This window comes from Mucilaginibacter sp. OK283 (assembly GCF_900110415.1).
Lineage (GTDB): Bacteria > Bacteroidota > Bacteroidia > Sphingobacteriales > Sphingobacteriaceae > Mucilaginibacter.
Genome location: NZ_FODR01000013.1, coordinates 173,015 through 230,685, shown reverse-complemented (window position 1 = coordinate 230,685; position 57,671 = coordinate 173,015). Strand labels below are relative to the sequence as shown.

The following is a 57,671-nucleotide window of genomic DNA, read 5'->3' as shown; positions in this document are numbered from 1 at the left end:
TGATTGCCGATATGAGCTGTTCGCCCATCCCGGTAAGTACCGGCGAGGTTGGCGGCCAGGCGCAAATCCAGATGCTGCCCTGGTTATATTACCCGCTGTTTATGCCCTATTCTAAACACCCCATGGTAAAAAACCTGGATGCGATACACAGCGAATTTGCCAGCACTATTGATCTGCTGGATACCAAAAACGTTAAAAAAACTATCCTGCTGGCATCATCGCCCTACAATAAAAAGATAAGCGCGCCGCATATCCTGTCGTTACAGGCGCTGGAGCAGGAGCCAAACCCTAAAGACTTCCAGGGCACGCCCAAAACGGTTGCCGTATTGCTGGAAGGGAAGTTTGCATCCGACTGGCGCAATCGCCCGCTGCCCGATAGTTTGGGTGAAGCGGTCACCATTATGCCCGAAAGTGTGCCCACCAAAATGGTAGTGATAAGTGATGGAGACATTTTGAAAAATCAGATAGGCAGCGATGGTTCGCCGTATCCGTTAGGTTACGACCATTACACCCAGCAAAGTTACGGCAACAAAAATCTGTTGCTTAACATTGCCGATTACATGACCGACGATTCGGGCCTTATTGCCCTGCGTACCAAAGAGATTAAGATCCGCCTGCTTAACCGTGCCCGCATCCGCAACGAAAAATTGTACTGGCAACTGGTAAATACGGTTGGCCCACTTGCTTTAGTGTTAATATGTGCTATTTTTCAACATTATATCCGCAAGCGGAAGTATGCCCATTAAATTTTATATTTTTGATAGATTAATTAGACCCATATGAGATTTATTGTTTCTACCACAACTTTACTCAAACAACTGCAGGCAGTGAGCGGCGCCCTAAGCAACAGCACTGTTTTGCCTATACTGGAAAACTTTTTGTTCGAGATAAAGGAAGGAAACTTAACCATTTCGGCAACTGACCTGCAAACCAGCATGACCACTTCCTTAACTGTTGAAGCTAAGGAGAATGGCCGTATTGCCATACCATCGCGTATTTTGTTAGAGACCTTAAAGTCGTTACCGGAGCAGCCGGTGGCGTTTTCGGTTGATGACCAAACTTTTGCTATCGAAATAAACGCCGGTGATGGTAAATACAAACTAAGCGGCGAGAATGGTGAAGATTTTCCGAAGATCCCTGTTGTCGAAAATGCATCGTCAGTAAACCTGCCGGCATCTGTTTTGGCCGAGGCTATTAATAAAACCATCTTCGCGGTAAGTAACGATGAACTGCGCCCCGCCATGACGGGTGTTTACTGCCAGTTAAGCACACAGCACCTTACTTTTGTAGCTACCGATGCCCACAAGCTGGTACGTTACCGCCGTAAGGATGCCAAAGCTGCAAGCACTACCGCGTTTATATTGCCTAAAAAAGCTTTAACGCTGCTTAAATCGGCTTTGCCAAACGACGATGTAAACGTATCTGTAGAGTATAACTCAACCAGCGCGTTTTTTAAATTTAACCATATTAACCTTGTTTGTAGGTTAATAGATGAGCGTTACCCTGATTACGAAGCGGTTATCCCACAAAACAATCCTAATAAATTAACTATCGACAGGCTTACCTTCCTGGGCTCGTTAAACCGTGTGGCTATTTACGCCAACAAAACAACCCACCAGGTAAGGCTTAAAATAAACGGTAGTGAACTGAATATATCATCAGAAGATATTGACTTTGCAAACGAGGCCCACGAGCGTTTAACCTGCCAGTATGAAGGTGATGACATGGAAATTGGCTTTAACGCAAGATTTTTAATAGAAATGTTGAAGAATTTAAGTTGCGAAGAAGTATCTTTGGAGATGTCGACTCCAAACCGTGCCGGCTTACTGCTGCCACAGGGAGGTGATGAAAATGAAGATGTGCTGATGCTGGTTATGCCGGTGATGCTCAATAGCTATGCTTAAGTGTAAACTTAAATTATAAATCCAAAAACAGAGTCCGGCTTTAAAAACCGGACTTTTTTGTTCGGCACGGATAACAAATGTTTCGGACGGGAGTTATTAGTGATGGGAATGTAAAAGGGGTAGGTATAGCGGCGGCGACTCACCCCGACGAGGCTCCGCCCGTCTGCCCCTCCTCCGACTTCGTCGCATAGAGGGGCAAAAAAAAAGGAAATTGGGATTTACCCTCTTTGCGGCTTTAGCCGGAGAGAGGGTCGGCTAGCGTAGCGTAGCCGGGGTGAGTTGTAGCCAGCGTTCAAACGAATATGTGTGTAAACTACAACACGTCATGATTCGATACGAGGCATCTGTGAACTTTTGTCATACATGACTGATAGATCCCTCGTACCTCAGGATGACAGGAAAACGGATATGTCATGGTACACTGGCTCTCCCGGATTGGAAAAAAAGGCCGCATGCACATGAAAAGAATAATTATAAAACTTAAGACTTACTACTTAAGACTTTTGACGTAACTATGAATACCAGGATAAAGGTTTTGTTTTTTATTGCGGCAGCAGGCGCCTTCTGGGCATCCTGTAAAAAGAGCAACGATGCTCCTGCCAGTACATCAACGGTTACGGCTTTTGTTGACGTGGTAAATGTATCAAGCGCCAACGTTAATTTTTATATAAACGGTACGCGTTTTAACAATACATCAACTTTTTATCCGGGCGGTTCGCTCGGTTATCTTACTGTGCCCGCCGGTACTAAAAATTACTCATTTAAGGTTGATGGCGCTTCCACGCCGTTTTATAACAAACCTTTCCAGGCCGATTCGGCATCAGACCACACCATATACATAGCCGGCCAAAACAGCGATGATGTATTTAGTACCCTTGATACCCTGGTACTTGATACTGACAGCGCAAAGAAAGCCACATACGCCAGGGTAAGATTTGTAAATGCCTCGGCCAGCGCAGGCAATATGAGTTTTATATTAAGAGGAACTACCGGAACGGTGCCGATAGATACCCCCTGGAAGACAAATATCGCTTTTAAAACGTCGACTGAGTTTACCCGTATTAAACAGGGTGTTCATTACATTGGTATATATCGGGCGGCTTACCCCACTTTACCTAAAGTTGATACAGTAACTTTGACCGCAGGTAAAATTTATACCTTTTATGGGTATGGAACGGCTTTGCCGGCCGGAAACGCTGGTATTCTTGTAGGTTTATTTAATAGTGGCAGTGAATAATAAGATGAATAATAAACATAAAAACGGCTTAATACTATCACTATTTACCGGCGCACCATTGGTGCTGCTGCTTTGCTTTATTGCATCGTGCGGTAAATCAACAAACATAACAGGTACAAATACGCAGTTGCAGGTCATTAATTTAAGCCCGGATGTACAGCCTTTAAATTTATATCAAAACTCGGTTAGGCAAAGCGCAACTGCATATACCTATCCAACCAGCTCGGGTTATTTTACATTGTCTACAATTACGCCGCCATTGCAATTCCGTACAGCCAGCGCAGCGGCAGTAAATATCCCTTTTGAAATTGATACCGTTTTAAGGAGCAACGCTAAATACACCATTTTTTTAACCGGATACCTGGCCGATGGTAGTATAAAAAATTCCATATTATCGCTGGATACCGCTACTTTGCCGCCAATAGGCCGGGCCAAGGTAAGGTTTGCAAATACCTCCCCGTCATCGCCAGGTTTAGATTTAAGGGCCAATGATACGCTGGTAACCAGTACGGCAGGTGTTAAATTTAACACGCTGACACCTTACGTAAACCTGCCAACGGGCAATTATAACTTTACTATAAACGTACACACCACCCCCACAAAAACGGAATACACACTGAGCAATGTTAGTCTGCTGGATGGGCGGGCATACACTATTTATACCCAGGGAATAGTAGGCCGTGCAGACTCAGTTGCCTTTGGCGCGGCGGTGTTAACCAATAACTTGTTGATTAAAACATCCCAGTAGGATAAGGTTACTATTGCGATTGGCTGCCAACTAAGCCCGCAAACGGTAATAAAAGCGGGTATACTATAACCAACGCCGGAAATAGTAGGGGCGTGTTGGTTTTAGAACCAGCCATGTGTTACAAAGCTGAGAAAAATGGAAGACAGACAGGAGCGGGAAATTCGGGATCCAGGCTGGCCATGATATGATCAGGTATCTTAGCTAATCAGCTTATAGTTCCAATAGCCAATTCTAACTTGTTAATTTCAGAAATAGCAAACTTTTTTAGGGTAGTACCGAACGATTATAAATTGACTATCAATTTATAGTCGTTTCATCTTGTTAGCGAATAATCATCAGGTAACGTTTTCGATAGGCAAGCCAATTAGGTTGCCATTTTTGTTTTATTGGCTATTTTTAAGCTTTATTAAGTTGATATGAAAAAATCTCTCCTCATAGCTTTAAGCTTTGTGTTTTTAACTTTTTGTGCTTATGCTCAGCCAAAAGGCCCCGATGCTGATTATATAAAAGCAAATTACACCAAGTACGAATACAATGTGCCCATGCGCGATGGTAAAAAGCTGTTTACATCGGTATACGTACCAAAAGATCAAACCAAAAAGTATCCTATTATGATGGATAGGACGCCCTATAGCGTAGCTCCTTATGGTGTTGATGCCTACAGGGGTAGCCTTGGGCCTTCATCGTTATTTGTGCGCGATGGCTATATTTTTGTTTACCAGGACGCTCGTGGCCGTTGGATGAGCGAAGGCATTTTTGAAGAGATGACTCCCGAAAAGGAAGTGCACAAAACCAAAAATGATGTAGATGAAGGTACCGACACCTATGACACCATTGACTGGCTGCTGAAAAACATTAAAAACAACAATGGCAAAGTAGGAGTTTGGGGCATTTCGTACCCCGGGTTTTATACAACGGCTGCATTGTTAAGCCGTCATCCGGCATTGGTGGCTGCATCGCCGCAGGCGCCAATGGCCGATTTGTACCGCGATGATGCTTTTCATAATGGCGCGTTTATGCTTACTGCCAATTTTGGCTTCTACCCGTTTTTTACCAACCGCCAGGATGATAAACCTACACAACGCCGCGGAACCGGTTTTAATGCCGGTACTAATGATGGTTATGCCTTTTTTATGAGAATGGGATCGGTAAGAAACTCAAACACTAAATACTACAAAGACACCATCCGGTTATGGAACGAAATGCTTGACCATCCCAACTATGATCAGCATTGGAAAGATCGTAATGTACTTTACCACTTGCACGATATTAAAACCGCGGTACTGGTTACCGGCGGATGGTATGATGCCGAAGACCTTTACGGCGCTATCAATACCTATAAAACACTGGTTAAAGAAAATCCTAAAACCCCGGTTTACTTTACCATGGGCCCCTGGGTGCATGGTGGCTGGGCCCGTGGCGACGGCGACCATTTAGGCGATATTGGCTTTGGCGGCCCTACAGGTCCGTTTTACCGGGAGAAAATTGAGTTTGCTTTTTTTAGCCATTATTTAAAAGGTACCGACCTTAACCTGGAACCTGTTTCGACGTTTGAAACGGGTGTTAACCAATGGAAAACTTATAAAACCTGGCCGCCAAAAGAAGCAGTTGATAAAAGCCTGTACCTGCTGCCCGGCGGCAAACTTTCATTTGATGCACCTGCGGCAGGTGATAGTTTTGACGAGTTTGTGTCTGATCCCAACAAACCGGTGCCATTTATCAGTACGATTGAAAACGACATGAAACGCGAGTATATGACCGCCGACCAGCGTTTTGCATCGCAACGCCCGGATGTGTTAACTTACGAAACCGATGTGCTTGACAAAGATGTAACCCTTGCAGGCAACATATGGGCCAACCTTAAAGTATCAACCAGCGGTACAGATGCCGATTGGATAGTTAAAGTAATTGACGTATACCCCGATTCGACCAAAAACGACAAGTTTACCGGCAAGGATGTTTACCTGGGCGGCTATCAACAAATGGTACGCAGCGAGGCCATGCGCGGTAAATTCCGCAATGGTTTTGATAAGCCCGAGCCTTTTGTACCCGGCAAAGTAACCCCTGTTAATTTTGAGTTACAGGATGTATTGCACACCTTTAAAAAAGGCCACCGCCTGATGGTGCAGGTACAAAGCAGTTGGTTTCCGCTTATTGACAGGAATACCCAGCAATTCCAGGATATTATGAAAGCTAAGGATACAGATTTTAAAAAGGCAACCCACAAGGTTTATACATCTAAAGATGAGCCAAGCTTTTTGAAAGTCAGGGTGATAGAATAAAGAAAGAAACAATATCAACAGTATGCTTATGAGGAAAATGCTATTTCTCTTATTGGTTCTTATCAGTGCCCAATCTTTCGGCCAAACTAAAGTTGAGAAAGATGTAAAGTATCAATCTGTTAGGTTAAAAAAAGATGATGCTGAATTTCTAAAATTAAAAGATACGGCCCAAAAACATATGCCTGAGTTTTTAGATATGCTAAAAGAACATGGTGCAGACTATAACAACTACCGTTTTATAGTAAAGTCTGACTTTGTAGAAGACACAAACCACGAACATATGTGGTCGCAGATTGTAGGGTACAGTAACGGCGTTTTTAGAGCCGTATTTATCGATTCGCCTTTCAATCTCAAAAAAATAAAAAACGGCGATAAAATTGCCATCAAAAAGACAAACGTTGAAGATTGGGCAGTGTTTAGAAATAATGAGAGGATAGCAGGCGATTTTTCGGAAAAATATCTGAATAGCAAGAGCAGGGATAATTAACTGTAGCATTGTGATCTTATACTCCGTAGTGATATAAAAACCAATATCATGATCAGGAGAATATTACTATTACTACTTGTGGCTTCCTTTACAGCGTGTAACAAAAATCGCCAGCAACCCGCCTGTGCTATTACCACTTGCACCCAGGAATTTGTTAGCGTTGGCGTTCGCTTTGTTGATAAAAACGGCGACGGGGTAACTGTAGAAGACTTTATAGCCAAAAATTTACGTTCCGACTCAGTTATCGTGGCTCCAGGCGTTATTGACCCGGGATTTTCGCCGGCATTTAAAACCATTGCTAACGATAATATTATAGATAAGTTTTCTACCGGTGGCGATAATGTACAAATTACTGCAACAAATCCGTCAAGTCATCAAACTAAAACAGCCATAGTTAAAATCGCAGGAGGATGTGCATGCCACATCAGCAAGGTTTCGGGGCCCGATACAATAGTTTTCGATTAAGGATATTGGATAGCGGATAAATCTCCGATTGCTTTACCGGGTTTATAATTTTGTTATAATCGCAGGCGTACTGGCTTTAACCTGGTAAAGCACATAATCGCCCTTTTTATCTCGAATCAACCTAACATCAACAGTCTTGCCGCCTTGCGTTACCTTAGCACTTTTCCACCCGGCAGGTAAATAGGTTTTAAGCGTTAGCGGCATATTGTAAAACCGCTTATCAAGCGGGTGGCTTACTTTAATTACCAGCTTGCCATTTTGCATGCCTGTGGTAAGGTTTGCATTTTGGCGTTCGCGTATGTATTTGGTAACATCGCCAAAGGTGGCAATCCAAAGTTTGTCTTCGTGGTTTTTGATGTAGGTAAAATACTCATCCAGCTCAGTGGCCGGCAGAGCCTCCCAACCAATGCCCTGCACACCATGGTGGGTAAGTACAAGCCATGTATCGTGCCTGTTCATGGTGGTATCAACCCAGGCCTTCATCATAGGCAGCGGTGTTTTGGTGGTGGCGCCGCGCTGGTACTGTACATAAGGTTTATCGGTATTGCCGGGCGTCTCTTTACTCCCCCTGCTAATCTCTTTCAGCCACGGTTCGGGCATGCGGTTGCGCAGTGCGGGGTAAACCCTGCTTAGGTACGCTACTGCCCGCTCGTTTTCGGTTCCAAAAGGCCCTTCGGCGCTAAAAGTGTATCGCAGGCCAAGGTTATGCAAAATATCCAGCCGGCTTTTCTCCATCTCATAAAGTATATTGGGCTCGTCGAGCGCGGCCAGGCGGGGATGGGTAACCATGTGGCTGGCAAACTCGTGTCCTTGTGCAGCGTATTGTTTAATTTGTGCCCAGGTTGTGCCATGCGCATCATTGTATTCGGTGTTGTGCTCAATGCCCGGCTTAAAATCGCCATGGCGAACTTTACTGTATAGCTCATCAATTACCTTATAGGCCGCTTCGGGTTTGTTATCGTCAATTAACGAACCAGCTTTGTAATGATAGTCGAGCGTGCCGATAAGCCCCAGGTGCCCCGCTGCCGATGCACGCTCGTAAAAATTCTCTTTGTTAGTAGGAATTGTTGCGGTTTCGGCAATTATCTGTTTCAAAGGCCTCCCGATAAATTTTGCCTGGTACCCGGAACCGGGTATTTGCCCCGTGATAATAAAAAACGTGCTTTTAATTCCCAGCCTGTTCAAAATAGGTAGCGCCACTTTAAACTGGTTGATGGAGCCATCATCCCAGGTAATGGATACTGCGCCATTGCGGCCGTATTGCCATTTGGTTATCTCGGTTTTGCCCGGCTGTGCCTTCAAACAGTTCATAAACAACAGTATGAACAACAAGGGCGCGAAAAGTTTTTTCATTTGGGGGAGGTTTATATAAGCTAATATATGCAGATGGCGGCTGCCTTTGGTGTTGTAACGAAATAGTTATTCTCCTATCGGTCTTTCTTATTTAAACTAATTCTAAATAAAAGTTGCGAATTAAAATTGAGTTGTTATTTTTGCGCTTAATTAGACTTAATCTAAATAGCATGTCAAATCATATACACAACTACCTGCAAAAATTTACCCTCCTCATTCTATTCGTATTTATAAATATTTTAACCCTTAAGGCCGATGACGATGGCAATAGCGGCAAAATTAACGGCTTTGTAAAAACGACCGATGGTAAACCGGCAGCATACGTTACTGTAGCTATAAAAGGCTTAAACAAAAGTACAACTACCATTGATGATGGTTCGTTTACCTTTGTTAACCTTAAGCCGGGGGTGTATACTTTAGTTACCAGCTTTATGGGTACTAAAGCCGAGCAGCAAACGGTTACCGTTGTTGCCAATCAAACTACCCAGGTAAACTTTACCTTAAGCGAAACTTCGGCGCAGTTGGATGAGGTGCTTATTTCGTCAACAAAAACCATCAACACCAAAAAGCTTACTATTGGTAAAATGAATGTAGCACCTATGGATTTGCCGCAAAGCGTTATGGTTATCAGCAGCAATACGCTTGCGCAGCAGCAATCTATCAGGTTAAGTGATGTAATCAGGAATGTTAATGGCGTTTACCTGTATAGCGCCCGCGGCAATACCCAGGAAACTTTTGGTGCACGTGGCTACAATTTTTCGAGTACCAATATGTTTAAAAACGGTTTCAGGGTAAACTCCGGCGTTGTGCCTGAAGTGAGCTCGCTTGACAGGATTGAGGTATTAAAGGGCAGCGCGGCTTTATTATATGGCAACGTGGCACCCGGCGGTATTTTAAATATGGTAACTAAAAAGCCATTGTTTGAAGCAGGCGGTAAAGTATCTATGACGTATGGCAGCTATGATTTGTACCGCCCCTCGTTTGACGTTTATGGCCCGATAACTTCTAAACTGGCTTACCGTTTAAATGGTACTTACGAAAAAGCAAACAGTTTTCGCGATAATGTAAAATCCGAAAGGGAGTATATTAACCCATCATTCCTGTATAAAATAAGCGACAAAACAACTGTTATTGTAGAGGGCGATTACCTGAACTACGATTTTACGCCTGATTTTGGAACCGGGCAAATAAATAACGTAATAGCCAATGTGCCGCGCAACCGCTACCTGGGTGCTTCATGGTCGACAGGTAATACCAAACAGTCAACCGGCACTGTAACCATTAACCATCAAATTAACAGTTTGTGGCAAATAAGCGGCGGCTTAAATTACCAGCATTTTAACAGGCAATACCAAACTACGGAACGTGTACTGCCCGATGCAACCGGCGATTGGGGCCGTACCCTTAACCGCGCAAAAACGCTGGAAGATTATTACACCGGCCAGTTTAATGTTACCGGCCAGTTTAATACAGGCGCCATAAAACATAATATTTTAGTTGGTATTGATGCCGACAGGTACAACAACACGGCTTATACCTACGTGGCCACCATTAATAAGGTATCAAGCTATTGGGATAATGGCACATCGTTAAAACCAGCGGTTTATGATACTATTAATATTTTTAACGTAAACAAATACAACCTGCGTACAGATAAACCGCAGATGAACCCTTTATACCGTATCCTTACAAAAACAAACCGCTTTGGTGCTTATTTTAATGATTTAATCAGCATATCAGATAAAATTAAGGTGCTTGCAGGTATCCGCTGGTCGTATCAGTATGTAGCGCCGACATCGGTTACCAAGTATTATATTTCAAGCCCTGCTTTAGCTGTACAAGCTGCCGGTAAAGAGGATAAGGCATTTTCGCCCCGCGTTGGTATAGTTTATAAGCCGGTGGCCAATACGGCTTTATTTGCAAGTTATTCTAACTCGTTTATCACCAACACGGGTGTAGATGTTAGTAATAAGCCACTTTCGCCATCATTGGTAGATCAGTATGAGGCCGGTGTTAAAAATGATTTTCTGAATGGTAATTTATCAGTAAATGTAACGGCATACCGTATCATTAATAATAACCTGGCCCAAACAGCGCCATTTTTGGCCGATGGTACTACGGTGAACATTAACACCAATATTAAAGAGCTTGTTGGCCAAACCAAAAGCGATGGTGTTGAACTTGATATTGCGGGACACCCGGTAAAAGAGCTTGATTTAATGGCCGGTTACAGCTACACCAACGCGCGTTATTCAAAAACATCAACATCAGTTGGCAGCAATATAGCCGGCCAGCCTTTAATTAACGTACCTAAGCACACCGCCAATGCCAGCGCATTCTACAACTTTTATAACGGCGATTTGAAAGGCTTTAAAGTAGGGGCATCCGTGTATTACCTGGGCAACCGTACAGCGGGTAACGCCAACACGGTTGGGCAAACGCAAACCATATCAAGGCTGGTTAATGTACCGGGCTTTACTACGGTTGATGCCTCGGTTGGTTACTCCTATAAAAAGGTTTCCATCATAGGTAAAATCTCCAATATAGGCAATGTACTTAATTACAATGTGCACGAAAATTACAGCATTAACCCAATAGCGCCAAGGCAGTTTTTAACTACCGTGAGCTATAGTTTTTAATACACTAACATATATTAATAAACAAACCGGGATATGCCATAGCATACCCGGTTTTGTAATGAAAGCCATGAAAGTATTTTTCCGTACCATACACCTTTATTTGAGCCTTGCGGCTGGCATTGTTATTTTTTGCTCATGCCTCACGGGCACGATGCTGGTTTTTGAAAAGGAAATTGAGCATACCCTGCACCCCAAACTTTATTACGTGCAGGCCGCAGCTACACGGGTACCGCTGGAGCAAATGATTAAGGCAGCCCTTAAGCAGGTTCCCAAAGCAAAGCTGGCCTCGGCAATGGTTTATAATGATGCCACCAGAACGGTTGAGATTGGCTTAATTGTACCCGAGAAGAAAGGTAAAAAAGGTAATGCAGCCCAGGCCGAAAAGAGCAGGCCCGCAATGGCACAGGGCGATAAGGAAAAAAAAGCTAAAGAGGCCGACCGGGCAAACTTAAGCGTGTTTGTAAACCCCTACACTGGCCTGGTAACAGGTGAGTATAGCCGCAGGCAGTCGTTCCTGTACTCGGCCGAGATGTTTCACCGGTTTTTACTGGCAGGTAAGGATAGCCTTGGCGATTGGGTAGTGTCAATCTCGACATTGCTTTTCCTGTTTATATTAATAACCGGGGTAATACTGTGGTGGCCTAAAACCAAAAACGTTATGAAGCAGCGGTTAAAAATAAAATGGGGCGGCAGTACCAAACGGCTGGTGCACGATTTGCACCTGGTCACCGGCTTTTATACTTCGATATTTTTAATTGTGATTGCGTTAACAGGCTTAATCATGACGTTTAAGTTAGCTAATCAGGCATTATTTGCTATAACCGGTTCAAAGTTGGTAAAAGAGCAGCCTAAAGCACCGCAATCAAAATACCAGGCCGGGGCCGAAGCTTTAAAGGTAGATGCCGTATTGCAGGCCGTAACAACACAAACCACATTGGCAGATTATTATACGGTACGGGTGCCTAAAGATTCGCTGGCCGTTTACAGCATAAACATTTTGCCTAAGGGTGCGGTTGAAACCACAGCCGATACGTATTACGTCGACCAGTATAACGGCAGCATTGCAGGCGCGCAATTGTTTGCCGCCAAAAGTTTAGGCCAGCGCGTAAGGGCTTACGTAAAACCGGTGCATACCGGCTCGGTTTACGGCATGCCAACCAAAATAATCAGTTTTATTGTATGCCTTTTATCGCTCATATTCCCGGTAACAGGGGTAATGATGTGGCTTAACCGTACACGTAAAAAAACTAAAACCTATAGGAAGATGGAATTGGTTTAAATTATTTGATAGTTTGTATGTTTACAGCTTAGCAAAATAATAAAATATGCCTGCCAGGATCCTCGAAGTATGCGCCTTTACTATTCAAACCTGTATTATAGCCGAGCGCGCCGGTGCTGCGCGGGTTGAATTATGTGATAACCCTATTGAAGGCGGTACTACACCGAGCTATGGCACCATAAAACAGGTGCGCGATAAAATAGGGATCGATTTGTTCCCCATCATCAGGCCGCGGTCTGGAAATTACTTTTACAACGAGGATGAATACGCCATTATTAAGCACGATATACAAATTTGCCGTGAGTTGGGCTGCAATGGCATTTCGGTAGGCACACAAACCATAGATGCCGAAATTGATACCGAATGGCTGAAACGCATTGTTGAATGGGCTGGCCCAATGAGCGTTACCTGCAACCGTGCGTTCGATGGTACGCCCGATCCTTTAAAATCGTTAGAAGAACTGATAGCCTGCGGATGCCGGCGGGTACTCACCTCCGGCCAAAAAAGCGCGGCGCCCGATGCCGGCCAGTTGTTGGGTGAGCTGGTTAAACAAGCCGCCGGCCGTATTACAATTATGCCCGGTGCCGGTATTAAATCAACCAACCTGCAAAAACTGGTAGCCGAAAGTAACGCAACAGAATACCATTCATCGGCACGCGCTGTAGCGCCAAATCCTTTAACTTATATTAATAAAGAGGTGAGCGATTATGGAAATGTTTATATTGCCGATGAAGATGAAGTAAGGGCGATGGTGGCTGTTTTGAAGGGGGAAAATTATTAATCGTTTCTTTAAATAAGGGGCAAAAAATAAATCGTTTACCGCAATATTTTTAGGCCATCGATGCGCTTGAAATGCTTTTTATTCAAAGTGATGATCGGCATTTCATTAACTATGCAAGTTGCGGCAATAAAAATATCCCGGAATTCAATCATTTGATTACTCTGGCGCAATTGATGATAAATCTGCGCGGCTTTCTGGGCAACAGTGTCTGTAAAGGGTAATACAGAAAGATCCCCTGTTATATTCTTTACATCGTTTTCCTTCTCCTTATTGGTCGCCCCCCATATATAGTCCATAAAGAGATACCGAAGAAATGAAGAGCTCGGTATTGTCAGAAATCTTGTATAAAGTAGTGCCAAGTTTGTCCTTAGCACGTAAATGTTCAATAAATATACCGGTATCTATTACCATTGTTGTGGTTTCAAGCTTTCGAAAGCATTTTTACCTTCTTCTAAAAACTTCAAATCATCATCAGACCATATCGAAATTTTGGCCAGTTTTTCTCTGTAGGCAATGGTATTAGTAGAGGAATCCTGTTGTATAGTGACACCGAGCCCGATAAGGATTTGTTTTACCAGCGAGCTTTTTTTGTCGGGGATATTGATTGTCAGCTTTTCCATTATGAATCAAATTTACAAAATTTTCGATAAAAACTTGCGCGGAAGGTCTGCTAAAATAGCTTTAGCATTTATTGTTGAACCCACTCTATTAAGTGTTGATTCTGATTTTAAATGGCCGCTCAACGCTCTTTTGAAATTTGCCGTATAGCATCAAAAGCCACCAAAAATGTTGAAAACTTTTTGGTGGTAAAAAGTGGTAATTTGTGGTAAAAGAAAATTACTTTTACCTATTAAATTAAGCCATAGTCTTATAATGCCGCATTTAACCGGAGAATTTGAATGTAAACTGGATGCCAAAGGGCGGATGATGATCCCTGCGGGCCTCAAAAAGCAGCTTCCTGAAGCTGACGGCGAGGGCCTTATGATCAATCGCGGCCTGGAGAAGTATCTGGTTATTTACACAAAATCCGAATGGGACAAAAGACTTGACGAATTGAGCAAACTTAACGAATATGACCGGCAAAACCTGCGTTTTATTCGCTATTTCACCGGCGGAGCCACGGCTTTAATGCCCGATTCGGCCGGCAGGGTGCTTTTGCCAAAGAGTTTGCTTGATTTTGCCGGCATTGGTAATGATGTTGTTTTAACCTGTGTGTTAAACAAAATTGAAGTATGGGATAAGGCTGCCCATACCGAAATGATAAATAACGAGCCTGATAATTTTGCCGAATTGGCCGAAGCGGTAATGGGTAGTAAAGCAAGGAGGATAGATGAGTGAGTACCATACACCGGTTATGCTGCAGGAATGCATTGATGGCCTGGCTATAAAAAAGGATGGCACCTATGTGGATGTAACCTTTGGCGGCGGCGGGCATTCGCGCGAGATTATGAAACATTTGGGGTCCGAAGGTACTTTGCTGGCGTTTGACCAGGATACCGATGCGCAGCAAAATATAATTGACGATGAACGCTTTGTTTTTATAGATCAGAATTTTAGGTATCTGAAAAACTTTTGCCGTTTGCACGGTGCTATCCCGGTTGATGGCATACTGGCCGATTTGGGCGTATCATCATACCAGTTTGACCAGGCCGAACGTGGTTTTTCTATTCGTTTTGACGCCGAGCTGGATATGCGTATGAACCAGGGTGGCGAGCTGACGGCTAAGGATGTGGTAAATAATTATACCGGCGCCGAATTGCACCGCATTTTTGGCGTTTACGGTGAAATTCAAAATGCCAAATCATTGGCCGAAACGATAGTTACCGCCAGGCTTAACGCCCCTATAGTAACCATAGCCGATTTGAAGAACGCGATTATTAACCGCATTCCGAAGGGGAAAGAAAATAAGTACCTGGCACAGGTTTTTCAGGCGCTGCGTATCGAAGTTAACCAGGAGCTGGAAGCTTTGAAGGAATTTTTGGTACAAAGTGCCGAGGTGCTGGCTGTTGGCGGCAGGCTGGTAGTAATGAGCTACCACTCACTGGAAGACAGGCTGGTAAAAAACTTCATTGCCAAAGGCAAGTTTAGCGGCGAAGTAGAAAAGGATTTATATGGTAATAATAAAAGGCCGCTTGATGCTGTAAGCCGTGGGGCTATAACCGCATCGGCAGATGAAATAAGTAAAAATAACAGGGCAAGGAGCGCTAAATTAAGGATAGCTGTAAAAATATGAGCAATCGTTTCCGTACAGAAATTCAGGAGGAGGAAGAAGAGGCAGAAGAGCTTATTGTTGAGGATAAACCCAAAAAAAGGGAGATCCCCGATAATTTCTTTACGCAATTTTTTACCAAGCGCTTTATTACAAGCGAGAAGGCCACCAGCGCCCTGCCTTTTGTACTGTTCATTGCTTTTTTGGGTATGGTGTATATAGGTAATATGCACCTGGCCGAAAAAACCATCCGCGATATTGATGACCTTACTAAGGAGGTGAAAGAACGCAGCTGGGATTTTAAAACTACAAAAGCCGATATGGCTTTTAAAAGTACATTAATTGAAGTGGCCAAACGTGCCGATACCCTTGGGGTGAGGCAAAGCGTTGAGCCGCCAAAAAAGATAACGGTGAAGGAGGATAATGATGAAAATTAGGACTAACATATTGCTTAGGGTGTATATTGCCTTTGGCCTTGTTGTGCTTTTTTCGTTCGCGGTTGTGGTACAGCTTTGCCGGGTACAATTTATACAAGGCGCAAAATGGAAAGCCAAGGCAGTAAACATGACAGCCCAGTTCAGAGATGTCGAAGCCGCGCGGGGTAATATTTTTTCGGTAGATGGCAGCCTGCTGGCCACATCGGTACCCGAGTATGAATTGCATATGGATATGTTGGGAGCAGGGCTTGCTGTTGATAGTATTTTTAATGACAATGTTGATGTGCTGGCGGCAAATTTATCGCAGTTATATGGCGATAGAACGCCACGCGAATATGCCAGGTTACTGCGCGATGCCCGTAAAGACGGATCGCGTTACCAGCTTTTGCACCGCAGGGTAAGCTATCAGGAGTTAAAAAAGATTCGTGAGTTCCCAATTTTCAAAAACAGGAAAACCAAAAATTGCCTCATTGTTTTGCAGCAAAACAAACGCATTTTGCCTTTTCATGCTTTGGCCGCACGCACCATTGGTTATAAAAACGAAAATATTAAAAATCCGGTAGGCTTAGAGGGGGCTTACTCGGCATACATCAATGGCGAAAACGGCAGGCGCTTGATGCAGCGTATTCCCGGCGGAACGTGGATGCCAGTAAATAATGATGAAGATGAGATACCGGCAAAAGATGGCGCCGATATCATGTCGACCATTAATGTTAACTTCCAGGAGATAGCACAGGCGGCTTTATTAAGGCAGCTGGATTCAAGCGCAGCTGATCATGGCTGTGTGGTGCTGATGGAAGTTGCTACCGGCGAAGTGCGTGCCATAGCCAATTTTACCCGTTCAAAAGAAAATACTTTTAAGGAGAGTTTTAATTATGCCATCAGTAACGCTATTGATCCGGGTTCTACCTTCAAGCTGGTGTCATATATGACCCTGCTTGATCAGCATAAACTGGATACCAATACTATAGTAAATGCTGAGGGCGGTAAATACAAGTTCCCCAAGGGGCCAACCATTACCGATACCGAGCATGACAACTATGAAATGACGGTTAAAAAAGCTTTTGAAGAATCATCAAACGTGGCGGCAGCAAAGTTGGTATATGGTCATTATAAAGATAACCCATGGCAGTTTATCAATAAGCTGTACAGCTATCATTTAAATGATAAGCTGCAGCTGCAAATTCCCGGCGAAGGAAGGCCTGTTATAAAAAACCCGGGCAACCGCAGCTGGAACAAGTATTATACCCTACCCGAAATGGCCTATGGTTATGAAATGAACCTTACCCCGTTGCAAATGCTGGCGTTTTATAATTCGGTAGCCAACAATGGTAAAATGATAGCGCCGATTTTTGTGCGCGAGATCAGGAGGATGGGTAGCACCATCGAGCAGTTTAACGCCAGGGTAATTAATGAAAAAGTATGCTCGGATGCTACGCTTGGTAAAGTAAAAAGCATGCTTGAAGGCGTTGTACAGGAAGGTAATTGTAAGCGCGTAATTAAAAACCCCCGTTATACCGTGGCTGGTAAAACAGGTACAGCTCAGGTAGCCGATGGTACAAAAGGTTATAAGGTAAAAAAATATCAGGCATCGTTTTGCGGTTATTTCCCGGCCGATCATCCTAAATATTCGATGATCGTGGTGGTAAATAATCCCACCCGCGGATCGTACCTGGCGGCTAAGGTTGCCGGGCCTATTTTCAGGGAAATTGCCGATAAGGTTTATGCCAATGATATGGAGATAAACCAGCCATCGCCTGTAAGCCTTGTTGGCAATACATCAATGCCTAAGGTAAAGCAGGGCAATTTAAAGGCACTAAAACATGTATATACCAAATTGGGGGTTAAGCCACTATACGCATCGGCAGATGCAGCAGGCAACGGAGTTGATACCAGCAATGGTATACCATTTGAGGATACACGATATAAAGAAGGCACTGTTCCTACAGTAACAGGAATGGGCCTGAGCGACGCCCTGTATGTTTTGGGCAATGCAGGTTATAAAGTAACGGTACGCGGCAGCGGCATGGTAACCACACAATCGGTTACTGGCGGCAGCCTAATACCAAAAGGATCACGCATAACAATTGAACTGCAATGAGGTATTTAAGTGATTTAATAGATGGGTTAGCATTTACCGAGTTACAAGGCAGCGCCGATGTAGAAATTACGTCTGTAGCTTTTGATTCGCGCCAGGTAATTCCGGGGTCGATGTTTGTTGCCGTAAAAGGCACACAGGTTGACGGGCACGATTATATTGACCAGGCTATTAAACAGGGCGCCATCGCTGTTATATGCGAAGATTTACCTGCCCACACCGCAGCCGAAGTTGATTTTTTAATGGTAGCCGATTCGGCTAAGGCATTAAGTTTGGTGGCTGCCAATTTTTACGGTAATCCATCGGCACAGTTAAAGCTGGTTGGCGTCACCGGTACCAACGGCAAAACCACCATCGCTACGCTGCTTTATCAATTGTTTCGCGATCTGGGCTATAAAGCCGGTTTGCTATCAACTGTCGAAAACCAGATTAATGGCCAGGTGATACCATCAACCCATACCACGCCTGATCCTATTGAACTTAACCGTTTGCTTGAAGAGATGGTGACACAAGGCTGCGATTATTGCTTTATGGAAGTTAGCTCGCATGCGGTTGCACAGCACCGGGTAGCCAATTTGCATTTTTCGGGCGGGGTATTTACCAACCTCACGCACGATCATTTGGATTATCATAAAACCTTTGACAGTTATCTGAAGGCCAAGAAAGCCTTCTTTGATGGATTGCCGAAAAGCGCCTTTGCTTTAACCAACAGCGATGATAAGAATGGTAACATCATGCTGCAAAACTCACAGGCGCACCGCAAAACCTACGGGCTAAAAAGCATGGCCGATTACAAGGCCCGCATCCTGGAGAACCAGTTTGGAGGATTGTTATTGCATATTGATAACGAAGAGGTATGGTTTAAAATGGTTGGCACCTTTAACGCTTACAACCTGCTGGCCGTGTACGCCACCGCCATGTTGTTAGAGCAGGATAAAGCCAAAACGCTAACCAGCCTGAGCAAACTAACCGGTGCCGAAGGCAGGTTTGAATATATAGTGGCACCAAATAAAGTAATAGGTATAGTTGATTATGCCCACACGCCGGATGCCGTGCAAAATGTGCTAAGCACCATTCACGACATACGCAAAGGCAACGAAAAAGTAATAACCGTAATAGGTTGTGGCGGAGATCGCGACAAAACCAAACGCCCCATTATGGCCCGCGTGGCCAGCGAATGGAGCGATAAAGTGATCCTGACATCAGACAATCCACGCTCGGAAGACCCTGCCCAGATCATCAAAGACATGATCGAGGGCGTTGACCCGGCGTTTAAACGTCACACAGTGAGCATAGTTGACAGGAGAGAGGCAATTAAAACAGCCTGCATGCTGGCAAATCCGGGAGATATAATCCTGGTAGCGGGAAAAGGACACGAGAAATACCAGGAGTCGCATGGAGTAAAGAATCACTTCGATGATATGGAGGAGTTGGAAGAGCAGTTTAAATTATTGGTGTAGGTGGATGTGCAGATTTCAGATGTGCAGATTTCAGATATGCAAATATGCAAATATGCAGATGAGGAATAGATGTTTGGATTGGGAATTAGTGATTGATGAATTGATAAAATAATGAGTGATAGACCTAACCTGATTGTTGATTTGACTTTCGAGTTTTCTTTAAAGATCATCAGCTTCACCGAGAAGCTGGAAGCGTTAAGGAAATTCAATATGGCTAATCAACTGTTCAGGAGCGGTACATCAATAGGGGCAAATGTTTGCGAAGCGCAGGGAGCGCAAAGCAAGAGCGATTTTAAACATAAATGTAAGGTAGCTTATAAGGAAGCCGAAGAAACCAGGTACTGGTTGTTGTTATGTCAGAAAGCAGAGAGTTACCCCTTTGAACAATCGATGCTCGATGATGTGCAATCAATAGTAAAGGTTTTAGGAAAGATAATTTCCTCGATAAAAGAATAAAAAGTAATTAAATAGAACTGAGAAATTAAAACATTAATCGCAAATCTGCTTATCTCGAATCTGCAAATTATTAATCTGCACATCTGAAATCTGCACATCTGCACATCGCAAAGCCAATGTTATACTACTTATTTAACTATCTAAATAAAAACTACAACATACCGGGACTCGGGGTATTTCAGTATATCACGTTTCGTACGGCATTGGCTGTAATAACATCGTTGCTGGTTACAACCGTTTACGGTCGTAGGCTGATTGATTACCTGCGTTTTAAACAGGTGGGCGAAACGGTTAGGAATTTAGGTTTGGAAGGCCAGATGCAAAAATCGGGTACACCAACTATGGGTGGGCTAATCATTTTGCTGGGGATCCTGGTGCCTACTTTGTTGTTTGCTAAATTAGGTAATGTGTACATCATATTGATGATAGTTACCACTGTTTGGCTGGGCTCCATTGGTTTTTTAGATGATTATATTAAAGTATTTAAAAAGAATAAAGAGGGTTTAGCTGGTCGTTTTAAAATTGTAGGCCAGGTGGGTTTATCGCTGATAGTAGGCTGGACAATGTATTTCAATACCAATATTGTTATTCGCCAGGAAGTAAAATTGCCGGTAATGGTCAACGCCCCGGTTGATTTTCACCTGAAAAAGAATGTACCGGTATACACCCAGGATATACACTCTACCAAAACTACTATGCCTTTTTACAAAAATAACGAGTTGGATTACGGCAAGGTATTAAAGTTTATCGGCCCCGGATATGAGTATTATGCTTTGGTGGTGTTCCTGTTTTTTGTGATACTCATTGTCACCTTTATATCCAACGGGGCAAATATAACGGATGGTATAGACGGCCTGGCGACGGGTACCTCGGCCATTATTGGTATCACACTGGCCATACTGGCCTATGTATCCGGTAATATCGAAATAGCCGACTACCTGAACATCATGTTCATTCCTAACTCGGGCGAGCTGGTGATCTTCGCCGGTGCTTTTGTTGGTGCGTGTGTTGGTTTTTTGTGGTACAACTCCTACCCGGCGCAGGTATTTATGGGCGATACAGGCAGTTTGGCCATAGGCGGTATCATAGCTGTTTTTGCTATCATGATCCGTAAAGAATTATTGCTGCCGGTGTTATGCGGTGTATTTGTGATCGAGAATATGTCGGTAATTATGCAGGTGGGCTGGTTTAAATACACCAAAAAGAAATTTGGCGAAGGCCGTAGGGTGTTTTTAATGGCGCCGTTGCATCACCACTATCAAAAGAAAGGTTTCCACGAAGCCAAAATCGTAACCCGGTTCTGGATCATCGGGATACTGCTGGCGATAATAACGATAATAACGTTGAAGCTGAGGTAGGAGGCGAAGCCCACTAACCCCCTAAAGGGGAAAGATAGCGGAAAGTGAAAAAGAATAAAGATTAAAGATAAGGATAAAGAGATAATGAGTACAAACAACAGCATACCCAATCAAAAGCACCCCCTTCAGGGAGCAAGGGGGGCTATTGTTGTGCTCGGCGCCGGCGAAAGTGGCGTTGGTGCGGCATACCTGGCGCAAAAGCAGGGGTATGATGTGTTTGTGTCGGATTTTGGGGCCATTGCGGATAAGTACAAAAAACAACTGGAAGACTGGAATATCAGCTTCGAGGAAAAACAGCATACCGAGGATTTAATCCTGAACGCGGTTGAGGTGATCAAAAGCCCCGGAATTCCGGATAAAGCGCCGATCATCAAAAAGCTCAAAGAAAAAGGAATTCCGGTAATATCCGAAATTGAATTTGCAGGCAGGTATTGCAACGCGAAGATCATCGGCATAACCGGATCAAATGGAAAAACTACTACCAGCAGCTTAACCTATCATATTTTAAAAAATGGTGGTTTAAATGTTGGGCTGGCCGGCAACATAGGTAAAAGCTTTGCTTACCAGGTGGCTACCGAAAACTTTGATTTGTACGTGCTGGAACTTAGCAGCTTTATGTTGGATGATATGTTTAAGTTTAAGGTAGATATAGCAGTATTGCTCAACATCACACCCGACCATTTAGACAGGTACGATTACAAGCTGGAAAACTACGCGGCATCCAAATTCAGGGTTACGCAAAACCAAACGGCGGCCGACTATTTCATTTACTGCGCAGATGACCCCGAAACCATTAAAGGTATGGCCAACCGGAAATTCGATGCGCAGCTATTACCTTTTTCTATTGAAACTAAGATTGAACCGGGAGCATATCTCGATAACGACAATATTGTCATCAACACAAATCAAGAACATTTTACAATGTCAATTCAAGAACTGGCCTTACAGGGCAAGCACAACATTTACAACTCCATGGCATCAGGTATTGTAGCAAGGGTGCTGGAGTTGCGCGAGGGAACGATCAAAGAGAGCATGGGCAACTTTAAAGCCATTGAACACCGGCTTGAATTTGTAGCCAATATATCGGGCATTCGGTTTATCAACGATTCAAAGGCCACCAATGTTAACTCAACCTGGTATGCTTTAGAAAGCATGAGTACCGATGTAGTATTAATACTTGGCGGTGTTGATAAAGGCAACGATTACGGAATGCTCAAGGATTTGGTAAAGCAGAAGGTTAGATCGATAGTTTGCCTGGGGAAAGACAACAAGCGTATACATGATGCTTTTGAAGATGATGTGCATGTTATAGTAAATACATTCTCGGCCCAGGAGGCTGCCCAGGTGGCTTTTCACCTGGCCGAAAAAGGAGATACTGTATTGTTGTCGCCTGCCTGTGCCAGTTTCGATTTGTTTAAAAATTACGAAGACAGGGGAAACCAGTTTAAAGCAGCGGTGAGGGAACTGTAAGCAGATGTGCAGATTTCAAATTTCAGATGTGCAGATGATAAATAGATAAGATGTTTTGTTCATGGTCCATGGACTATAGACCATGGACAAATAGTAAAGAATTAAGGTAAAATGCATAGGATATTAAACAACACAAAAGGCGACCGCTGGATATGGCTGATAGTGATATTGCTTTCTGTTATATCCTTGTTGGCTGTATACAGCTCAACAGGTACGCTTGCTTATAAACGTGGCGTTGGTGTCGAGTCGATATTGATGAAGCACCTGGCTATGGTTGTGGGTGGCATTATGCTGATGTATATTTCGCACAAGCTGGATTATCGATATTATGCAGGCTTGTCCAAAATCATGATGATCGTGACTATTCCGTTGCTCATCTATACCCTGGTATTTGGTAGCCACATCAATAATGCAAGCCGCTGGATTAATATCCCGCTTGTTGGTTTAAGCTTCCAGACATCAGATTTGGCCAAACTCGCCCTGATTACTTACCTGGCACGTACCTTATCGCGCAAGCAGGAAAATATCAAGGATGTGAAAGAATCGTTTTTGCCCATTATGGGTTCGGTTTGTTTGGTTTTTATATTGATCGCTTTAGCCAACTTATCAACCGCGCTGATGCTGTTTGGCGTAAGTATCTTGTTATTAATTATTGGTCGTATCAGCATAAAGCAGATAGCTATTGTATGCGGCGCAGGGTTTATATTGTTATTGGGTGTTATATTTTTGGGACCAAGGCGGCATACTTATGTTTCGCGCGTAAATACCTTTCTGCACCCCGATTCAACCAAAACAGATAAATCATTCCAGGCCGACCATGCCAAGATAGCCATCGCCAGCGGAGGCCTTTTTGGTAAAGGCCCGGGCAACAGCACCGAGCGGAATTACCTGCCCGAATCATACTCGGATGAAATTTATGCCATCATCGTTGAAGAGTACGGCCTGGTTGGCGGTTTTGCGCTGGTGGGCATTTACCTGTTTTTGTTGTACAGGTGTATAAAAATTATTACCAAGGCGCCCAAGGCGTTTGGCGCATTGCTGGCCTGCGGTTTAAGTTTTAGCCTGGCTATACAGGCCTTCGCCAATATGGCCGTGGCGGTAGGCTTGGGCCCTGTAACAGGTGTGCCGTTGCCGTTTGTAAGTATGGGTGGTACGTCGCTGTTGTTCACCAGTGTGGCCTTCGGCATCATACTATCAGTAAGCAGGGATATAGAGGAACCGAAGAAAGTTGTGGTTGGGGAGATAAGTGTGGCGTAAGCCCCCTAACCCCCTGAAGGGGGAACGATAGTTAAAAGAGTTTAAAAGATGAGAGATAATAGCATAAAAGCAAAAGATGCCAATCAAAAGCACCCCCTTCAGGGGGCGGGGGGGGCTTCGCCGCGCATTATCATAAGCGGTGGCGGAACAGGAGGACACATCTTCCCGGCTATTGCTATTGCCAATGCTTTGAAGGCTATCGACCCTAAAACCGAGATCCTGTTTGTGGGAGCCCTTGGTCGGATGGAGATGGAAAAGGTGCCCGCTGCAGGGTATAAAATTATCGGGTTAGATATCCGCGGCATTCAGCGCGATTCTATCTGGAAAAATGTGATGTTCCCGGTTAAACTGGTAGGCAGCGTGCGCAAGGCGTTGCAAATTATAAAGGATTTTAAACCAGATGCTGCTGTTGGTGTTGGAGGCTATGCCTCGGGGCCGTTGTTGTACGCGGCGTCGATGAAAAAAATACCATACCTTATACAGGAACAAAATTCCTACGCGGGTATCACCAATAAATGGCTTGGCAAGGGAGCGCAAAAAATTTGTGTGGCTTTTGATAATATGGAGCAGTTTTTTCCTGCCGGTAAAATCATCAAAACCGGTAACCCTATCCGTAAAGATTCGGTAAATATAGCCGGTAAGCACATGCAGGCTTTGGAGTTGTACAAGTTATCAACGTTTAAAAAAACTATACTGATAACCGGTGGCAGCCTTGGTGCGCGAACCCTGAATAACAGCATTATGGCTGGTTTGGATAAGCTGATAGCTGCCGATGTGCAAATCATCTGGCAAACCGGCAAGTTTTACTATAAAACGATCATCGAAAAACTGGGCGAAGATTATCACCCGGATGTGAAGATAAGGGAATTTTTAACCCGGATGGATTTGGCTTATGCCGCTGCCGATGTTATTATATCAAGAGCAGGGGCGGGCACCATTGCCGAATTATGTGTGGTGAAAAAGCCCGTTATCCTGGTGCCATCGCCAAATGTGGCCGAAGACCACCAGACAAAAAACGCGCTGGCACTGGTGCAGGAAGACGCTGCCATTTTTGTAGCCGATAGAGATGCCGAAGCGAAGTTGGTGGATAGAGCGATTGAATTATTGAACGACAAATCATTGCAAAAAAAGTTAAGCACTAACATAGGTAAAATGGCTATGCCAAATGCCGATGAAGTGATAGCTAAAGAGCTTTTACAAATAATAAAATAACAATTAAAGTTATGGTCCTCCTTCTCCCAAAAAGGGGAGGACCTTTTTTAAAAACATTAAAATGGAATTACGCGACATACAAAGGGTTTACCTGGTGGGCATAGGCGGCATCGGGATGAGCGGCCTGGCCCGCTATTTCCAGCATTTGGGTTGTATTGTTTGCGGTTACGATAAAACAGTTACCGACCTAACCAACGATTTACACAATGAGGGTATCCAGATTTGTTTTGAGGATAACGCCGATTGTATCCCAATCAGCTTCCAGGAACCATCTGCAGATACACTGGTTATTTATACGCCAGCCATCCCTAAGGATTCGGCTGTGCTTAACTATTTTAAAAATAAAGGATTTGAGCTTTTTAAACGCTCGCAGGTTTTAGGTCTCATCAGCAAAAGCTCATTCACCATAGCAGTTGCCGGTACGCACGGCAAAACCACTACGTCAACCATGGTGGCGCATTTGCTAAAGGCATCGGGTAATGATTGTTCGGCATTTTTGGGTGGTATATCATCCAACTATCAAACCAATGTGCTGTATGGCAAAAACAATGTAATGGTGGTGGAGGCTGATGAGTACGACCGGTCGTTTTTAACACTGTTCCCCGATGTAGCCATCATCACATCCATGGATGCCGATCATTTGGATATTTATGGCGATCATGAACATTTAACAGAATCGTTTAAGCTATTTGCATCGCAGATAAAAAGCGGCGGTACACTGGTACACAAAAAAGGTTTGCCTTTAGATACCGGCTATACTTATGCCCTGGAAGATGCGACTGCCGATGCACATGCAGCAAACATCCGTATTGAGGGTGGCGACTTTTATTTTGATTTTATCAATGCCGAAATCAGTATCCCCGGCATAAAAATGGGTATAGCAGGTACGCACAATATCGAAAACGCTGTAGCTGCTATCGAGGCTGTTTTAAGACTGGATATCCCGGCCGAATCCATTAAAGATGCGCTTGGATCATTCCGCGGTGTTAAACGCCGGTTTGAATACATAGTGAAAACACCAGGGCATATTTATATTGATGATTACGCGCATCATCCCGAAGAATTGCGGGCCTGTATATCATCGGTAAAAAGGTTATACCCTAATAAAAAGCTGACCGCCATTTTTCAGCCTCACCTGTACACCCGCACCCGCGATTTTGCCGATGGTTTTGCTGAGGTGCTGAGCATGGTTGATGAGCTGATACTGCTGGATATTTACCCGGCCCGCGAGCTGCCTATTGAAGGGGTTACTTCAAATATGCTGCTTAACAAAATGTCGCTGGTCAACAAACGTATACTAAGCAAGCAAGGTGCATTAGATGCGGTTAAAAATGAAAAACCCGAACTGCTGCTAACAGTAGGCGCAGGTGATATAGATACACTGGTACATCCATTAAAAGAGATAATGCAGCATGGATAAAAAACTCATTTGGAAGCGCCTTTTAATAGGATTTGCCTGGATAATTTGCCTGGGTAGCCTTGTGGTGCTTATGGGTTTTATCGAATCGAAAAAAGCATCGGTGGTTTGCACCGCGGTAAAAGTAAACATTCCGGGCAACCAGTATTTTATAGATAAACAGGAGGTTGACCAGATATTGCAAGCCAACAGCCATACGCTGGTAGGGCAAAAGCTGGAAAATATTAATATCCAGGACCTGGAAAACAAACTAAGGGCAAATCCATTTATTGAGTTTGCAAAAGTATACACCGAAATGGATGGGGTGCTGATGGTTGAGGTGAGCCAGCGCCAGCCAATTTTAAGGGTAATGAACCATTATGATATGGATTTTTATATCGATCAGCATGGCTTAAAAATTCCGCTGTCGTCAAACTTTACCGCAAGGGTATTGGTTGCCAATGGTTATATCGACGAGTTGTTTACCAATCACGTTGATTCATTGCATACCCAGCTGGCAAAGGATTTATATAAAACGGCCGATTTTATCCGCCGGGATTCATTATGGGATGCCCAGATAGCGCAGATATATGTGAATACCGACCGCGAGATTGAATTGATACCAAGGGTAGGGAGCCAGCGGATTTTAATAGGTAATGCCGACTCGCTAAATGTAAAACTAAGGAACCTGCAAGCCTTTTATAAACAGGTGTTGCCGCACGTGGGGTGGGATAAGTACCGCACCATTAATATTAAATACACCAACCAGGTAATTGGTGTAAAAAACCAACTGACAAAAGCAGATTCGGCCAAAATGAAGGCATTAAAGCTGGATTCGCTTAAAATGAAAAAGGATACATCTCAAATAAAAATGTAATATGGACAAAAGCTCAACACAAGAAAAAAGTTCACCAATTGTAGTAGGATTGGATATCGGGACTACTAAAATATGCGTCATCGTTGGTCGCAGGAGCAAGAATGGAAAGATTGAGGTATTAGGAATTGGTAAAGCAGAATCTGCGGGCGTAACCCGTGGGATGGTTTCAAATATAGATAAAACCGTACAGGGTATTACCCAGGCGGTTGATATTGCCGGTGCGCAATCAAATGTTGATATCAAGGTGGTATTTGTAGGTATTGCCGGTCAGCATATTAAAAGCTTGCAGCACCGCGGCTTAATAACCCGCCGCGATTTGCAGTCGGAGATAAGCCGCAAGGATATCGACAAACTGATCGAGGACATGTACAACCTGGTAATGCCTCCGGGCGAGGATATTATTCATGTGTTGCCGCAGGAGTTTACGGTTGATAACGAGCCTGGGATTAAAGACCCTATTGGCATGGCAGGCGTACGTTTGGAAGCCAACTTCCACATCATATCCGGCCAGGTTACGGCTATTAAAAATATTGTAAAATGCGTTAATAAGGCCAACCTGGATAGCCAGGACCTGATACTGGAGCCATTGGCATCTTCTGAATCTGTTTTGAGCGAAGAGGAAAAAGAAGCTGGTGTTGTTTTGGTTGATATTGGCGGTGGTACTACCGATGTGGCCATTTTTCATGAAGGCATAATCCGCCATACTGCCGTTATCCCTTTTGGGGGTAACAGTGTAACCGAAGATATACGCGAAGGCTGCTCTGTAATGCGCAACATAGCCGAGCAGTTGAAGGTAAGGTTTGGATCGGCCCTGGCTGATGAGAACAAAGAAAACGAGATTGTTTGTGTACCCGGTTTACGCGGCCGCGAGCCCAAAGAGATAAGCGTTAAAAACCTGGCTTACGTAATACAGGCCCGCATGGAAGAAATTGTGGAGCACGTGTACTACGAAATAAAATCATCTGGCTACGAGAAAAAGCTGATTGCCGGCATAGTAATTACAGGTGGTGGCGCGCAGCTTAAACACCTGCGCCAATTGGTAGAGTTTGTTACCGGTTTAGATTGCCGCGTGGGTTACCCAACCGAGCATTTGGCCAAGAATGAAGTGCTGCCAAAAAACATTTACGAAGAGCTGCAAAGCCCAACGTTTGCAACCGGTATAGGCCTTTTGATAAAAGGTATCCAGAAAACGGAGTACATGAGTGTAGATGTGCCGGTTGAAAAAGCCCAAAAAACCAAGTTTGAGGGTAAAGGAAAAGAGGGTGGTTTATTTGACAGGTTGTTAAAGAAAAGCATCACCTTTATTAAGGATGATATAAACGATGAAGACTTTTTGAAATAATTATACACAATAGTTAAGATTTTCCACATTGTAGACATTTGTGGAAAACTCTTGTGGAAAAAGTACTATTATTACGATGGTTAAATCTAAATGTTGGTAAAATCACATATAGCTGAAAACGAAGATTATGCAGTTTGAGATGTTAAAAGAAAAATCGTCAATCATCAAAGTAATTGGTGTTGGCGGTGGCGGTGGTAACGCCGTAAACCATATGTACAGGCAGGGAATTACCGGTGTCGACTTTATAATTTGTAACACCGATGCCCAGGCGCTGGAACTTAGCCCTATACCAAACAAGGTACAATTGGGCGCCAGCCTTACCGAAGGTATGGGGGCCGGTTCGATACCTGAGGTGGGAAAAAACTCTGCAATAGAAAATATCGACGATATAAAACAAATGCTGGGCGTTAACACCAAAATGTTGTTTATTACCGCAGGTATGGGTGGCGGCACCGGTACCGGTGCAAGCCCTATTATAGCCAAAGCTGCCCGCGAAATGGACATATTAACCGTAGGCATTATAACTACGCCATTCTCTTTTGAAGGTAAACGCCGCAAAATGCAGGCCGATGCCGGGATGGAAGAACTGCGTAAATATGTCGATTCGTTCCTGGTGATCTCGAACGACAGGTTGCGCCAGATTTTTGGTAACCTTACCATGAGCTCGGCTTTTGGGCAGGCCGATGATATATTAACCACAGCTGCCAAAGGCATCGCCGAGATTATAACCTTACCAGGCTATATCAACGTCGACTTTAAAGATGTGCGCACCGTAATGAAAGATAGTGGCGTATGTATCATGGGCAGCAGCAGCGCCGAAGGCGAAGGCCGTGCCTTAAAGGCTGTTGAAGGCGCGTTAGCTTCGCCATTATTAAAAGATAACGAGATAGAAGGTGCCCGTTACATTTTGCTTAACATCAGCTCGGGCCTTAAAGAGGTTACCATGGATGAAGTGAGCATTATTACCGATTACATACAGGAAGAGGCCGGTTTGGCTGCCGACCTGATTTGGGGTAACTGCGTTGACGAAAACCTGGAAGATAAGCTATCAGTAACTATAATAGCAACCGGTTTCCAAACCAAAGACGAGCGCGAAAAAGAGATCAGCAACAAAAAAATAGTATCGATGCTGGTACCCGAAAACGCACCGTTGGTGAAACCTGTAAATGAATTTATAAACCCGGTTAAAGCCAACACACCTGCTCAGCCATATATTAAACACAAAGAGGAGCCTAAGCAAACCGGTTTGTTTGATATGTTTGGAGCCACCGAGAAAAGGGACGACGATGTAGTTAAGTTTAATCTGCACGAAGAGGAGCAGGAAGAAGAAAACGAGCAGGATATGGCTGGCTTCACTTTTAAAATGAGTGAACCCGAAACGTACAGTGCGCCAGTACAGGAAGCCCGCAAGCCCGAGCCTGTGCCAACTCCCGTCCCTGAGCCGGAGCCGGTAGCCCTTGCGGGCGCTGATGATAATAAAACAAACGAATCGATAGAGGAACAGCTGAAAAAATCGCGCGAGCGTATCATGCGCCTTAAAGATTTGAGCATGAAACTACGTACAGGCAACATCCAGGAGCTGGAAAATGTACCTGCTTACAAACGCAAAGAAGTTGCGCTGCAGGATACCCCAAAATCTGACGAAAGCGCCATCTCCCGTTTCAGCCTGATGCCCGATAACGAAGGCAACACCGAGATAAGGAGAAATAACTCGTTTTTGCATGATAATGCTGATTAGTATCAAGTAGTAAGTATCAAGTAGCAAGATAAAAAAGCGCAAAGCCGTTATAAGTAATTAATCATTCTTATTAGCGGCTTTTGTGTTAGAGTAGGACAGGGTTCGTACTGCCATCAAAAGTCTTGCTACTTGCTACTTACTACTTGATACTTGATACTCTTCCGCGGGTTATAAGCTATTCTAAAAAGTTATAGCTATTGTGGCAAGGCTTCTTTACAGCTATATTTGCATATTATTCACGATTAACGGTAAATTATTTTGGATTTATTTGATAAAATAACAAAAAGCTTGGGCGGGCCGCTGGGCCAGCACCAAAAATGGTCACATGGTTATTTTTCATTTCCCAAACTGGAGGGGGAAATTGGGCCGCATATGCAGTTCAATGGGAAAGAGCATTTGGTTTGGAGCCTTAATAACTACCTTGGCCTGGCCAACCATCCCGAAGTAAGGGAAGCCGACGCCAAAGCAGCTGCTGATTACGGTATGGCCTACCCTATGGGGGCCCGTATGATGTCGGGAAACTCCATTCATCACGAAGAACTGGAGAATAACCTGGCCGCGTTTGTAGGTAAAGAAGCCGCTTTTTTATTAAACTATGGTTACCAGGGAATGGTATCCATTATAGATACCCTGGTTGACAGGAACGATGTTATTGTTTATGATGCCGAATCGCATGCCTGCATTATTGACGGCGTTCGTTTGCACATGGGCAAACGTTTTGTTTACCAGCATAATGATATTGAAAGTTGCAGAAAACAACTGGAGCGTGCTACCAAATTAACCGAACAAACCGGTGGTGGTATATTACTGATTACCGAAGGTGTTTTTGGTATGTCGGGTGCGCAGGGTAAATTGAAAGAGATTGTAGATCTTAAAAAAGATTTCAATTTCCGTTTATTAGTTGATGATGCACACGGTTTTGGTACCATGGGCAAAACCGGCGCAGGCACACATGAGGAGCAGGATGTTGTTGAAGGTGTAGATGTATACTTTGCTACGTTTGCCAAATCAATGGCGGGTATAGGCGCTTTTGTTGCTGCTGATGAGCAGATAGTACACTTTTTACGTTACAATATGCGTTCGCAAACATTTGCCAAGGCTTTGCCGATGCCGATGGTATTGGGTTTAAAAAAACGCTTTGAATTGTTAGTGTCGCAACCGGAACTGCGTGAAAAACTGTGGCTCATCTCGTCAACCTTACAAAAGGGTTTAAAAGAGCGCGGCTTCAACCTGGGCGTTACCAATACCATGGTTACTCCGGTATTTTTAGAGGGAAACCTTTACGAGGCCACCAGCCTAACCCGCGACCTGCGCGAAAACTACGGCATCTTCTGCTCTATAGTGATCTACCCGGTTATCCCTAAAGGATTAATATTATTAAGGCTTATCCCAACTGCCGCACACTCGCTCGAAGATGTGGAGCGCACCCTAAACGCTTACAGCGAAATGGGCGAAAAACTAAAAGCAGGACATTATAAAGAGAATAAGCTGGAGATAGCGTAATTTGTAGATGTGCAGATATGCAGATTTCAGATGTGCAGATTTTTAAGTATTAAAGTGAAGGGCCTCGATTTGAGGCCTTTTGCTTTAATATCCTCGTCATCGCGGGCTTAAAATCCGCTGATTCTGAAGGGAAATAATATTCAAAAATAAAAAACTGTCATGCTGAGTTGTAAAATTTCGCGAAATTCTGAAGGGAGAATGACAATCAAAAAATAAACGACTGTCATGCTGAGGTACGAAGTATCTATTAACAAACTTTGCTGGCGGTATGCATGGCGTACAATAGATCCTTCGCTACCGCTCAGGAAGACAGAAAATGAAACTTGTCATGGGTAGGAACGAAGCATCTATTGGCGAACTTTTATATCGGTCATGCACAAGCTAATAGATGACAGGAAAATCGGAGGTATCGTGGGCGAATACAACTCTCCAACGATGTCGGCCGAATTTAAAAATCCCCATTAGCGATTTGAAATTGTATCGGCGCAGTTGCTTTGCCGGGACTAATAAATCAAACAATCATCTGCACACCTGGAATCTGCATATCTGCACATTAGGTAGCTTAGTGCTTAAAAAAAGTCAGATAAACCTGTTTCACAATATGATAAGCAGCAAATGCGAAAAATAGTATGGCTATGCCCGTATTGATTAACCGGTTGCTAAGGGCAAATTTGCTTTGCATGTACCGGGCAAACTCTGCATATAAAAAGAGGCATAAAAAAGCGCCGGCTGCCGAGCCAATACTAAATATCACCAAAGCAACTTTACCGGTTAGGATCCATTCGTGCGTAATAAGGTAGGTGCCGGTTATCATCCAAAACGGCACCTGCACCGGGTTTAAAAAACCCAGTAAAATGCCGTACTTAATACTATCATGTTCTGACTTGCGGGGTTCTGGCGGTTTTTTGCGATTAGCCCAGGTAATTGTCCCCATCACGGTAAATAAAACAACCATTACCCAATCTATAATTACGCTTAAATGCATCTGGCTTGATAACCAGTCGGCAGCGTGCATAATAAAGTAAGTAAAGAAAAATTCTACACACGAAAAAGCTATAATAAAGCGCATGGCCTCTTTCATGCCGCGGTTTATAGTAAGTTGCAAAAGTGCCAGGTTGATGTTACCGGGCGGGATGTAACCAATAAAATTGGCTATAAGCCCGATAAAAAAGGTAAGGAATATCATTGGCGCAAAGATAGGGAGTAGATGTGCAGATGTGCAAATTATAGATGTGCAGATGTTGATCAGAATTTTCAGAATTTAAAAATGAACAGAATCCTGTAAATTCAATAATTCTGAAAACCGCGCAGCGCTCTTGAGCACACTCCAAAATAAATAACTGAGAAAAATTCTGATTCAGACATAATCTGCATATTTGCACATCTATAATTTGCACATCCGAAATAATGCCAACTGATAAAATAGTATCCCTGCTTCCGTCTGCTACCGAAATAATATGTGCCCTGGGGCTTCAGGATAACCTGGTGGGCCGATCGCATGAGTGCGATTATCCCGAATTTGTAAAACAGCTGCCGGTTTGTACCGAAGCTAATTTTCCTGATGGGTTAAGCAGTGCCGCTATTGATGTAAAGGTGAAGGAGTTGCTGGCCGATGCTTTATCTGTTTACACCGTTAAACGCGAAGTGATTAAACAATTGATCCCTGATGTAGTAATTACGCAGGATCAGTGCGAGGTTTGTGCGGTATCATTGGCCGATGTTGAACTGGCATTGGATAATTACCTTGATAAAAAAGCCAGGATAGTTTCTTTACGCCCCAATAGTCTTGATGATATTTTTAACGATATCGCCACTATAGCCGATGCCATGGGCGTGCCACAAGCCGGTGCCGAACTATTGGAGCTGTTGAACGAGCGGGTTGACATTGTTAAACACAAATTGAAATTTGCCGAAAGCAAACCTACTGTGGCCTGTATCGAATGGCTTGAACCCGTGATGGTATCGGGCAACTGGGTGCCCGGTCTTGTTAGCATTGCCGGCGGTACGCCTGTACTGGCACAGAACGGTAAACACTCGCCCTACGTAAGCTGGGACGATATCCGGCTACAGAACCCCGAAATTATAGTAGTGATGCCTTGCGGTTTTTCGATAGAGCGTACGTTAAAGGAGATTGACGTTTTGATGCAGTTGCCCGGCTTTGCCGAGTTAAAGGCTGTAAAAAACAATCAGTTGTACATAGCAGATGGTAACCAGTACTTTAACCGCCCCGGCCCACGTATAGTTGACTCTATAGAAATTCTGGCCGAAATCATCCGTCCTAAACAATTTGCTTTTGGGTATGAGGGTGAGGGATGGATTAAGTTTAGCCTATAACCCGCGGAATTTAATTTAAAGTTGTCGCGCTTTTTTAATGAATGGTTTGGTCATCAAGGCGTACCGTCCCAGGGTGTTTCAGGGTGTACCAGGGCGTTTCACCCTGTACCAGGGTGTTTCAGGCCGTACCAAGGTGTTTCACCCCGTGCCAGGGCGTTTCACCTCGTACCAGGGTGTATCACCTCGTACCGGTACACACAGCACACAGTTTGCAACGATTTTGAAAAATACAGCGATAATAATATCTCAACTTATTAAAATTATTTAAAAAGTTCCTTATATTTAGCTGCCCATTATTATCTAACATAACCCAACTATGCGCAAAATCTTTATCCTGACGCTGTTTGCAGCATTTTTTATAAGTACAGCCTTCAAAACTACCGATGCTGTAAAATTTAATGCCGCCGATCTGCGCATCAGCTGGGAGGTTATGGATAACAATTATCAGAATAAAAATGAAGCGTTAACCGCACTGGTAATTACCAATAACGGTAAAAATGTTTTGCCGGCGGGCGGGTGGAAGTTTTACTTTAACTCGGGCCGTGGTTTTACCGAGAATGCGGTAAGCGGCAACGCTAAAATAAACCAGGTAAACGGCGATTTATACAGTATTACCCCAACCGGGAGCTTTAAAGATTTGAAACCAGGCGAATCGGCCCGGATAGAATACGTAAACGAAGACCCCGTAGTAAACATTACCGATGCTCCTGAAGGCATATACATGGTTTGGGATGAACAACCCGAAAAAGGCTACAGCATTGGTTCTTTTGATATCAAGCCGTACAAACCAAGCTACGCCGGCCTGGTAACCCCCGAAATTGTTTACGACAGGAACAAAACGGTTACCGATATTCGCGCCGATCAGTTGCCTAAAATATTGCCTACGCCGGTAAGCTATACCGAAACCGGTGGTACGTTTATAATCGACGGAAAAACGCCGGTTGCTGCCGATGGAGCCTTTGCCAGGGAAGCAGCTTACCTGGCAAACGGCTTTAGTAAGGTATTGGGCAGGCCATTAGCTATTTTGGCCAGCACATCGGGTGCTGGTATCACATTAAAAAAAGTTGAGGGTATTGCTCCTGAAGGATACGAACTTAAGGTAAATGCGCAGGGTGTTGTCATTAACGCTTCTACGGCTGCCGGTGCTTTTTATGGCATCCAATCCTTAACAAACCTGGTTTCGCCCGCTGCATGGGCTAAAGCCGAAAAGAGCATCAAAATTCCTTGTGTAGATGTAAAGGATGCTCCCCGCTTTGCCCACCGCGCCGTAATGCTGGATGTGGCCCGTAATTTCCAGACCCAGAAACAAGTTATTAAACTGATTGAGGCCATGAGCCTTTATAAGCTTAATGTTTTGCACCTTCACTTAACGGATGACGAGGGCTGGAGAATTGAAATCCCATCGTTACCTGAACTTACTTCAGTTGGTTCAAAACGCGGGCATACGCTGGATAGCAAAAATCATCTGCCTGCATCCCACGGTTCGGGACCCGATGTAAATAATCCATACGGCTCGGGTTTTTATACTAAGGCGGAGTACATCGAAATATTAAAATACGCTACCGATAGGCACATCATCGTAATCCCCGAAATTGAAACACCCGGCCATGCCCGTGCATCTATCAAAGCCATGGATGCCCGTTATGACCGGTTGGTTGCCGAAGGGAAAAAAGACGAAGCCACCAAATATTTGCTGCGCGATTTGGACGATAAATCTGAATACCGGTCTGTACAATATTGGAATGATAATGTGATTAACGTATCGCTGCCGTCAACATATACTTTTGTTGAAAGGGTTGTTGATGATTTGATAACCATTTACAAAGAAGCCGGTGCGCCATTGCCTGGTATTCACTTTGGCGGCGATGAAGTGCCGCCTCATGTTTGGGAAAAATCGCCGGCCTACCTAACTTTAAAGGCCAGCCACCCCGAAATTCAAAATACCGGCGATTTATGGTATTATTTTTACGGCCGGGTAAACCAGATATTAAAAACAAAAGGTATTCACCTGGCGGGATGGGAAGAAATGGCCCTGCGCAAAACAAAGATAGACGGTAACGACACCTATGTGCCCAATCCCGATTTTACCGGCGAGCATTTGCAGGCCGATGTATGGAACAACGTTTTAGGCGGCGGGCAGGAAGACCTGGCCTACAAGCTGGCCAATGGCGGTTATAAAGTGGTGCTTACCTGTGTTACCAACTTGTACTTTGATATGGCCAACTACAAATCATTTGATGAGCCGGGCTATTACTGGGGCGCGTTTTTGGGAATCGATAAATTTTACTCCTTTATCCCATATGACTACTTTAAAAATGCCGATGTTGACAAAAACGGCGCGCCCATAAACCAAAACATATTTTTAGGTAAGCAGCGCCTTACCGATTATGGTAAAACCAATATCATTGGTTTGCAAGGCGCACTATGGGCCGAAACAGTTAAAGGTCCCGAGCGTATGGATTACATGATATTCCCCCGCCTGTTTGGCCTGGCCGAACGGGCATGGGCGGCAGACCCGGCCTGGGCTACCGAAAAAGACCCCATAAAAGCAAAACAGGAATATGAATTAGCATGGTCGACATTTTTAAATGTGTTAGGCAAACGGGAGCTACCTCGCTTAAGTTACTACAATGGGGGCTATAATTACCGGGTACCTAAGCCAGGCATTAGCCTGCAGGATGGTAAATATTCAAGCAATATCGAATTTCCAGGCTTAACTATCCGATACACCACCAACGGTAAAGACCCCGATGCCAACAGCAAAATATACACAGGTCCTGTTGATTATAAAGGAGGCGAAATTAAATTCCGCGCCTTTGACCCGAAGGGTAGGGGAGGCAATGTAGCTACAGGGGGCGAAGCCACCGAAGGAAAGAAACAGGGATCGACTTTATAAGTTTGAAGTCCGGGGTCTAAAGTCTTAAGTAAAAAAGATCCGCAGATCAAACAATTAACTGCGATTTTTTTGCATCAATGACCAATGACAGCGCAGCGAAATGACTAAATCTTATGCGTAAATCCGTTATATATCATTTGCGACGCTAAAAAGGTTACCACTACCGCAAATACCCAACGCAGCCAGCCGGATGAGCTGGTATGTACCAATATTTTTGAGCCACTTATCGCACCTAATAAAACGCCTATAGCCACTGGCATGGATAATCCGGGGTCAATATATCCGCGTTGCAGGTAAACCACCGCGCTTGCTGCAGCGGTAACCCCTATCATAAAATTACTTGTTGTGGTTGATACTTTAAAGGGGATACGCATAATGGTATCCATAGCCAGTACTTTTAACGCACCCGACCCTATGCCTAACAGCCCCGAAATTGTGCCTGCAAACATCATCATAAAAAACCCACCGCCTACATTTTTTACTTTATAGGCTACCGAACCACCGGCAGTTGGGTAGGTACTGTTCAGCTTCAGTTTTTCGGCCAGTACGCTGGGCTCCTGGTTTATGGATTCCACCTTTTTCTTTAACGACATGATGGCCGATAGGATAAGGATAACCCCAAACAAAATGGCGATGAAATGGGTAGGAATATAAACCGCTATAAGTGCGCCTACCATAGCGCCGGCAGTTGTAGCTATCTCCAAAAACATGCCCAGCCTGATGTTGGTAATGCCCTCTTTAACATAAGCAGCTGCCGAACCCGACGATGTTGCAATTACAGATACCAGCGATGCGCCGATAGCGTAATGAATATCTACCTTCAAAAGCAAGGTAAGCAATGGAATAATAACCACTCCTCCACCCAAACCGGTTAATGAGCCCAGCAATCCCGCAAAATAGGAGCCGATAAGTATAATAAGCGTTAGTACAATTACCGACATAGTTTGCAGCGATATTGGACTACGAAAGTAATAATAACTTTTTTAGATAAGATGCTTCTTTTTGGTTCATTGGTTCACGTGTTCATTGATCTTTTGCATCGGCTACTCCTTTGCAATTGAACTGAATAAGCCAACTCGAAAATAGAAGCGACACCAATGAACTAATGAGCCAGTGAACCAATCAACTAATCAGAACCAGTGAACTATATTATATTTTGATAAATAACATAGATAATACAATCCCGATTAATTTGTTTTGCTATTTTAAGCCCTTTAAAATTAAATACATGAACAAAAAAGCCTGCCTGTTTACAATTTTATCTGCGCTGTTCCCAATGCTGCTTGTTGCCCAAATAAAACTACCGGCCAACATGTTTTTAAAAAAACTCCCCAATGGATTGGATGTATTGGTTGTTGAAGATAATAGCGTGCCCCTGGCCACCATCATGATAACTACTAAAAATGGCTCCTATACCGAAACTCCAAAATTTAACGGGCTAAGCCACTTATATGAGCACATGTTTTTTAAAGCCAATAAAGATTATAAAAACCAGGAAGATTTTTTAGACCGTGTAAGCGAACTGGGCATGCAGTTTAACGGATCGACAACGTATGAAAATGTGAACTATTATTTTACCCTGCCCAAGTTTAACCTGAACCAGGGGTTAGATTTTATGAATTCGGCCATCCGTTATCCCTCTTTTAACGCCGAAGAGATGGCGAGGGAAAATATTGTTGTTGATGGCGAGTTTCAACGCCAGGAATCGAGCCCGACATTTGCTTTGAGCGATGCTATGGACCATCATATGTGGGGCAATTTGTACAGCCGCAAAAATGCTATTGGCAACCATGATGTCATCCGTTCGGCTACGCCCGATTTGATGGACTCTATCAAAAATAAATATTATTATCCAAACAATTCCCTGTTAACCGTTGCCGGCGATGTGGAGCACCAGGATGTTTTTAAAAAGGTGGAAGCCATTTATGGCAGCTGGAAACCATCAAAGTTTGATCCCTTTAAAAAGTGGCCTATACCGGAGTTTAAACCATTGGTAAAACCCGATTATTTTATGGTAGAATCGGCGCTGAGCAACGTGCCCTTTATTATGATTGACTGGCAGGGGCCAGATACCCGCAACGATGTACAGTCAACCTACGCGGCAGATGTATTCAGTTATATTTTAAACCAAAACTCGTCAACGCTCAAAAAGGCGCTGGTACAATCGGGGCTGGCGCTTGATGTAAGCATCAGTTATTTAACATTAAGCCATGTTGGGCCTATCACCTTGTTTGTGGTACCCAATCCTGATAAAATTAAGGAGTGCATGGCCGAAATAAAACGACAACTGGAATTGATGGATAAAGCTGATTATGTAACCGATGAGCAAATTACCACATCTAAACAAAAACTGGGCATCTTAAAGGTGCAGGAAGAAGAAGTCGCGTCGGACTTTGTTCAGGTTTTATCGTTCTGGTGGTCATCAGCATCCTTGGACTATTATACCACTTACAACACCAGGTTAAACCAGGTAACCCGGGCCGATTTGCAAAGCTATGTGCGCAAGTACATAAAAAACAAGCCCTACTGCGCCGGCATGCTCATCAACCCTCAACTGGCTGCACAGGTAAACCCTAAAACTTTTTTCAACGCATCGAACTGATTTAAGTCCGAAGTTTAAAGTCCTAAGAATTTCAATTGCTTTCGATGATGACAATTGACAAATGATATAAAACCTATATTCTAATGAAGAAAATATTTGTAACGTTTTTTTTTATCTGTGGAAGCCTGTCTGTTATGGCCCAGTCAGAAACAACGTCGTTTGATGTGGACGGGATAAAGGTAATTTTTAAGCCTACACTAAAAGATATTATCAACGTGCGCATGTTTTACCGGGGCGGCGTAACCAATTACCCGGCCAGCCAGGCAGGTATTGAAAAATTTGCACTGGAGGCTACTACCGAGTGCGGCACCAAAAAATATACGGGCAACGTATATCGCGACAGGGCCGATGTTTACGGCATTGACGTAGCGTCGGAAGGCGAATACGATTATGGTAATATCCAGATGCAGTGCATCACCAAATATTTTAACGAGGGCTGGGACTTATTTACCGAATCGGTTGTAAACCCTGTTTTTGAAGCAGGCGAAGTGGAATTATTGCGGAGTAAAATAGTAGCCAAAATGCGCGAAGATCAATCAAACCCGGATAAGCGTGCAGAGCAACTGGTTTTGCAAAATGCCTTCGAAGGCACGCCTTATGCCACCGACCCTGATGGCACCGAGGAGATCCTGAGCAAATTAACAGCGTCCGATCTTAAAAACTATTATGGCTCCATCTTCAACAAAAACAGGATGTTTATTGTAGTGGCCGGTAAAATCAGCAAAGAGGTGCTCATTGCCAAAATAAAGGCATCATTTGCCAACATCCCATCTGCACCATACACACCTGTTGCCTTACACGAACCGGCCTGGAACGATTACAAGGTGGTTAAGGAAGACCGCAACCTGCAAACCAACTACATAGATGCTATCATGAATGGCCCAACATTTAATAGCCCCGATTATGTGGCTTATCGTGTAGGTATTTCGGCGCTGGGTGGATCGTTATTCAGCGAGTTACGTACCAAGCTTAATCTGTCATATGATCCCGGTACGTATTCTGTAATGCAGCATATGCCTTATGCTTTAATGTACGTGAGTACAACCAGCCCAAAAGAAGCCGTAACAGCTATGAACGAGCAACTGAATAAAGTATTAAGCTACGGCTTAAGCCCGGAGGGACTTAAGCGCATAAAAAGCAGCTTTATTACCACCAACTATATCAAGCAACAAAGCACCGCCTCCATAACCGGCAGCCTGGGCATTGCCGAAATTTTGGGCGGCTGGCAACTTGCTGAAGACCTGCCCAAAGCCATCGAAAACGTAACGGTTGACCAAATAAACCAAGCTATGCAAAAATACATCGTCGGCCTGCGCTGGAGCTACTTAGGAGACCTGAAAAAGGCAGACGAAGCTGATGCCGCGTTTAAGATGACTGTTGGTCATTAGTCATTAAGGTAACTTGAATTTATGGGTAATCGTTTAGAAGATTTAGAAATTTATAATTTATCTCAAATATTTGGCGAACAAATATGGGAGCTGGTTATAAAATGGGATTATTTGGCGAAAGACGCCATTGGTAAACAGTTGGTAAGGTCAGCTGATTCTATTGCCGCCAATATTTCTGAGGGATTCGGGCGATTTCACTACAAGGAAAACAAAAACTTCTGCTATTTCAGTCTTGGGTCTATCCTGGAAACCAAAACAGGGCTACAGAAGGATAAAAGCAGAAAATTGATTGAGGAAGAGCACTATCAATTACTAATGAAACAATTAGAACTTATCCACCTAAAACTAAACGCCTACATCAAATTCATTGGCAAAAATATCCTCAATGACCAATGACAATCTGCAAAAATATAGGCACCAATGACTAATGACCAATGACTAATGACTAATTTCGCCCCATGGGTTATAAGAGTTTACAGGCTTGTATTGCCGACCTGGAAAAACATGGTCATTTGGTGCGGATTAAGGAGGAAGTGGATCCTCATTTACAGATGGCGGCTATCCACTTGCGGGTATTTGAAAACCAGGGGCCGGCCATACTTTTCGAAAATGTAAAGGGGAGTAAGTTTCCGGCAGTATCTAATTTATTTGGTACGCTGGAGCGGTCTAAATTTATCTTCCGGGATACGCTGGAGAAGATCAAAACACTCGTCGAACTAAAAAAGGATCCTATTAAGGCTATTAAAAATCCTTTTAAATATGCCAATGTAGCGCTTACAGCCTTATCGGCATTGCCCATGAAAGGTAGTGGAAGGGGCGCCCCCGTAAACTTTGGCAAATGTAACATCAGCGATATCCCGCAGATAGTAAACTGGCCTATGGATGGCGGGCCTTTTGTAACCATGCCACAGGTATACACCGAAGATGCCGATAAACCCGGCATCATGAATGCAAACCTGGGCATGTACCGCATACAATTGGCCGGTAACGATTATATTTTGAATAAAGAGATAGGCTTACACTACCAGCTACATCGTGGTATTGGGGTACATCAAACCAAAGCCAATGCAAAAGGCCAGCCTTTAAAAGTGAGCATTTTTGTTGGCGGCCCGCCAAGCCACCCGGTGGCTGCCGTTATGCCGCTGCCCGAAGGCTTATCTGAAATGACCTTTGCAGGCGCCCTGGGTAACCGTCGTTTCCGCTATTTTTATGATGATGAGGGTTTTTGCATTTCCTCGGATGCCGATTTTGTGATAACCGGCACTGTGATGCCAATGGAAAATAAACCAGAAGGCCCTTTTGGCGATCACCTGGGTTATTACAGCCTCGCCCATGATTTTCCTTTGTTAAAAGTGCATAACGTATATCATCGCAAGGATGCCATCTGGTCGTTCACGGTGGTAGGGCGGCCGCCGCAGGAGGATACCAGTTTCGGCGCATTGATCCACGAGATAAGCGGGGCAGCCATCCCGAAGGAGATACCGGGCCTGCACGCCGTTAACGCCGTTGATGCGGCAGGCGTTCACCCATTATTATTTGCAATCGGCAGCGAGCGTTATACGCCCTACATTAAAGAACGAAAACCACAGGAGATACTAACCATCGCCAACCACATTTTAGGTAAAAGCCAGCTAAGCCTTGCAAAATATTTGCTAATAGCTGCTCAGGAAGATGACCCGAGCCTGGATGTAAATAATATTGCGGCATTTTTACATCATATACTGCAACGCGTTGATTTTACCCGCGACCTGCACTTTTATACCCGCACCACCATTGATACCCTTGATTACAGCGGCGACGGACTGAACACCGGTAGTAAAGTAGCCATAACCGTAGCCGGCGATATTAAGCGCGAACTTTGGGCAGAGCTACCATCCTGGTTTGATTTGCCCCGCCCGATAACCAATATTAAAATGGCCATGCCAGGCGTATTGATGGTTGAAGTGCCCAAGCATGTGAATCATAAGGATATCGATAATGTTATCAGCATTATTGAATACCGGCTGAAAGAGGAAGAAGATGAACTGGGCGGACTGGCGCTCATGGTACTATGCGATGACGCAGCCTTTGCAGCAGCCAATATCAACAACTTTGTATGGGTAACCTTTACACGCAGTAACCCATCGCACGATATTTATGGTATAGGCAGCTTCACCGAGCACAAACACTGGGGCTGCAGCGGCCCGCTTATTATAGATGCACGCATTAAACCCCACCATGCACCGGCATTGGAGCGCGACCCTGAAGTTGAAAAGCTGGTTGATAAAATGGGCGAAAAAGGGGGGGCTTTGTACGGATTGATTTAGGTTAGAATTGATGCAAGGGGCGCATATTAATGCTAATTGAAAAAAGTACGTTAACCGGCTTGCCTGGAGTGTTTTTTGCAGGCAATATTCTAACCGGCGTACCGGTTCAACATTTGGAGGTTGTTTAAGGCATTGCCCATAGTGTTGTTAAAATAAGCATAAACCGTTTTGCCGTCTGCCAGCCATTCTTTTACATATTGTGCATATTCATATAAAAAGTCATCGGCATAGCTGCCGCGGTATCCCCCTTCGGGGCCATGAAACCGCAGGTAAACTACATCATCATGAACAGTTATCAACGGGCTTGCAGATGCCGGCATATCATGCAATACCATGCCCATATTATACCGCGCCAGCAGTTCATATATATCGTCACGATACCAACTCCGGTGTCTGAACTCAACTGCCACCTTCCATTCACAGCCCGGGTCGTTTAGCCGGATTGTGCTGATTAACCGCTCAAGCGCATGCAGGTTATTTACCTGTATACTGGCCGGGAACTGTACCAGCAGGCAACCTTTTTTATCACCTGCCTGGCCAACTGCCTGCATAAAACGTTCCACATCTTCGGGGTTAAAAGCCAGGTTTTTGTTATGCGTTATCTCGCGCCACAATTTATAGGTAAACTTAAAGTGATGGGGCACTTCGGCAGCCCATTTGGCAACGGTTTTACCAATAGGTAGTTTATAAAACGAACTGTTAATCTCTATAGAGTTGAACAAAGTAGCATAAAATCCTAACCTGCTCAGATGTCCCAATTCCGGCGGAAAATCGCGTTTGGGGATTGGGATTTGCAAACCGCTTATACCAGCGTAAAATAAATTATCGTTATCCACCCAATTATAATAGGAACCGCAGCTCAATTGTTTTATTCAGCACTATCATTCCAATAACTATTCAGCCCCTTTTCCAGGGCAAACGCATCTAATTGGGTTAACATAACTTAACATATTTTGAATATTTTTTTACATAAATATCTAATAATCAGTATTTTGTATTTTGGCACGGTTAACACTAAATTGATCTCGCAATTTAGGCGTATCCAAATAAAAATAAGGTATCGTTTGATGCTTATATCTTCCCAACGCTATAAGCTTATTCCCTTAGCTATTATTAAACAACAGCTTATCGCAGTTAACTATTTAGATGCGTTTGCCCTGGCCCCCTTTCATCTCTAACTTTTTACCCGTTCGCCTTTTACCTTTCACCTCACCCCAACTGCTGCAATTGCAAAATATCTTCAGGCGTTGTTTTACAGCAGCCGCCAATAATTTTGGCGCCCGCCAAATACCAGCTTTTTGCCCCGTCATAAAAATGGGAATGACCGGTGCTGGCAGGCAACCAACATTTATTTACAGCATCCCAAACTTCGCCCTTGTTTGGATAAACCAGGATATACTTACTGGTATTCGTGGCCGCTATCTTTACTAATGAAGCTATATGCTGTGGCGCGGTGCAGTTAACACCAACCGCTACTACCTGTGCCGATTGATTTAACAATTTTACAGCATCGGCAAAATCTTCCCCGCTGCTCAGGTGGCTTTCATCTTTACAGCTGAAACTGATCCAGGCTTGTACGCCGGGAAACTCCGCTAACAATTCCTGCAACGCAACGGCCTCATCTATACACGGAATGGTTTCGCATGCCAGTACATCTGCCCCGGTTTCTATTAATACCTGCATCCGGCGGCGGTGAAACGCTTTCAAATCTTCAATGCCTACACCGTAATTGCCCCGATACTCTGATCCATCGGCCAATGACGCCCCATAAGGCCCTACCGAGGCAGCTACCAATGGCCTTTCACGGCCGGGGAACGCTTTGATAAACTCATCACGCGCATCAAAAGCCAATTGTACGCTCAGCTGCATCAAGCCGATAGCTTCTTCGGTTGTATATCCGTGCTTTGCAAAACCTTCAAAGCTGGCCTGGTAGCTGGCGGTTGTTATGACATCGGCGCCTGCCATTAAATAATCATAGTGTACCTGCTTAATCAGCTCCGGGTTCTCGTTTAACAGTTTTGCCGACCATAAACTATGGTTAAGATCAGCACCCCTCGCCTCCAGCTCAGTTGCCATTGCCCCATCAAGAACAACCAAGCCCTTTTTTTGAATAAAATTATCGAAGATGTTTTTCATGTCTAAAATTCAGGGCTGCAAGGTAGCAATTGTATAATTTTCGGGTTATAACCTGATAAATAATAATTCTTACCTCATAGGGATTACATTTTTTGATATTGCACATTAACTGCAAGCCAAAGGAACAGCCCATTTGTAGCATGTCATTGCTGAATTTAAACCGTAGGCTGATACATACCCATAACGTTTTGCTTTTTTAATTTCAATATCGTCTTAATTTAATATCTTAATTCGGGTAACAATAATATAATTCCCGCCATATATCTCGTCATCGTGTTTCCAGTCCAGAGTCACGTTAATTGGAAACTTAGGGTTCGAACCAAGATTGACCGTAGCCGATTTACTGCTGTTTATCTTATAAAAAGCGGGTGCATTTTTTGTAGTATCATTTTTAATGGCAATTTCAATGCCGCCGCAATTAATACAATACCGGTTATCAACGCCTAATATTGTGCCCTGGCTCGCGTAAATTTTGGTACTGTCTTTTTTACACCCGGCAAGCACCAATAGGGCAAAAACAATAAAAAACAAATGTTTCATATTTCATTGTATTAGTTAAGCACCTTTATTTGAGTAACAACTATATAATTGTATGTAGCAAAAATGCCCGTATCCTTTTTGTAATTTAAATTAACGTTTATCGGGAACCGGGTATTTTCATTAATTCCCAATTGCGCCAGCGAGGAGTTGATATGATAATAGGAAGGTGGATTTTTTGCGGTATCGTTTTTAATGGTGATCAGTAAGCCACCACATAAAGGCGAAGGGCACATACGAAGGTCGTAGCCTGTTAAAACCCCATTACTTTGATACGGGGTTTCGTTATTCTTTTTACAGGATGCAAATAGCAACCCTAAACAAAAGATGATAGCAAGCAATTTCATGATTAGTTTTAGTATTAATACGAATTTAGTATCCGCAGCGATACAGGCTATTAAAAATAATTCAAAACCAGCACTTTATATTACAATTAAATACAAATACCAAAAAATAACTTATATTGGTGTTTGCTTTTAATTCAGTACCACATCAACCTTATTACCTGTAAATGACACCTACCCAAACCAATGCACCATGGCCAATATGGAGGCTGATAGCCTTCCGCTTTTTTTTCATTTACCTTACCCTGCAGATAGCGCCGCTGGCCTGGCTGGCCGAAATCCCGGGAGTTGGCAAGTTATTGTCTTTTTACTATTCCTTTGTCGATTGGGCTGTAACCACATCTAACAAGCTATTTTTTCATGTTCGTGAGGTATTGGTGCAGCCAAATGGCAGCGGTGATACCTCGTGGGCATGGGCACAACTGTGGGCGATGTTAAGTGTAACGGTTATTGGCTGCCTTATATGGTCGGTGCTCGACCGGAAGCGCGTTAACTACACCCATCTCAATTACTGGCTTTGCCTGGCAGCCCGTTATTACCTTGCTTTTTTTGCCTTAAGCTACGGTATACTTAAAATATACGCCTTGCAAATGCCGTTTCCAAATCTGCATCAATTGGCCACGCCACTTGGCGATTTGCTGCCCATGCGTTTATCGTGGATGTTTATCGGTTACTCCAAAACCTACCAGGTATTTTCGGGCGTTATGGAAACATTGGTTGGCTTGCTGCTGCTAAACCGCCGTACAGCAACTTTCGGCGTATTTATGGCGGCCGGCGTATTTGGTAATGTAATGATGCTTAACCTGAGTTATGATATCCCGGTTAAGCTATTTTCTATGGAACTTACTTTGGTGAGTTTGTTTTTACTGGCTAACGAGGCAGGTCGGCTTTATTACTTTTTTGTACTCAATAAGCCGGCGCCAGTTGCCGATGCCTATCATTTTAGATACACCAAAAAATGGATGCGCTGTGGTAGGATTGTATTCAAATGTATATTTATAATACTGGCAGTTTTTATGCAAATTATAAATAACTGGCAATACTACCACGAAACAAATGCAGCACCGGCTAAGCAGTCGCTAAAAAACGGTGTATACGAAGTTTTCATTTACTCGGTAAATAATAAGGAGGTTCCTTTATCCATTGCAGATACTTTACGATGGCATGACTTGATTTTAGAAAATGGCACCGGCAGTATCAAAACTGCCGACACCGCCTTCAGGCAGCGCTATAAACGGGGGTATTTTGCCTACACTACCGATGAGGCAAAACATATTTTAAAAATAAAAAAAATGGCCGGTGACAGCTTATGGATGGCCAGTTTCAGGTATGAACAGCCTGATAGCACAACCATAAAGTTATTGGGCAAATTGCATAATGATAACCTGTATGTAGTACTGAAACGGACAAACCGTCACTTCCAGCTGGCCGAACGGCAGTTCCACTGGCTAAGCGAGCGCAACAGGTAATTGTGAGATCTGTTGTCTGAGGACTGTGGTGTGTGGTCTGTAGGACGTGTAGTGCGGGCCGAACTTTTACCTTGGAGAACTTCCGATCTCAGAACACAGACCCCTGACCTCACACATCAGGCCACTGAACCCAATTGTAACAACTTTAGTGTTTAAATCTGTAGCTATCAAACAATTAATCAACATCCGCGCTTTGTATGATAAAATAGTTAGCAATGCCTAAATGGAGTAAAGTAGTATTAAAAGTGTTAGGGTCATTGATAGGCGTTGTAATCATCGCGTTTGCAGGCGTTTCCATGTACATCATCTTCAACAAAGAAAAGGTGTTAAAAATGATGACCGCCGAACTCAACAAAAACCTTAATGGTACGCTTACCATTGGTAAACTCGATCCTGCATTTTTCAAGGGCTTCCCCGGTGTTTCGGTAAGCCTCAAGGATGTGGTTATAAAAGACAAGCAATGGCCGGCACACCGCCATACCCTGTTAGATGCCAAAAACTTCGATGTATCTGTAAATGCCGCGGCTTTACTGCATGGCAGCGTGGAAATCAATAAAATAGATATCAGCAATGCTGTTATTGATTTGTTTACCGATAGCTCAGGGTACAGCAACACCGCCGTTTTTAAAAACAAACCAACGGATTCTGTTAAAATAGAGAAAAACACCAGCCCATCTACCCAGATCAAACGCTTTGGTTTAACCAATGTGAATTTTACCGTTGACGACCGCAAGGCCTTCAAGTTATTTAAGTTTGAGGTACAGGATGTTGATGGCCGCATGCAGTGGCCTGTTACCGGCTGGCACGCTTTCATCAGCCTGAAAACAATGGTTAAAAGCTTTTCTTTTAACACCAGGAAAGGTAGCTTTATGAAAGATAAACTACTCACCGGCGATTTTGATATCAGCTACCATCAACCATCAAAACAAATTACAGTTGCCCCTAAGGTTTTAAATATCGGTAGTGATGCCTTTACTATAGGTGGTAAATTTGACCTGGGCAAGCCGAACGTGAATTTTGCGCTTAACATTGCCAACGATAAAATTTTGTGGACAGATGCATCCAACCTGCTGGCGCCCAACATTACCAAAAGCCTTAAAATGTTTAATATTGATGCCCCGATAGCCGTAACTTGTAAAATTGCAGGCACTTTTGGCGGCGGGGGCGATCCATCCATATTTGTTACTGCCCGGATAAGCGATAATATTGTTACCATGCCGGGTGTTACGATTGAAAACTGCAGCTTTAGCGGGGTGTTTTCTAATAATTATATTAATGGCAGAGGACTTAATGATGATAACTCCGTTATCGAACTCTATCATTTTAACGGTACCTATAAAAAGGTGCCATTTACCATTGATACGGCTTTTATAAATAACCTGAATACACCGGTGGCCACGGGCATTTTTAAATCGAATTTTGATATTGCAAAACTAAACGGCGCCATTGGCGACGATGACCTGCGCTTTACCAAAGGTTATGCCGATCTTAAGCTGGCCTACAAAGCCGACCTGGTTAATTACAGAATCTCGAAACCGCAGTTAGGCGGTACTATCAACATAAAAAATGCCAATGTGAGTTACCTGCCCCGTAACCTCAACTTTAAAAACAGCGCCATCACTATCAAGTTTGCAGGTAACGATTTGCTGCTGAATAACATCCGCATGCAATCGGGTCAAAGCATTGTTTACATGAATGGCCGGGTGAACAATTTTTTAAACCTGTACTATACCGCTCCCGAAAAAATAGTACTTAAGTGGCGGGTACACAGTCCGCAATTACATTTGGCCGAGTTTCTTGGCTTTTTAAACCGGGCCGAGCCTGTTGAAAAGGTTAAAAGAGGTAAAAAAGCCAATATGAACGATGCCCTGAGTACCGCGTTTGAAAAAGGCACTGCCGACGTTCACCTGCAGGTTGATAAAGTATATTATAAAAACTTTTTGGCCACCGATGCCACTGCCGACTTTTTAATGGCCGATAACAGCATTAAGGTTAACAACTTAAGTGTTAAACATGCCGGTGGCTCATTAAAACTTAACGGCAATTTTGTACAGAATGGAAAGGTAAATGATTTTACCATCAATACTAAAATTGACAACGTAAATACCAGTAACTTTTTCCTGGCGTTTAACAACTTCGGGATGAATAGTTTTACATCAAAAAACCTGAGCGGATTTTTATCGGCACAGGCTCACATCACCGGTAAAATTAATGGTGCTGGCGATATTGTACCCGGCAGCCTGAAGGGCTTAACAACCGTTGATTTAAAAGAAGGTGCATTGCTAAACTTTAAGCCCATTACAAGCGTAGGTAAATTCGCTTTTCCGTTCAGGGATTTAAACAATATCCGCTTTCAAACGCTTAATATGAAGTTTGATATTGATGGGGATAAAATAAACATCAGCCCCATGCAAATTAATTCAAGTGCTATTAACATGAATGTAGCCGGCGTTTACTCACTATCAAGGGGCACAAATATAGCATTGGATATACCTTTGCGTAACCCAAAAGGCGATACGGCAATAATAGACGCAACCGAACGTAATAAAAAGCGTATGAAGGGGATCGTGTTGCATATTTTGGCAGCCGATGGCGATGATGGCAAAATAAAAATCAAGTGGAACAAAAACCGCGATAAAGACAAAAAAGATGATAAAAAAACTGAAAATACCGATGACAAAACAGGCTCTTGACGGTTATAAAAATGGTACGATATGTGCCTCATTTATAACAAATAAAATAGATGTATTTTTGACACAATAATAGCAATTGAATGCGTATCTTTGTGAATCCATTTAAGAGAGATCACGATTGATTATACACTTACCGGTAACTGCAACATATTTCAATACGGTAAACACCGCGCATCCTACTGCAATAGTATCAAAAAGCCAACCCCTGCATCATCAGTATCCCGGGTTCAGAAAAAATTTAGGAGCACCGTTAAATGATCATATTTTTATAGAGCAGGTTAAACCAACCGTGTAAATTCTTATCGGACATATAATTAGCTGAAATAAATCTATTCAATAAAAATGAGACAACTCAAAATATCCCAATCCATTACCAATCGTGAATCTCAGTCACTTGAAAAATACCTTCACGAGATAGGTAAAGTAGATTTAATATCTGCCCAGGAAGAAGTGATCCTGGCGCAAAAGATCCGTGAGGGCGACCAGGCCGCATTAGAGCGTTTGACAAAAACAAACCTTCGTTTTGTGGTATCTGTGGCAAAGCAATACCAAAACCAGGGCCTTACTTTAGGCGATTTAATTAACGAAGGTAACTTAGGTTTAATTAAAGCGGCTAAACGTTTTGACGAAACAAAAGGCTTTAAATTCATTTCATACGCAGTATGGTGGATCCGCCAATCTATATTATCTGCCGTTGCCGAGCAGTCACGTATCGTGCGTTTACCTTTGAACCAAATTGGTTCATTAAGCAAAATTCATAAAGCGGCTTCAAAATTAGAGCAGGAATTTGAAAGACAACCAACACCGGAAGAACTGGCCGAGGACCTTGAAATATCTGTTGATAAAATTGCCGATTCATTAAGCAATGCAGGCCGCCAGGTATCTATGGACGCTCCGTTTATACAGGGTGAAGAAAATACCTTGCTTGATGTTTTGCAAAGCACCGATGCAGCAACCGATACCGAACTGATGATGGACTCATTGTCACAAGAGATCAAACGCTCATTAGGTATCCTTGCCGAACGCGACCGCGAGGTTATTATCCTTTTCTTTGGATTAGGTGGTTATGCCGCCCATTCGTTAGAAGAAATTGGCGAGAAGTTTAACCTTACCCGCGAGCGTGTGCGCCAGTTAAAAGATAAAGCGTTGATGCGTTTACGCCACAACTCAAAATCAAATCTTTTACAATCGTATTTGAACTAAACGATTTAGCAGATTATAAGGAACGCGAATGATGAAAATTGTTCGCGTTTTTTTTGTGATTACAATTCCCCCTCCTGTCATGCTGGGTTGTAAAATTTCGCGAAATTCTGAGGGAAGAATGACAATGATTTCTCCCTAGTGTCATGCAACTTGTTTCAGCACCCCATGTGCTAAGTATACTTCATGCGGGTCACTTGTCTTGTGGAATCCTGAAACAAGTTCAGGATGACTACCGTTTTTTAACTTGTCATGGGTATGAACGAAGGATCTGCATACCTATGCAATATTCGTCATGCATCGTTCGCGAATATAAGCTTCGTTCCTCAGCATGACAGCCTTTTTTGATACAAAACTTTACCCCAAAAAAAAGCATCTGCTCTTTAAGAACAGATGCTTGTACGATTATAATAATAGTTTATTTATTAACCTACTTTTACATTTACCGCATTTAAGCCTTTTTTACCTTGTTCTACATCGTAGGTAACGCTATCGTTTTCACGGATAGTGTCGATAAGGCCTGAGGCATGTACAAAAACTTCGGCACCACCATTTGTTGGTACGATAAATCCGAATCCTTTGCTTTCATTGAAAAATTTTACTGTTCCTTGCATTATATTTTTATTTAATTAGGCGAATGTACAGTTAAATAATTAACAATCTGTTATAAATAAGGCAATTAAAGTTTTATCGCGTAAAAAAAAATTAAATAACAAAGGCCCCGGGATTACCGCGGGGCCTTTATTATTAGCATGTTAGCCTGCTATTAGTGTGTTAAAGCAGCGCTGCTGTACACATGATACTCGCCTGGCGCAAGTGTTACCGGCATGGTTGCCGAGGTAACATTTAACGTTGTCCCCGTTAATGCATCGGTATAGGTACCGGTTGACGGAAAGGTAATGTTGGCGGTTTGCGTTACCACATCAAAGTTTCCTAATACTTCCACATTGGCGCTGGCATCCTTTAACTGGATACTTTTAACATAACCTGATAAATCGTATACATAATTTGTTGATGCAAATACTGCGTTCTTTTTATGTAGGTTAATCATTGCCGAATACACTTTATATAGTTGCACGCGCTGGGCATCGGCAAAGTAGTTCCACAAAATAGGTTTATTACCTGTGCGGCCATTCAGGTCAATAGATTTATCGTAACCCAATTCGCCAAACTGCCATAACATTTTAGGGCCCGGTACCGAGAACAGGAACGCCGCAGCCATTTCTTCGCGTTTTAAGCCGGTTGCAATATCTTTAACATTATAACTACCCGAAGCGTTTCCATAGCTTTCATTTTTAAACATCAAACGCTCTTCGTCATGGCTTTCAAAGTAACCCACCAGTTGGTATGGTAGGGTAAAAGTATGCTGATCGTAAAAGATGCCTTTAAAATCCCACCCCGTAATGTAGCCCATGGTAGCCTGGTTGGCTGCATAATTCAGGTTGTTCCAAAGCATCATGCCCTCACCGGATAGTTCTTTTTCTTCCTGGTTGGCGGCAAAATGTTCCAATATCACGTAAAAGTTATTGTTATCAATGCTTTTAATGTAATTATTGTAATCTTTCCATATGGCAACGCGGCTGGCATCATATTGGCCCCAGGGACCTACCGCGGCATCGCTGGTACCATAATTTACCTGTGTGAAGCCCTTAGAAAGATCGAACCGGAAACCATCTATCTTATACTCCTGCATCCAGAATTTGAGCACATTTTTTACAAAGTATTTGGTAGCGGCGCTCTCATGATTAAACTGGTACCCTACGTTGTATGGGTGTGTAGGGTCTACATTGTACCAGGGATTGTTTGCTGCCGGCTTGCCAGCGGCGGTATTAAAATACATTTGCACCATTGGCGATTGACCAAACGAATGATTTAACACCATGTCCTGAATAACCGCAATACCTCTGGAGTGGCATTCGTCGATAAATGCTTTTAAGGCATTCTTAGTGCCATAATATTTATCGGGAGCAAAGTAAAACGAAGGGTTATATCCCCATGAAAGGTTACCTTCAAACTCGTTTATGGGCATCAGCTCAATGGCATTTACACCAAGTTTGGCCAGGTAGTTTAACGAATCTTTTAAAGTTTGATAATTGTGGTTGGTAACAAAATCGCGCAGCAATAATTCATATATCACCAGGTTCTTTTTTTCCGGCCGTACAAAGTTTGGCACCTTCCAGCTATAAGCAGGCTGGTTGGCCTGCATCACACTTACATTTCCGGTTGTTTTGCCGGTTGGGTAAGCTTTTAAACCAGGATAAGTAAGGGCATCTATATAGCTGTCATTATTAGGATCGAGCACTTTTTGGGTGTACGGATCGGCTACTTTAAGCGTGCCGTCAATCAGGTACTGGTAGGCATACTCGATGTTTGGATCAAGGTTGTCAATCTGAATCCACCAGTTTTTGCCATCGGGTGTGTGGTTCATCGCATATTTGGCATCGGCTGTCCAGTTATTGAAATCGCCAATAACGCTTACAGATGTTTTTGATGGCGCGTATAAATTGAAAATAACCGACTTGCCCGAGTTGATGTAAGTAACGCCATCAACAGCGCCCGAAGGCAACGCTTTACCACCCGGTACCACTGTTGTGGTATCTCCGGGAACGTTCCCGGAATTATCTCCGGAAGAAGGCTTCTTGCATGAAGTAGATCCAATCACTAAAAAGGTGACCAGCAAAAAGTAAACATTTTTGATTATCATATATTTTGCGTTTATAAAATTGGCCGTATAAAAGTAACCTGAATTTTCTATTTTAAGTATAACAACACCTAAAATAAATTTCTCAAAAACAGCAACTGGGGTTATGCTATGAAAACCAAGTGTTTACAAAAGTATATAATTAGGTTTTAAGAAACAATAGGCGCTACCACTTTCAGATAACCGGATTTCGTGATCGAGACGCTGCGCGGCAGACCGGATGCTTGCTACTTTAACGGCGCCATATGCACAGCAGCATGAATATTTTTAAATAAACCTGTCAATCCACAAAAATTATACTTAGCATTGTGCTTATTTAGAATCATTCTTGAAAAGAACATTCGCCATAGTATTGCTTAATCATTCCAGGTTATACGCCTATACTATCAATTTAAACTTATGAACAATTTTTATAAAATAACCCTATTTATACTATCCATCGTGGCGTCCGGCTATGCCCAGGCGCAAAGGAGCACCAGGGATACCCTGCACCTGGATAGTGTGATTATTAAAGAAAGCAGAGCAAAATACCTGTCCAATGTGCAGGGTACTTATATTTTTGCAGGTAAGCGTACGCATTTAATTTACCCTGATGCCGGTAAAATTACCCTTGTCAATAACTCCGCCCGAATGCTGTTTGCCAAAGTGCCCGGCCTTAATGTTTGGGAAATGGATGGCGCCGGTTTGCAATTAAACATAGGCAGCAGGGGGACCGATCCGCACCGGTCTATCGAGATGAACATGCGGCAAAACGGATACAATACCAACTCCGACGCATTTGGCTACCCCGAAAGTCACTACAATGTACCCTTCCAGGCCATTGGCGAAGTACAGTTTGTACGGGGCTCGGCCGCGTTACAGTTTGGCCCCCAGTTTGGCGGCATGGTAAACTATAAAATTAAAGAGGGTGACAGCACCAAAGTTTTTGGTTTTGAGAGCGAACAAACTGCCGGTTCAAATAACTTTTTTAACTCCTACAATGCCGTTGGCGGTAAAGTTGGCAAACTGAGCTATTATGCCTTTTACTCCACCCGCCGGGGCGACGGCTGGCGGCCTAACGCGGCTTTTGATTACCACTCGTACTATGCCAATATCAAATACCAGTTTAATAGCAAGGGCAGCATAGCATTGCAGTTTTCACGATCAGATTATGTGCAGCAAATAGCGGGCGGCTTAACAGATGCGCAATTTGCGGCTGATAACCGGCAATCATTCAGGGCCAGGAACTTTTTCAACCCCGAAATTAATATCCCGGCTTTGTTATTCAATTACGCGTTTAACAGCAATACCCGGTTAGAGATTACATCGCATGTGGTATTTGGCCAGCGTAACAGTGTGCAGTTTATCAATACGCCTAACATTAAAGATACCGTTAATGCCGGCCTGAAAACATTTAACCCACGCCAGGTAGACCGGGATTATTATGCAGGCTTTACTACCGAAGCACGTTTACTGCATACCTACAAATTGGGTAATCTTAAAAGCGCCTATACCACCGGGGTAAGATATTTTGAAGAAACCACCAAACGCAAGCAAAAAGGTGTAGGCACCATCGCCTCCGATTTCGATTTAACGCTGGTTAAACCTTATGGAATAGATTTAAAGCTCCACTCTATCAATTATGCAGCCTTTGCCGAGAACATTTTCCAGGTTACGCCACAATTTACCATAACGCCGGGAGTACGGTACGAAGTCATCAAATCGACAACATCGGGCGTTATCAGTAATGCAACCTTCCCCATTGGCTATAAAGGGAACCGCAACTTCCCGCTATTTGGCACGGGGTTACAGTACCAGTTCGGGAATGGCAGCCAGCTATACGGCAATATATCGCAGGCTTACCGTCCCTACCTGTATGCGGCCGTTACTCCTGCTGATAACCTGACAGTGATTGACCCTAACATTAAAGATAGCCGGGGATATGATATAGATATGGGTTACCGCGGCAACGTAGGTGCTATACTTAGTTTTGATATTAATGGCTTTTATGTACGCTACAACAATAGGGCAGGAACGCTCACCCAAACCGACGCCCAAAATGTAAGCCATTTGTATTTAACTAATATAGGCAATGGCGTGGCCAAGGGCATCGAGGCATATATCGAAGTATCATTACTCCGTTCGTTTAATGCCCGTGCCGGCAGCGATATCCGTTTGTTTAATTCACTGGCTTATACACATGGGCGCTACGTCACCGGGGCAATTAATCAGGCAGGTAAAAACATCAGCCTGGCCGGCAACCACCTTGAAAATGTGCCCGACTGGATAAACCGTACCGGCCTTACTTTTTTAAGCGGCCCTGTGAGCAGTACCCTGCAGTTGAGTTATACCAGTAAAAGCTACAGCGATGCCAATAATACGGTATTCAACTCAACCGGTGCTACTGGGATAGTACCCGCTTACCATGTGGCCGACTGGGCGTTCAACTACCGGTTTTTTAAAAACTACCATATCAGCGTAGGCATCAATAATCTGTTTAATGCCCAATATTATACACGCCGTATTAACATGTACCCCGGGCCGGGCATTTTGCCGGCAGATGGCCGCACATTTTATGTAGGCTTTGGAATTAAGCTTTAAATAAAAAAAAGGCCTTCCGAGACTGTGGAAGGCCTTTTGGGCTTTATTGTTTTACAAACTATTCTAAGTGTTTTTTTACTGTCCTGGTTAGCTCGGTTAAATCGAAAGGCTTTTTAAGGTAGCCGTTAGCACTGCCCGCTTTGGTAATTTCTTCAATATTGTTTACTGCAGATATCATGACAACCGGTATATGACTTGTGGCTGGGTCGCTTTTAAGGCCCTTGCTTATTTCCTGGCCGCTGGCATCGCTTTTCCAGTCGGTAAGCCAGTTATCCAGCAGAATAAGGTCCGGGTTTATCTCTAAAAGCTTTTTAAGGATCCGGGCATTGTCCGAGGCCACAACTTCGTAACCTTCCTCTTCCAGAACGTACGCTATGGTATCCCTGATGTCTTTATCATCTTCGATCACTAAAATTTTCTTAGCCATAAGGTATTGATAGTTAAGACCGAATATAGTTAACTTTAATTAAAAATTATAAAATTTTCCTATAATTCAT

General features: G+C 43.5%; 47 protein-coding genes (1 of these 47 cut by a window edge). 35 read left to right on the top strand and 12 right to left on the bottom strand.

The window, feature by feature from the left end; translation table 11 throughout:
* The 7 genes from gldG to BMX56_RS25040 form a co-directional block, all read left to right on the top strand.
* On the top strand, positions 1-746 hold the 3' portion of the coding sequence (gene gldG / locus BMX56_RS25070) for a gliding motility-associated ABC transporter substrate-binding protein GldG (RefSeq protein ID WP_090652440.1). The gene continues 1,660 nt to the left of window position 1, outside the view; the window shows 746 of its 2,406 coding nt (coding positions 1,661-2,406); its start codon lies off the left edge, out of view; the stop codon is at positions 744-746.
* A 33-nt stretch (positions 747-779) separates the two neighbouring features.
* Positions 780-1,904 (top strand): DNA polymerase III subunit beta, encoded by a 1,125-nt coding sequence (gene dnaN, locus BMX56_RS25065; RefSeq protein WP_090652439.1) that lies wholly within the window; start codon positions 780-782, stop codon positions 1,902-1,904.
* Positions 1,905-2,418: 514 nt separating this feature from the next.
* A complete protein-coding gene (locus BMX56_RS25060) occupies positions 2,419-3,141 on the top strand; it encodes a DUF4397 domain-containing protein (RefSeq protein ID WP_090652438.1) in 723 nt (240 codons plus the stop codon).
* Positions 3,142-3,145: 4 nt separating this feature from the next.
* Complete coding sequence (locus BMX56_RS25055; RefSeq protein ID WP_090652437.1) at positions 3,146-3,889, top strand: DUF4397 domain-containing protein; 744 nt, start codon at positions 3,146-3,148, stop codon at positions 3,887-3,889.
* A gap of 416 nt (positions 3,890-4,305) precedes the next feature.
* Positions 4,306-6,171 carry a CocE/NonD family hydrolase gene (locus tag BMX56_RS25050; RefSeq protein WP_090652436.1) on the top strand — a complete coding sequence of 622 codons (1,866 nt, stop codon included), beginning with the start codon at positions 4,306-4,308 and terminating at the stop codon, positions 6,169-6,171.
* 28 nt (positions 6,172-6,199) lie between these two features.
* On the top strand, positions 6,200-6,658 hold the full coding sequence (locus BMX56_RS25045; RefSeq protein WP_177183911.1) for a DUF2314 domain-containing protein: 459 nt from the start codon (positions 6,200-6,202) through the stop codon (positions 6,656-6,658).
* Between the two features lie 48 nt (positions 6,659-6,706).
* Positions 6,707-7,123, top strand: a complete 417-nt coding sequence (locus tag BMX56_RS25040; protein WP_143065526.1) for a hypothetical protein — start codon at positions 6,707-6,709, stop codon at positions 7,121-7,123.
* A gap of 42 nt (positions 7,124-7,165) precedes the next feature.
* On the opposite strand, the gene BMX56_RS25035 is transcribed toward BMX56_RS25040, so the two are convergent.
* Positions 7,166-8,476 (bottom strand): polysaccharide deacetylase family protein, encoded by a 1,311-nt coding sequence (locus BMX56_RS25035; protein WP_090652433.1) that lies wholly within the window; start codon positions 8,474-8,476, stop codon positions 7,166-7,168.
* A 170-nt stretch (positions 8,477-8,646) separates the two neighbouring features.
* Here BMX56_RS25035 and BMX56_RS25030 point away from each other — a divergent pair, with 170 nt between their 5' ends.
* The 3 genes from BMX56_RS25030 to BMX56_RS25020 all read left to right on the top strand — a co-directional run bounded on the left by BMX56_RS25030 (position 8,647) and on the right by BMX56_RS25020 (position 13,175).
* Positions 8,647-11,115, top strand: a complete 2,469-nt coding sequence (locus BMX56_RS25030) for a TonB-dependent receptor (protein ID WP_090652432.1) — start codon at positions 8,647-8,649, stop codon at positions 11,113-11,115.
* 67 nt (positions 11,116-11,182) lie between these two features.
* On the top strand, positions 11,183-12,394 hold the full coding sequence (locus BMX56_RS25025) for a PepSY-associated TM helix domain-containing protein (RefSeq protein ID WP_177183910.1): 1,212 nt from the start codon (positions 11,183-11,185) through the stop codon (positions 12,392-12,394).
* A gap of 46 nt (positions 12,395-12,440) precedes the next feature.
* Complete coding sequence (locus BMX56_RS25020; RefSeq protein WP_090652430.1) at positions 12,441-13,175, top strand: copper homeostasis protein CutC; 735 nt, start codon at positions 12,441-12,443, stop codon at positions 13,173-13,175.
* 35 nt (positions 13,176-13,210) lie between these two features.
* Here the strand turns inward: BMX56_RS25020 and BMX56_RS25015 are convergent, their stop codons facing one another.
* Together BMX56_RS25015 and BMX56_RS25010 are read right to left on the bottom strand one after the other, a co-directional pair.
* Entirely contained in the window at positions 13,211-13,471 is a 261-nt protein-coding gene (locus tag BMX56_RS25015) for a type II toxin-antitoxin system VapC family toxin (protein ID WP_218152485.1), read from the bottom strand.
* Positions 13,472-13,579: 108 nt separating this feature from the next.
* Positions 13,580-13,795, bottom strand: coding sequence for a hypothetical protein (locus tag BMX56_RS25010; protein WP_090652429.1), 216 nt, complete (start codon positions 13,793-13,795; stop codon positions 13,580-13,582).
* 253 nt (positions 13,796-14,048) lie between these two features.
* Here BMX56_RS25010 and mraZ point away from each other — a divergent pair, with 253 nt between their 5' ends.
* The 15 genes from mraZ (at position 14,049) to BMX56_RS24935 (ending at position 31,988) form a co-directional block, all read left to right on the top strand.
* A complete protein-coding gene (gene mraZ / locus BMX56_RS25005; protein ID WP_090652428.1) occupies positions 14,049-14,513 on the top strand; it encodes a division/cell wall cluster transcriptional repressor MraZ in 465 nt (154 codons plus the stop codon).
* Positions 14,506-15,408 carry a 16S rRNA (cytosine(1402)-N(4))-methyltransferase RsmH gene (rsmH, locus tag BMX56_RS25000; protein WP_090652427.1) on the top strand — a complete coding sequence of 301 codons (903 nt, stop codon included), beginning with the start codon at positions 14,506-14,508 and terminating at the stop codon, positions 15,406-15,408. Before mraZ ends, rsmH begins: the two co-directional genes overlap by 8 nt.
* Positions 15,405-15,821, top strand: a complete 417-nt coding sequence (locus tag BMX56_RS24995; RefSeq protein ID WP_090652426.1) for an FtsL-like putative cell division protein — start codon at positions 15,405-15,407, stop codon at positions 15,819-15,821. Before rsmH ends, BMX56_RS24995 begins: the two co-directional genes overlap by 4 nt.
* Positions 15,808-17,922 (top strand): penicillin-binding protein, encoded by a 2,115-nt coding sequence (locus tag BMX56_RS24990; RefSeq protein WP_369829652.1) that lies wholly within the window; start codon positions 15,808-15,810, stop codon positions 17,920-17,922. Before BMX56_RS24995 ends, BMX56_RS24990 begins: the two co-directional genes overlap by 14 nt.
* Complete coding sequence (locus BMX56_RS24985; RefSeq protein WP_090652424.1) at positions 17,919-19,379, top strand: UDP-N-acetylmuramoyl-L-alanyl-D-glutamate--2,6-diaminopimelate ligase; 1,461 nt, start codon at positions 17,919-17,921, stop codon at positions 19,377-19,379. Before BMX56_RS24990 ends, BMX56_RS24985 begins: the two co-directional genes overlap by 4 nt.
* 111 nt (positions 19,380-19,490) lie before the next feature.
* Positions 19,491-19,835, top strand: a complete 345-nt coding sequence (locus BMX56_RS24980) for a four helix bundle protein (protein ID WP_090652423.1) — start codon at positions 19,491-19,493, stop codon at positions 19,833-19,835.
* Between the two features lie 116 nt (positions 19,836-19,951).
* Complete coding sequence (mraY, locus tag BMX56_RS24975; RefSeq protein ID WP_090652422.1) at positions 19,952-21,193, top strand: phospho-N-acetylmuramoyl-pentapeptide-transferase; 1,242 nt, start codon at positions 19,952-19,954, stop codon at positions 21,191-21,193.
* 84 nt (positions 21,194-21,277) lie between these two features.
* On the top strand, positions 21,278-22,663 hold the full coding sequence (gene murD, locus BMX56_RS24970) for a UDP-N-acetylmuramoyl-L-alanine--D-glutamate ligase (protein ID WP_090652421.1): 1,386 nt from the start codon (positions 21,278-21,280) through the stop codon (positions 22,661-22,663).
* A 111-nt stretch (positions 22,664-22,774) separates the two neighbouring features.
* Positions 22,775-23,920, top strand: a complete 1,146-nt coding sequence (locus tag BMX56_RS24965; protein ID WP_090652420.1) for an FtsW/RodA/SpoVE family cell cycle protein — start codon at positions 22,775-22,777, stop codon at positions 23,918-23,920.
* Positions 23,921-23,968: 48 nt separating this feature from the next.
* Entirely contained in the window at positions 23,969-25,132 is a 1,164-nt protein-coding gene (gene murG / locus BMX56_RS24960) for an undecaprenyldiphospho-muramoylpentapeptide beta-N-acetylglucosaminyltransferase (protein ID WP_090652419.1), read from the top strand.
* Positions 25,133-25,193: 61 nt separating this feature from the next.
* Positions 25,194-26,552, top strand: a complete 1,359-nt coding sequence (murC, locus tag BMX56_RS24955; protein WP_090652418.1) for a UDP-N-acetylmuramate--L-alanine ligase — start codon at positions 25,194-25,196, stop codon at positions 26,550-26,552.
* Entirely contained in the window at positions 26,545-27,405 is an 861-nt protein-coding gene (locus BMX56_RS24950) for a cell division protein FtsQ/DivIB (RefSeq protein ID WP_090652417.1), read from the top strand. Before murC ends, BMX56_RS24950 begins: the two co-directional genes overlap by 8 nt.
* A gap of 1 nt (position 27,406) precedes the next feature.
* Entirely contained in the window at positions 27,407-28,747 is a 1,341-nt protein-coding gene (gene ftsA, locus BMX56_RS24945) for a cell division protein FtsA (protein ID WP_090652416.1), read from the top strand.
* 127 nt (positions 28,748-28,874) lie between these two features.
* Positions 28,875-30,485 carry a cell division protein FtsZ gene (gene ftsZ, locus BMX56_RS24940; RefSeq protein ID WP_090652415.1) on the top strand — a complete coding sequence of 537 codons (1,611 nt, stop codon included), beginning with the start codon at positions 28,875-28,877 and terminating at the stop codon, positions 30,483-30,485.
* Between the two features lie 258 nt (positions 30,486-30,743).
* Positions 30,744-31,988, top strand: coding sequence for an aminotransferase class I/II-fold pyridoxal phosphate-dependent enzyme (locus tag BMX56_RS24935; RefSeq protein WP_090652414.1), 1,245 nt, complete (start codon positions 30,744-30,746; stop codon positions 31,986-31,988).
* 562 nt (positions 31,989-32,550) lie between these two features.
* On the opposite strand, the gene BMX56_RS24930 is transcribed toward BMX56_RS24935, so the two are convergent.
* Positions 32,551-33,174, bottom strand: coding sequence for a LysE family transporter (locus tag BMX56_RS24930; RefSeq protein ID WP_090652413.1), 624 nt, complete (start codon positions 33,172-33,174; stop codon positions 32,551-32,553).
* Between the two features lie 221 nt (positions 33,175-33,395).
* Here BMX56_RS24930 and BMX56_RS24925 point away from each other — a divergent pair, with 221 nt between their 5' ends.
* Complete coding sequence (locus tag BMX56_RS24925; RefSeq protein WP_090652412.1) at positions 33,396-34,322, top strand: cobalamin-binding protein; 927 nt, start codon at positions 33,396-33,398, stop codon at positions 34,320-34,322.
* A 316-nt stretch (positions 34,323-34,638) separates the two neighbouring features.
* Positions 34,639-37,218, top strand: coding sequence for a family 20 glycosylhydrolase (locus BMX56_RS24915; RefSeq protein ID WP_090652410.1), 2,580 nt, complete (start codon positions 34,639-34,641; stop codon positions 37,216-37,218).
* Between the two features lie 104 nt (positions 37,219-37,322).
* Here the strand turns inward: BMX56_RS24915 and BMX56_RS24910 are convergent, their stop codons facing one another.
* Positions 37,323-38,159 (bottom strand): sulfite exporter TauE/SafE family protein, encoded by an 837-nt coding sequence (locus BMX56_RS24910; protein ID WP_090652409.1) that lies wholly within the window; start codon positions 38,157-38,159, stop codon positions 37,323-37,325.
* 287 nt (positions 38,160-38,446) lie between these two features.
* On the opposite strand from BMX56_RS24910, the gene BMX56_RS24905 reads away from it, so the two are divergent.
* From BMX56_RS24905 to BMX56_RS24890, 4 genes are all read left to right on the top strand, one after another.
* On the top strand, positions 38,447-39,820 hold the full coding sequence (locus tag BMX56_RS24905; protein ID WP_090652408.1) for a M16 family metallopeptidase: 1,374 nt from the start codon (positions 38,447-38,449) through the stop codon (positions 39,818-39,820).
* Between the two features lie 83 nt (positions 39,821-39,903).
* Positions 39,904-41,208 carry a M16 family metallopeptidase gene (locus BMX56_RS24900; protein ID WP_090652407.1) on the top strand — a complete coding sequence of 435 codons (1,305 nt, stop codon included), beginning with the start codon at positions 39,904-39,906 and terminating at the stop codon, positions 41,206-41,208.
* 21 nt (positions 41,209-41,229) lie between these two features.
* Positions 41,230-41,604 carry a four helix bundle protein gene (locus BMX56_RS24895; RefSeq protein WP_090652406.1) on the top strand — a complete coding sequence of 125 codons (375 nt, stop codon included), beginning with the start codon at positions 41,230-41,232 and terminating at the stop codon, positions 41,602-41,604.
* Between the two features lie 62 nt (positions 41,605-41,666).
* Positions 41,667-43,514: a UbiD family decarboxylase gene (locus BMX56_RS24890; protein ID WP_090652405.1), complete on the top strand. Its 1,848-nt coding sequence runs from the start codon at positions 41,667-41,669 to the stop codon at positions 43,512-43,514.
* 89 nt (positions 43,515-43,603) lie between these two features.
* Here BMX56_RS24890 and BMX56_RS24885 read toward each other — a convergent pair whose 3' ends face one another.
* From BMX56_RS24885 to BMX56_RS24870, 4 genes are all read right to left on the bottom strand, one after another.
* Positions 43,604-44,350 carry a DUF72 domain-containing protein gene (locus BMX56_RS24885; RefSeq protein ID WP_090652456.1) on the bottom strand — a complete coding sequence of 249 codons (747 nt, stop codon included), beginning with the start codon at positions 44,348-44,350 and terminating at the stop codon, positions 43,604-43,606.
* Between the two features lie 373 nt (positions 44,351-44,723).
* Positions 44,724-45,650 (bottom strand): homocysteine S-methyltransferase, encoded by a 927-nt coding sequence (gene mmuM / locus BMX56_RS24880; RefSeq protein WP_090652404.1) that lies wholly within the window; start codon positions 45,648-45,650, stop codon positions 44,724-44,726.
* Positions 45,651-45,863: 213 nt separating this feature from the next.
* Positions 45,864-46,190 carry a hypothetical protein gene (locus BMX56_RS24875; RefSeq protein ID WP_090652403.1) on the bottom strand — a complete coding sequence of 109 codons (327 nt, stop codon included), beginning with the start codon at positions 46,188-46,190 and terminating at the stop codon, positions 45,864-45,866.
* A gap of 11 nt (positions 46,191-46,201) precedes the next feature.
* Positions 46,202-46,534: a hypothetical protein gene (locus tag BMX56_RS24870; RefSeq protein ID WP_090652402.1), complete on the bottom strand. Its 333-nt coding sequence runs from the start codon at positions 46,532-46,534 to the stop codon at positions 46,202-46,204.
* Positions 46,535-46,698: 164 nt separating this feature from the next.
* Between BMX56_RS24870 and BMX56_RS24865 the strand changes: the two genes are divergently transcribed.
* The 3 genes from BMX56_RS24865 (at position 46,699) to BMX56_RS24855 (ending at position 51,896) form a co-directional block, all read left to right on the top strand.
* The gene (locus BMX56_RS24865; protein ID WP_090652401.1) at positions 46,699-48,000 is read left to right on the top strand and encodes a hypothetical protein; all 1,302 of its coding nucleotides are present in this window, start codon (positions 46,699-46,701) and stop codon (positions 47,998-48,000) included.
* Positions 48,001-48,215: 215 nt separating this feature from the next.
* A complete protein-coding gene (locus BMX56_RS24860) occupies positions 48,216-50,693 on the top strand; it encodes an AsmA family protein (RefSeq protein WP_090652400.1) in 2,478 nt (825 codons plus the stop codon).
* A 342-nt stretch (positions 50,694-51,035) separates the two neighbouring features.
* Positions 51,036-51,896 carry a sigma-70 family RNA polymerase sigma factor gene (locus BMX56_RS24855; protein WP_090652399.1) on the top strand — a complete coding sequence of 287 codons (861 nt, stop codon included), beginning with the start codon at positions 51,036-51,038 and terminating at the stop codon, positions 51,894-51,896.
* Between the two features lie 422 nt (positions 51,897-52,318).
* Here BMX56_RS24855 and BMX56_RS24850 read toward each other — a convergent pair whose 3' ends face one another.
* Together BMX56_RS24850 and BMX56_RS24845 are read right to left on the bottom strand one after the other, a co-directional pair.
* Positions 52,319-52,510, bottom strand: coding sequence for a cold-shock protein (locus BMX56_RS24850; RefSeq protein WP_090652398.1), 192 nt, complete (start codon positions 52,508-52,510; stop codon positions 52,319-52,321).
* 149 nt (positions 52,511-52,659) lie between these two features.
* The gene (locus BMX56_RS24845) at positions 52,660-54,597 is read right to left on the bottom strand and encodes an alpha-amylase family glycosyl hydrolase (protein ID WP_090652397.1); all 1,938 of its coding nucleotides are present in this window, start codon (positions 54,595-54,597) and stop codon (positions 52,660-52,662) included.
* A 396-nt stretch (positions 54,598-54,993) separates the two neighbouring features.
* On the opposite strand from BMX56_RS24845, the gene BMX56_RS24840 reads away from it, so the two are divergent.
* A complete protein-coding gene (locus BMX56_RS24840) occupies positions 54,994-57,174 on the top strand; it encodes a TonB-dependent receptor family protein (RefSeq protein WP_090652396.1) in 2,181 nt (726 codons plus the stop codon).
* Positions 57,175-57,232: 58 nt separating this feature from the next.
* Here the strand turns inward: BMX56_RS24840 and BMX56_RS24835 are convergent, their stop codons facing one another.
* The gene (locus BMX56_RS24835; protein WP_090652395.1) at positions 57,233-57,601 is read right to left on the bottom strand and encodes a response regulator; all 369 of its coding nucleotides are present in this window, start codon (positions 57,599-57,601) and stop codon (positions 57,233-57,235) included.
* Positions 57,602-57,671: the final 70 nt, after the last annotated feature.

What these genes read in the sequence shown, in the direction of transcription:
- BMX56_RS24865 (WP_090652401.1), top strand. Translation starts at nt 46,699, where the DNA reads ATGACACCTACCCAAACCAATGCACCATGGCCAATATGGAGGCTGATA.
- BMX56_RS24915 (WP_090652410.1), top strand. Translation starts at nt 34,639, where the DNA reads ATGCGCAAAATCTTTATCCTGACGCTGTTTGCAGCATTTTTTATAAGT.
- mraZ (WP_090652428.1), top strand. Translation starts at nt 14,049, where the DNA reads ATGCCGCATTTAACCGGAGAATTTGAATGTAAACTGGATGCCAAAGGG.
- BMX56_RS25050 (WP_090652436.1), top strand. Translation starts at nt 4,306, where the DNA reads ATGAAAAAATCTCTCCTCATAGCTTTAAGCTTTGTGTTTTTAACTTTT.
- murC (WP_090652418.1), top strand. Translation starts at nt 25,194, where the DNA reads ATGGAATTACGCGACATACAAAGGGTTTACCTGGTGGGCATAGGCGGC.
- BMX56_RS24990 (WP_369829652.1), top strand. Translation starts at nt 15,808, where the DNA reads ATGATGAAAATTAGGACTAACATATTGCTTAGGGTGTATATTGCCTTT.
- BMX56_RS25035 (WP_090652433.1), bottom strand. Translation starts at nt 8,476, where the DNA reads ATGAAAAAACTTTTCGCGCCCTTGTTGTTCATACTGTTGTTTATGAAC.
- BMX56_RS25060 (WP_090652438.1), top strand. Translation starts at nt 2,419, where the DNA reads ATGAATACCAGGATAAAGGTTTTGTTTTTTATTGCGGCAGCAGGCGCC.
- BMX56_RS25030 (WP_090652432.1), top strand. Translation starts at nt 8,647, where the DNA reads ATGTCAAATCATATACACAACTACCTGCAAAAATTTACCCTCCTCATT.
- BMX56_RS24875 (WP_090652403.1), bottom strand. Translation starts at nt 46,190, where the DNA reads ATGAAACATTTGTTTTTTATTGTTTTTGCCCTATTGGTGCTTGCCGGG.
- rsmH (WP_090652427.1), top strand. Translation starts at nt 14,506, where the DNA reads ATGAGTGAGTACCATACACCGGTTATGCTGCAGGAATGCATTGATGGC.
- BMX56_RS25040 (WP_143065526.1), top strand. Translation starts at nt 6,707, where the DNA reads ATGATCAGGAGAATATTACTATTACTACTTGTGGCTTCCTTTACAGCG.
- dnaN (WP_090652439.1), top strand. Translation starts at nt 780, where the DNA reads ATGAGATTTATTGTTTCTACCACAACTTTACTCAAACAACTGCAGGCA.
- BMX56_RS24835 (WP_090652395.1), bottom strand. Translation starts at nt 57,601, where the DNA reads ATGGCTAAGAAAATTTTAGTGATCGAAGATGATAAAGACATCAGGGAT.
- mmuM (WP_090652404.1), bottom strand. Translation starts at nt 45,650, where the DNA reads ATGAAAAACATCTTCGATAATTTTATTCAAAAAAAGGGCTTGGTTGTT.
- BMX56_RS25010 (WP_090652429.1), bottom strand. Translation starts at nt 13,795, where the DNA reads ATGGAAAAGCTGACAATCAATATCCCCGACAAAAAAAGCTCGCTGGTA.
- BMX56_RS25020 (WP_090652430.1), top strand. Translation starts at nt 12,441, where the DNA reads ATGCCTGCCAGGATCCTCGAAGTATGCGCCTTTACTATTCAAACCTGT.
- BMX56_RS24840 (WP_090652396.1), top strand. Translation starts at nt 54,994, where the DNA reads ATGAACAATTTTTATAAAATAACCCTATTTATACTATCCATCGTGGCG.
- BMX56_RS24930 (WP_090652413.1), bottom strand. Translation starts at nt 33,174, where the DNA reads ATGATATTCCTTACCTTTTTTATCGGGCTTATAGCCAATTTTATTGGT.
- murD (WP_090652421.1), top strand. Translation starts at nt 21,278, where the DNA reads ATGAGTACAAACAACAGCATACCCAATCAAAAGCACCCCCTTCAGGGA.
- BMX56_RS24925 (WP_090652412.1), top strand. Translation starts at nt 33,396, where the DNA reads ATGCCAACTGATAAAATAGTATCCCTGCTTCCGTCTGCTACCGAAATA.
- BMX56_RS24905 (WP_090652408.1), top strand. Translation starts at nt 38,447, where the DNA reads ATGAACAAAAAAGCCTGCCTGTTTACAATTTTATCTGCGCTGTTCCCA.
- BMX56_RS24985 (WP_090652424.1), top strand. Translation starts at nt 17,919, where the DNA reads ATGAGGTATTTAAGTGATTTAATAGATGGGTTAGCATTTACCGAGTTA.
- BMX56_RS24895 (WP_090652406.1), top strand. Translation starts at nt 41,230, where the DNA reads ATGGGTAATCGTTTAGAAGATTTAGAAATTTATAATTTATCTCAAATA.
- BMX56_RS24995 (WP_090652426.1), top strand. Translation starts at nt 15,405, where the DNA reads ATGAGCAATCGTTTCCGTACAGAAATTCAGGAGGAGGAAGAAGAGGCA.
- BMX56_RS25045 (WP_177183911.1), top strand. Translation starts at nt 6,200, where the DNA reads ATGAGGAAAATGCTATTTCTCTTATTGGTTCTTATCAGTGCCCAATCT.
- BMX56_RS24965 (WP_090652420.1), top strand. Translation starts at nt 22,775, where the DNA reads ATGCATAGGATATTAAACAACACAAAAGGCGACCGCTGGATATGGCTG.
- ftsA (WP_090652416.1), top strand. Translation starts at nt 27,407, where the DNA reads ATGGACAAAAGCTCAACACAAGAAAAAAGTTCACCAATTGTAGTAGGA.
- BMX56_RS24855 (WP_090652399.1), top strand. Translation starts at nt 51,036, where the DNA reads ATGAGACAACTCAAAATATCCCAATCCATTACCAATCGTGAATCTCAG.
- BMX56_RS24950 (WP_090652417.1), top strand. Translation starts at nt 26,545, where the DNA reads ATGGATAAAAAACTCATTTGGAAGCGCCTTTTAATAGGATTTGCCTGG.
- BMX56_RS25025 (WP_177183910.1), top strand. Translation starts at nt 11,183, where the DNA reads ATGAAAGTATTTTTCCGTACCATACACCTTTATTTGAGCCTTGCGGCT.
- murG (WP_090652419.1), top strand. Translation starts at nt 23,969, where the DNA reads ATGAGAGATAATAGCATAAAAGCAAAAGATGCCAATCAAAAGCACCCC.
- BMX56_RS24910 (WP_090652409.1), bottom strand. Translation starts at nt 38,159, where the DNA reads ATGTCGGTAATTGTACTAACGCTTATTATACTTATCGGCTCCTATTTT.
- BMX56_RS24845 (WP_090652397.1), bottom strand. Translation starts at nt 54,597, where the DNA reads ATGATAATCAAAAATGTTTACTTTTTGCTGGTCACCTTTTTAGTGATT.
- BMX56_RS24870 (WP_090652402.1), bottom strand. Translation starts at nt 46,534, where the DNA reads ATGAAATTGCTTGCTATCATCTTTTGTTTAGGGTTGCTATTTGCATCC.
- BMX56_RS25015 (WP_218152485.1), bottom strand. Translation starts at nt 13,471, where the DNA reads ATGGACTATATATGGGGGGCGACCAATAAGGAGAAGGAAAACGATGTA.
- mraY (WP_090652422.1), top strand. Translation starts at nt 19,952, where the DNA reads ATGTTATACTACTTATTTAACTATCTAAATAAAAACTACAACATACCG.
- BMX56_RS24980 (WP_090652423.1), top strand. Translation starts at nt 19,491, where the DNA reads ATGAGTGATAGACCTAACCTGATTGTTGATTTGACTTTCGAGTTTTCT.
- BMX56_RS24890 (WP_090652405.1), top strand. Translation starts at nt 41,667, where the DNA reads ATGGGTTATAAGAGTTTACAGGCTTGTATTGCCGACCTGGAAAAACAT.
- BMX56_RS24860 (WP_090652400.1), top strand. Translation starts at nt 48,216, where the DNA reads ATGCCTAAATGGAGTAAAGTAGTATTAAAAGTGTTAGGGTCATTGATA.
- ftsZ (WP_090652415.1), top strand. Translation starts at nt 28,875, where the DNA reads ATGCAGTTTGAGATGTTAAAAGAAAAATCGTCAATCATCAAAGTAATT.
- BMX56_RS25055 (WP_090652437.1), top strand. Translation starts at nt 3,146, where the DNA reads ATGAATAATAAACATAAAAACGGCTTAATACTATCACTATTTACCGGC.
- BMX56_RS24900 (WP_090652407.1), top strand. Translation starts at nt 39,904, where the DNA reads ATGAAGAAAATATTTGTAACGTTTTTTTTTATCTGTGGAAGCCTGTCT.